This window comes from Aurantiacibacter luteus, from assembly GCF_001010945.1.
Classification (GTDB): domain Bacteria; phylum Pseudomonadota; class Alphaproteobacteria; order Sphingomonadales; family Sphingomonadaceae; genus Alteraurantiacibacter; species Alteraurantiacibacter luteus.
This window is the reverse complement of sequence record NZ_LBHB01000006.1, coordinates 1-55,233: the sequence shown is the minus strand read 5'-3', so window position 1 is coordinate 55,233 and position 55,233 is coordinate 1. Positions and strand designations below refer to the sequence as shown.

Sequence of the window (55,233 nt, the reverse complement as noted above, 5' to 3'; positions counted from 1 at the left end):
GCGCCACTCAACGTGCTGGTGCCCGAAACGCTGGTGCCCTCGCTGCCCTTCCTGTTCCGCTCGACCGGACACATGCGCGCGACGATGGACGGGGCGCCGGGGCAGGCCATCCTCTCCGCGCTGTCCGCCCATGATCTCATCGGGCTGGCCTTTTACGACAGCGGCGCGCGCTCGGTCTACACGGTGGACCGCCCGGTTCACGAGCCTGCCGACATGGCCGGCCTGAAGATCCGCGTGCAGACCTCCGATCTCTTCGTCGACATGATCGAGAGCATGGGCGCCAGCGCCACGCCGATGACCTACGGCGAGGTCTACCAAGGCATGGTGCAGGGCGTGATCGACGGCGCGGAAAACAACATGCCGTCCTACGAAAGCTCGCGTCATTTCGAGGTCGCGCCCGTCTACAGCATGACGCGCCACGTGCTGGCGCCCGAGATCCTCGCCATGTCGCGCATGAGCTGGGAGAAGCTCGCTTCCGCCGATCGTGAGGTCGTCGCCGAGGCAGCCCGGGCCTCGGTGCCCGTCATGCGCCGGATCTGGGATTCGCGGGTGGCGCAGTCCACCGCCATCGTCACCGCTGGCGGCGCGCGCATCGTGGAAGACGTGGACCGCGCCGCGTTCCAGGCGCGCATGCAGCCGCTTTGGCACGACTACGCGGGAACCCCCGCGCTTCGCCGCCTCGTCGAGGATATCGCCGGCATGGGACAGACCGATGCTTGACCGCGCCATCAGCTTGGTGAGTGCCATCCTTATGCGCTGCGCCGCGCTTGCGCTCGCGGCAATGATGGCGATCCTGACCTGGCAGGTGTTCGCCCGCTTCGTGCTCGGCAACAGCCCCGCCTGGGCCGAGCAGACGGCGTTGCTCTTGATGATCTGGATGACCTTTCTCGGCACCGCCTCGGGCATTGCCGAGGGGTTTCACATCCGCATCATGGAAGGCGTGGCGAGCCTGCCCGTGCGCTGGCGCGGCCCGGCGGTCGGCGCGGCCAACCTGCTGGTCGCCCTGGCAGGTGCGCTCACGTTCTGGCTGGGGATCGACCTAGTCGTCGCAACGTGGGGCAACGCCGTCCCCACATTGCCGCTGTCGCGCGGAATGGCCTACCTCGTCATCCCCCTCTCCGGCCTGCTGATGGCGGTGTTCGCCTTGCGCAAGCTGGTCCGGGGTGAGGAAATCGACGGGAGCCTGGGCAGCGCATGACCATGGTCCTTCTCCTGCTGCTGCTGCTGGCGATCATGCTGTATCTCGGCGTGCCCGTTGCCCTGTCGCTGTTCCTCTCGGCCTGCGCCGTGCTGCTGATGCTGGACATTCCGCTGGTGGTGGCGGTGCAGCGAATGTCCTCGGGCGTGAGCATCTTCACCCTCCTCGCCATCCCGCTGTTCATCCTCGCAGGCGAACTGATGACGCAGGCCGGCATCGCCCGGCGGCTGGTCCGAGTGTCGGAATCGACGCTGGGCGCGGCCCCAGGTGGGCTGGGGCAGGTGACCATCCTCAGCTCTATGCTGTTCGGGGCGGTATCGGGTTCGGCGCTGGCCAGCGCATCGGCGATGGGTTCGGCGCTGGGGCCGGAGATGCGCAAGCGCGGGTTCGACAGTGACTACATCGTCAACGTCTCCACCAGCGCGTCCATCACCGGCATCCTGATCCCGCCGTCGCACAACATGATCATCTACGCGACCGCGGCCGGCACGGGCATCTCCATCGGCGACCTGTTCCTGGGCGGGATCCTGCCCGGCATCCTGATCGGCGTGGTGCTGATGATCGTGGCCGCCATCGTCGCGACGCGGCGCGGCTATCCCCGCGGCTCGTTCCCGGGCTGGAGGCCGCTCGCGCGCGCCATCGTCACAGCCTTTCCCGGCTTGCTGACCGCGATCATCATCCTGGTAGGCATCCTCGCGGGTGTCTTCACCCCAACCGAGAGCGCGGCCATCGCCTGCACCTACACGCTTATAATTGGTGCCTTCGTCTATGGCGATCTCGACCTCGCGCGCATCCGCCTCGCCTTCGTCAACAGCGCGCGCACCACGATCATGGTGATGTTCATCATCGCCACGGCGGCGCTGTTCGGCTGGGTGCTGGCCGTGCTCCAGGCCCCCGCGCAGCTCGCCGAGCTGCTGGCGCCCGCGATGACGAGCCCGCTGCTGACGTTGCTGCTGATCGCGGCCATGCTGCTGGTGCTGGGGACCTTCATGGACATGGCCCCGCTCATCCTCATCACCACGCCGATCTTCCTGCCGATCGCCACGGCGGTCGGCATGGACCCGGTGCATTTCGGCATCATGCTGATGCTCGCGCTGGGCATAGGCCTGCTGACGCCGCCGGTGGGATCGGTGCTGTTCGTGGGATGCGCGGCGCAGGGCATTCCCATCGGCCAGGCGCTGAAGACGATCTGGCCGTTCTATTTCGCGCTGCTGGTTGCATTGCTCTGCATCATTGCGATCCCCGGCCTCTCGCTCTGGCTGCCCGCAGCCTTCGCCTAGGCTGCGTTGCTTGCAGCCCTGCGCACCTGCCGTGATGACACCGCCTGCTTTCTCTAGGGTGGCAGATTGGTGCGTGACCAACTAATCGATGGCAACCAACCCGAGCGCCAGCAGACAACAGGTCTTCATGAAGCGTGTGCGTGCGAGGCGTAAGCGAAACACGATCTATGGAAAGGATCACACCTTGGCCCACAAGGCCGCGGGAGAAAACCGTTTGAGAAGCACGTTGCCCAACTCTGAGAGGAAGTGGTGCCCCATAGACGATAAAGATGGCACTCAGATCATTGGAGTATCTCCATCACTTTGCCTCGCTGATGTCCGCTTTGCGCCCCAATATCGGCCATTCCTGCCTGCTCGCCACTATGTGCCCGAACGCACCGCTTTGCGCGACACCATGCGGGTCGGTTCCAAGGCCATGGCGGCGATCATCGAAGACCGTAACGACGCCCGCCGAGCGCTGCTCCTGGTCGCCAGGATCCGGGCCGAACAGGAGGCCAAGATCGCACGTCTGACGCTGATCGAGAACGAGTTGCTGGTGCATTTCGCGGGGCTCACCGAGCGGCAAAACGCAGCCTTTCAGGCACTCGATTTGGGTCCTGCCGTAACTGCTCGCGTGCTGGAATTTCATGGGCTTTTGCGGTCAAAGACAGGGCAGGAGGACGCGCCTACCGGGGACGATTTCCTAGAGTGGTGTGCATCGCGTGGAAAGGAAATCAAAGGTCGAGAGGAGGTTCTCGCGGCGCTGAGACAAGGAACCGCGACTGAGGTCCAGTCACTCGGACCGGCAAAAGGATATCGCCACGCCGATGATAAGGCAGGGTCTATTGAAGAAGTGCCCTTGAGGGGCGAAATGGATCTGTCGAGCGGCTTCGCAAGGGTGGCGAATTCACCTGCGCAGTGGAAGGAGGTCCGCAGCGACGATGCCGAAGGTGGGCAGGAAATGCCATCATCGGAGCTCGACAAAACGAGAACTGAAGAACCCACCAATGCACCTTTGAGTATGAGTTTGTCGGCAACAATTGCCGGTTTTGGTGCCGACGCGATGGAGCCTGATGAAGCGGACATGCGGCGGCGCGTCCCTGCCATATTCTGGTATGATCTCCCCCAGTGGAAGACCGGCTACGAAGTCCTGCCTCAGTGGAAAGAAAGCGATGAGCTTCCGTCTTACGACGAGGTGTTTCTGCCGCCGGTTTCCACCATGGTGGGCCTGGCCAAGTACGCGCAGATCGATGATTTCGACCCAATGAAGCTCGCTCAATGGGACGACCCTTCTGATGCGCCCTCAGGTTTTCTGTATACAAGTGCTCTCAACCCGCGGGAGGCGCTTGCCGTCGCCAGGAAGGCTATTCATCGGGCATTGGAAACGTCCGCTCCAAAGGGGCAGGATATCCAGGCGACCGATCCTCAAATCAACTTGTTGGCGAGGTTCTGGACGTTCGCCATCGTAGCTTGCAATCGCCCCGACCTCATCCTGACGCAGTGGGACGAAGGCTTTTTCGACGGCGTCCGCGGACATCATCCCGTGCTGAAGAAGATGGGTCATTTCTGGATTAAGGGCGTGCTCTGAATGGCCAGCCGCTCTCACGCCTAGGCACCGACCTTCTGCAGATATGTGTCGTGCGACGGTAGACGCGCGGCCTGGACCCGGAGGCCGCCGCGCACATGACCCGCGGGCCGAGCCTGGAAAAGAGCATCGCGCCGCTCAGAAGCTACGTCTTCGCGCCCATGCGCCACGGCAGCCTGCTGCTATGCGGCGATGCCGCGTACATCGTCCCGCCGACGGGCGCCAAGGGCCTGAACCTCGCCGCCAGCGACGTGCACTATGCGGCAAAGGCGCTGACCGGCTACTTCCGTCGCAACGATGCCGACAGTGTCGCCGCCTACTCCGACACCGCGCTCGCCCGGGTGTGGAAGTCCGAGCGTTTCAGCTGGTCGCTCACCCGCCTCATGCACCGCTTTCCCGAGGACGGGCCGTTCGAGCGCGCCATGCAAGTCGCCGAACTCGACTACATCGCCTCCAGCGGCGCAGCCCAGACCGCCATTGCCGAGCACTACGTCGTACTGCCAGTGTGATTGATCGGCTTTTAAATACCATCGGCACAAGTCCGGGGTAAATGTTGGGGCAAAATGCAGTTTGATATTCGACTTTCCTCCCACCCTCCCCGCCAGTCTTGGGTAAGGCTCGGCCGGGCCGATGGCAGTTCAGGTCTGTGCCGCCGTCATCGCTGTCGCCACGTCCACCAGATCGCCTCGCGCTTTCTCGACCGTCTCTCGGGAGAAGGATCGCACGGCCTGCGCCACGCTGATCTGCATGCCCTCGTAGAAATCCGACAGGATTGCCGCCATGGGATGTTGCCGGTCGATGCCCAGTGCCAGCGCCGAGAGCGCGTTTAGACACAGGCCAAGCGCCTGCGAGCGGTTGCTGAAGGACCCAGACTTGTCGGCGGCCAGCGCGCGGCCGAGGCTCTCGATGGCGTGATCGAGGCAAACGCCGGTCAGCTGCCGGGCGTCGCTGCCGGCAATGCGGGCGTCGAGTGCGACGCGGTCGTAGGCGTCCGAGGGGCTGCGCAGCATGAACATCAGTCGCGCGCCGAATTCCACGCATCGATCTGGCTGCGCAGGAAGGTCAGGGTCGATTGCGAACTGGCGACGCGCCGGTCGGCGGCGGTGAACTGCCTCGTCATCTGCTCGCGCAAGGCCGCCTGCTTGTCGGCGATGTCAGCCAACTTGTCCTCGATCGCGGCATTGCGCTTTTCATAGCGAGAAATGCTGCCGCCCAGCGATCCGGGGTTAGCGAACGAACCGGCATCGCGCGCCAGCTTGTCCATCGTGGCATAAAGGCCATAAATCCCGGTGGTGAACATGGCCGCTGCGGCCTCCGGCTGTTCGGCCAGCGTGCGCGAGAGGCGCTCGCCATCGACGCGGAAAATGCCGTCGCGGGTGAAGGAGAGGCCGAGATCGGCGAGCGTCGCAGGCGCGCCGGCAGCGGCGCCGGGCATGACGATCTGGCCGGTCAGTCCGCGCAGCATGCGCTTGAGCGCGCGCGCGCCGGGATCGGCACCCAGCTCACCGCCCTGCGGATCGGCGGTTTCCCGCAGCTGCGCCGTCACGTCGTTGAGGGCGGCGGCGAAGTCCTCCATCAGGCTGCGGATCTCTGCATCCTTGCCCGCGAACGAGATGGTCGCCGGAGCGCCGACATTGGTGCCGGCGAGCACGAGTTTCAACCCGCCCGGAAGGTTCGCCACAGTGTTGCTGGCGCTCGTCATCTCGACTCCGTCGAGCGCGAAAGCCGCGTTGCGGGAAACCTGCGTCTGGCGTCCGGCATCGGTGACCGGGGTCCAGTCGAGATAGTCGATGTTGCCCGCGGTCGGTGCAACCGGATTGCCCGACCCGTCCACGCCGCTGGCGCTCGCACCGCTGCCGGTGAGGGTGAAGCCGTTGGCTGCGCCCTCCGGCCCCTTGACAACCAGCTGCGCCCCGGTCCCCGTCACGGCAACATAGGCGACCAGCCCGTTGCCGCTCGCCCCGATCTTTGCGGCGAGGGTCTGCAGCGTGTCGTCGGCGGTCACCGCGATCTCCACCGGGCTGCGCGCAATGTCGGCGGCAAAGCCGGTGCCCGACTGGGTGCCGAATGTGATGGTCAGCAGCCCTTCGCCCACCGTACTGCCGGCGGCGGGATAGGCCCGGCTCGCCAGCACCTGCCCCTTCGCGAGCTGGGAGACTTCCAGCGAGAAACTGCCCGCGGGTCGCGCGCCGGGGGTCACGCTGGCGCTCGCCACGGAAGGGTTGGAAATCGTCGCACGCGGGGCGAGGTCTCCGGTGCGGATGCGGTCGCCAAGCGCGCTGGCGAGCTGCGACAGCTGGCCCTTGAGAGCGGCGGCGGCGGAGATGCGCGTCTCCATCTGCTCGCTGCGTGCTTCCAGTTGCTGTACCTGCATGGCGAAGCGCGCGGCCGAAAGATCGGCGGCGAGCCGGGCCATGTCCACGCCGCTGCCGGCGCCCAGGGCTGAAACGATCGAGGTGGTGGAGCTGTCCATGCAGCCAAGAACGACAGCGCAAGACGCGGATTAAGCCGCCATCAGCTTGCCGCTCGCATCGAATTGCAGGTGTGTGGGCACCTGTACATGGGGCCGCTCGGGATGCTCGCCGCGTTTCAGCGAATAGACGAAGGCAAGGACGGCAGCGATGGCGGCATAAAGCTCCTGCCGCACGATCTGGTTCTCGCGCGTGGTGAAATAGACGGAGCGGGCCAGCAACGGATATTCGAGCACCGGCAGCCCGCTTTCCGCCGCCAGTTCGCGCATGGCGAGGGCCTTTTCATCGCGCCCCTTGGCCAGGACCACCGGGGCATCTGCCAGCGCCGGATCGTAGGTCATGGCGACGGCGAAGTGGCTCGGATTGGTCAGCACGAACTGCGCGTCCTTCATGGCCACGGCGACCCCCCCCTTGGCGAGCTGGCGCTGGCGCTGGCGGATCGCCGCACGCCGTTCGGGCGCGCCTTCACTTTCCTTGTGTTCGTCGCGCATTTCCTGCTGCGTCATCTTGAGGCGAGAGAGGCGGCGCAGGAACTGGATGGGCCAGTCGATGAAGGCAATCACCAGCAGCCCGCCCGCCAGCAGCATCAGCAAGGCCAGCGCGCTTTGCCAGGCGAGCGCCAGCTGGCCGGTCAGTTCGCCGCGCCCCAGCGACAGGATCTGCGTCAGATGCGCCGCGCCCCAGAACCAGGCGATCGAGCCGAGCAGCGCGATCTTGAGCACGCTCTTGCCGAGTTCGATCAGGCCCTGCATGCCCAACATGCGCTTCAGTCCCGCGAGCGGATCGAGGCGCGAGGCCTTGGGAGCGAGGTTGCCGGCGATGAACCGCCCGTCGCCCAGCACCAGCTGCGTCACCAGCGTGGCGAGAAGCACCGTCGCGCCGAGCGCGAGCAGGGGCGGAAGGATGTCGAGCAGCGCCGCCAGCAGCATCGCGCCGGGGGAGAAATCGTCGAGATCGGCGCGGGTGAAGCGCAGTGAATCGCGCGCCGCGGTCTCTATCGCCTCCAGCAGCCATCCGCCGGCGACGTAGAGCCAGGCCGCCCCGGCAAAGACCGCCGCGGCAGTGCCGACCTCTTTCGAGCGCAGCACGTCGCCCTTCTTCGCCGCGTCTTTCTTGCGCTTTTCCGTCGGCGCGAAGCTCTTTTCGCCCGCCTGCTCGCTCATGACCCGGTGACCTGCGCTACCTGGTCGAGCGCCTGGCCCGAGAGGGTGACGAACTGTTCGCCGATCAGCGGCATGGCGGCGATCAGCGCGGCGATGCCCGCCATGACGCCCGCCGGCAGGCCGAGCGAGAACAGGTTGAGCGAGGGTGCCGAGCGGCTGAGCACGCCAGTGGCGAACTGCACCAGCAACAGCGCCAGCATGACCGGCAGGGCGATGGCGACCGCGGCAACGAACATGGCGGAGGCGAAGCCCGCGATTGCCGCGGCCCGCTCCGCCCCCAGCCAGGTGCCGGGCGGCAGGGACGTGTAGCTGTCGACGATCAGCCGCAGCCAGATGAGATGGCCGCCCACGCCGAGGAAGATCAGCGTCAGGACAAGCGTGAAGTATTGCCCCAGCGCGCCCGATTGCCCGCCGGTGTTCGGATCGACTGCGGTGGCGATGGCCATGCCCATGGCGCCGCCGATCTGTTCGGCCGCCATTACCGCCGCAGCGAAGCTAAGGGTCAGGATGAAGCCGAAGGCGAGGCCGATGACGACCTCGCCCGCCAGCGCCAGCAGGGCCGCAATGGAAAGGAGGTCGGCGGGCAACGCCACGGGCGTCCAGGCAAGAACGAACACCGCGATCGCTCCCGCCAGCACGATCCGTACCTGCACGGGTACGCTGCCCGCGCCGAAGATGGGGGCGGCCATGACGGCGGCCCCGATGCGCACCATGACGAACAGCAGGCGCCACAGGTCCGCCTCCAGCGCGCCAAGGCCGAAATCGGGAAGGTTCACCCCAGCCTATCCCGAGATCGTGGCGATTTGCTGGAAGATGTCGCGCGCGAAATCGGCGACGAGGCCCATCATCGAAGCGCCGAAGATGACCAGCACCAGGGCAATGACGGCGAGCTTGGGCACGAAGGTCAGCGTCTGCTCGTTCACCGAGGTCGCCGCCTGCACGATGCCGATGAGCAGGCCCACGCCCAGCGCCGCCAGCAGCACCGGCGCCGCGACGAGAGCGGTGACCCACAGCATCCGGTCGGTCAGGGAGAGGAGGGAGGCGGTATCGTCCATCTCGCCGCGCCTCAGGCGAAACTCATGGCCAGCGATCCCATCAGCAGGCTCCAGCCGTCGATCAGGACGAACAGCAGCAGCTTGAATGGCAGCGAGACGATGGTGGGCGAGAGCATCATCATGCCAAGGCTCATCAGCACCGATGCCACGACGAGATCGATGACCAGGAAGGGCAGGAACAGCATGAAGCCGATCTGGAACGCCGTCTTCAATTCGCTGGTGACGAAGGCTGGCAGCAGGATCGAAAAGGGCACCGCCTCGGGCGCATCGTAGGAATCCTCGCCGGCGATGTCGGTGAACATGGCGAGGTCGGCAGTGCGGGTCTGGCGGATCATGAAGACATGGAACTCCTCGCCCGCCGCCTCGATGGCCTGTTCGGCGTTCATCGTGCCCGCGCCATAGGGTGCCAGCGCGCGGTCGTTCACGCCCTCCAGCGTCGGGGCCATGACGAACAGCGAGAGGAAGAGCGACAGCCCGATCAGCACCTGGTTGGGCGGCGACTGCTGAAGGCCCAGCGCCTGGCGCATGATCGAAAGGACGATGATGATGCGGGTGAAGCTGGTCATCATCAGCAGCAGGGCCGGCAGGATGGTGAGCAGGCCCATCAGCAGCAGCAGCTGCAACGAGAGCGACAGCGGCGCCTGCTCCTCTCCTCCCGCGGCTCCCAGCGCCCGGTCGAGCGCGCCGCTCATGGCAGAGGGCGCGGCTTCTTGCGCCAAAGCCAGGTGCGGCAGGGCCAGCAGCGACAGGCCGACTGCCACGCCGCTGCACAGGGCGATGGTGCGCGAGCGCGTCATTCGCCGTTTTCCGGCATGGAGCGGTCGACGGCGCCGGCCTCGGCCAGGCGCACGAGGCCGTGGCGCGAGGAGCCGACGAGAATCTCGCGCCCGTGAAACTCGATCACGGCCAGCTTTACGCCGGGCGCGAGAAAGGTCGTCTCAACCAACCGCGCGGCCTTTGTGCGCTGGGCTGGGCCGACGCGAGCCTGCAACTTGCGAGTCAGTACCAGGCTGCCCCAGATCAGAAGTCCGATCAGCGGCAGCATCAGCACAAGCTTGACGACATACCAGACCATCAGGCGGCATCGCTCGCGATAGCAGCGTCGCCCGCATCGCCGTCGCCTTCGCCATCCATCTCGACGATACGCAAGGCAAAGCGGTCGCCCTCGGTGAGGATTTCCGCCTTGGCGATGCGCTTGCCATTGACGAAGACGTCGAGCGGTTCGTCGCTGAGGCGGTCCAGCGGCACCACGGTGTCGGTCTGGAGTGCCAGCAATTCCTTAAGCGTCATGCGCGCGCGGCCGAGTTCGACGGAGAGGCAGACCTCGACGTTGCGAAGCATGCCGAGACCGCGGGGAGAAATGTTCATCTATCTTGGTCCTTGAGAAAGTCGGGTCAGGCGACGCGCGAGAGGCGCAGGGCCACGCGGTCTTCGCGCGTGCCGATGGTGCCAGTGGCAAGCGGGATCGGACCGAGTGTCAATTCGACGTCGCGAGGGATGGCGACGGGCAGGCGGTCGCCGACCTTGAGGTCGGAGAGGCGGGAGAAGGGGATCGTCAGCTCGAGCAGGGTGGCGGTGAGATCGAAGGGGAGGTCGGCAAACGGAGCGCTCAACGGGTCCGGGCTGACGGCGCGGCGCCGGTCGGCCGGGACGCGGTCTGCGCCCATGCGGGCAAGCCGGTCGAGCGCGGCATCGTCCAGCGCGACGACCACGCTCCAGGCTTCGCGACCTTCCTCTTCGATCTCGATCCCGATACTCGTCCAGCCCGACCCGCGTCCTGCCGCCATCGCGCGCGCGATATCGCTGCTGCGCCCGGCGGCCTGCGGTCGCTGGCCGCCACCGCGTTCGTCCGTCAGCGCCTCGCAAAGGGCCTGGTCCAGCCGCGCGAGCACCAGCTCCGCAGTCATCGGCAGATCGCCGGGAAGCGGATCGGGCAGTTCGCCGTTGCCGCCAAACAGGCGATCGGTCAGGCGCAGGGCGTGCGGCATTTCGAGCATGACGAGCAGCCCAACCTCGCCCGGCAGCGCAAGGGTTCCAGCGGTCGCAAGCCCGGCAAAGGCGGCCTCGGCTTCGCCCGCCGGGTGCTGGCAGGGCGTCCCCGCGGCAACGCGCACCTTGGCTCCGGCGATCACCGCGGCGAGCGCCGGAGGCAGCCGGCGGCACAGCCGACCGGCGAGCTGAGCCAGGCAGGCCGTGCGGTCGGCATCGTCCATGCGTGAGCCGAGCAGCTTCGTGCAATGCGTTACGGCCCGCGCCGCCTTTGCCGTGCGGGTCTTGTTCGCCTGCGCGCTCACTGGACGAGGTATCCGCGATAATAGACGTTATCGACACCGCCGAACCCCTCGGTATTTTCGAGCACCTCGTTGATTGCGGCTGTCAGTCGCCGCTGCAGATCCTGCTTGCCAGCCTCTGTCGTCGCCTGTTCCTCGGTGGTCTCGGCGAGCTGGACGATGATGGCCGACCGGATCGCCAGCTCGTGGCGGTGCAGCCATTGCAGCACGCGCCCGTCGCGCCGGGTGGAAGCGGCCAGGCTCACCTGGATCAGCGCGGCGGAGTTCTTCAGGTTGGCGGTGAAGCTGTCCTCGAAGCTGTAGTAGCTCGTGCGGTATTCGCTGCCGCCTTCGCCATCGACGTAGGATACCTCCTCGCTCTCGTCCTCGGTCGGCGCGTAGGGATCATCCTCCCCCTTGGGCAGAAGTTGCGGCCCCTCGGGTGCGCGGGCCTCTGCGGCGCCGCCCAGCAGACCGAAGTGCATGGCGCCATAGACGCCGCCGGCCCCCAGGCCGAGCAGCAGCAATGCGCCGACCAGCAGCTTCAGCTTGCCGCCGGATTTCTTCTTGGGTTCGGGAGTTTCGCTCATGGATGCTGTCCGTGGTGTGAGTGTGACGGAAATCAGGCGAAGATGCCGCCGCGGGCGCGGCGATCGTTCGACGAGACGACATTCTCGTCGGCGCGCGAAACATCGGCATCGCGCGCCGGGTCGTGGGCGGGCGCGGGCGAGCGGTGGGCCGGATGGCCGGTTCCGCCGCTAGTCGCCTGCTGGCTCGAGGCGCCGTTGCTGCCGCCCTGGCCGGACGCGTTCGGCTCGGCCTGGCGCGAGGTCTGGTCACCCTGCGCCGCCACCACGACACGCTCGGCCGCGCCGCGATCGGCAAGCGCCGCCTGTGCCGCGGAAGAGAAGCCGGCATCCGCGCTCGACAGCGTGAAGCCCAGTGAAGCGGCCGCTCCGGCTGCGTCCATGCGAATGCTGACCCGGCCGAAATCGGAATGGCGCACCGACAGTTCGGCCCGGTGGGGGAGGGCCGCCTCGCGCGCCTGGGCGATGCTGTCGACAAGGTCGGTAAGGGTGAGCGGCCGCGCCTGGCCCGCCGTTGCAGCGGGTTGAGAGAGTTGGTTCTGCAACGGCTGGGCAGCGGTGGTGGGTTGCGGCGCGCCAGTTTGCTGGACTGCTTCGATGGCGGCGAGGGGCGGCGCTGCGGTCGAACCTGCAAGCGCGGCAACAGGTGATGCGAGGCGGGTGGGCCTCGCCTTGAACTCCGGCAATTCGCCGACTTCGCGCGACGATGCGGCGTCCGGCTCTTCCTCTGGCAAGGCGGGTTGATGGCTTGAGGATGAGGCCGTGCCTGCCAGAGCCACGATTGGGGCGGCGATGGCCTGGACAGCAGGCTGAACGGCCACCGGCAGCCGCGCAGGACTGGTCGTTACGATTTGCAGATCGGCGATGTCCCATTGGTTCGGCAGGACGACAGCCGCGGGCGCCTTGCCGGATGGCGAGCCCTGATGCGGTGCGGGCGAGGGCGCCACCGCGCCTGCGACGAGTGCGGCGGTGGGGACTTCGCGCAAGGTTTCAGCAGCTTGTGCGGAAAGAGGTGCCGGGAATTGGCGGCCAGGCCGGGCGTCGCCATCCAGGCTTACCAACCGTGGCTGGCCGGACGGCGGGTTCGAAGGCTTCTCCTGTGCCGGCATGGGCGACACGACAGGCAGGAGGGACACCCCGGGAGTGGGCTGCGGAATGACCAGCGCGGCCGGCGGCAAACTATTGCCGCCCTCGACCGGCAAGACGCTGCCGTCGGTACCATCGACGACGGCCTCGGGAGCGGGAATTTCGTCTGGCACGGTATCGGTAAACGCCGCGAACAGCGCTTCGAAGCGTTCGGCGATCCCTTCGCCGAGCGTTGCGGTAGCCCCGCTTTCAAGGGGGGACGGCATTTTCGGCAAACTGGCAGTGATCGGCAGCAACGGTCGGTCCCTCGGCGCAGAAAAATCAGGTTCGAGACCGCCTCATCAAGTTTCGTGCCAATTCGGGATTGTCGCGGCCGTCTTCGCGAAGATAGGCCCGCTTTTCGCTGTCCAATCGCTGCTCGACCAGTTCGCCGCGACGCTGAGCGGTGGCCATGTCCTGCCGCGCGAGGCGCGATGCCTCGGCCGTCAGATCGGCGCATTGCCGGCTGGTCTCGGCCACGTCCGCCATGTGCGCGGCAAAGCGCATGGCGCCCACAAGGTCCTGCCCGCACTGCGCCGTGTCCGTCGCGGCATAGCGCGCCGTGATGTCGCGGCATCGCGCGAGCAGGTCGTCGCTGCGGCACTGCGCATCCACGGCCAGTGCCATTCTGCGCGTCGCCTCGTGCCGTTCGACCGCGCGCAGGCGGGCAAGCCGCTCGAGCCGTTGCAGCCGCGTCTTGTCAGTCGCCATCCTGCATCACCGACAGCAACTGCGCCCGGCTATCGGCAAGCGAAGAGCGCTCGGCGCGTTCCTGAGCGAGAAAGGCGGCGATCGGTCCGTGCATCGCCATGGCCCTGTCCACTGCCGGATCGGCCCCCTCCCGGTAGGCGCCCATCAGCACGAGATCGCGGTTGCCTTCGTAGTCGGCGATCAGCGCGCGCATGGCGCGGGAGGCGGCGAGTTGCTCGCGCGTCACGACATCGTCCATGATCCGGCTGAGCGAGGCGGGCACGTCTATCGCCGGATAATGACCGCGCTGCGCCAGTTCACGCGAGAGCACCAGATGCCCGTCGAGAATGGCGCGCGCAGTATCGACGACGGGATCGTTGGTATCGTCGCCGTCAGCCAGCACGGTGTAAAGCCCAGTGATCGCGCCGCCGGTGCTGGCGGCGTTGCCGGCGCGCTCGACGAGGCGTGTGATGGTGGCGAGCGCGCTGGGCGGATAGCCGCGGGCGGCCCCGGGCTCCCCGGTCAGCAGGGCGATCTCGCGCGCGGCGTGGGCTACGCGGGTCAGGCTGTCCATGATCAGCAGCACGCGCTTTCCTTGGGCGCGGAAGAATTCCGCCAGTGCGGTGGCGAACTGGCAGCCGCGCAGGCGCAGGTTGGGCGCGTGGTCGGCAGGTACGGCGACGATCGCCGTGCGCGCCGCTTCCGCCCCGGAAAGGTGGCGGGCAACGAAGTCGGACACCTCGCGCGCGCGCTCGCCGATCAGGCCGACGACCACGACATCGGCCTCTGCCCCGTGCGCGATCATGTCGATCAGCACCGACTTGCCCACGCCGGAGCCGGCAATGATACCCATGCGCTGGCCCACGCCCATGGTGGCAAGCGCGTTGATCGCGCGCACTCCGCTGTCGAACGGTAGGGTGACGCTGGCTCGCTCCAGCGCGCCCTCGCGCCGTCCGGCGAGCGGCCAGCGGGTACTGGCGGCGACCGGGCCGCCTCCGTCGATGGGCATCGCGCAGCCGTCGACCGCGCGGCCGAGGAAGGCCTCGCTCACCTCCACCATGCCCGGCGTCCCTTCCGGGCGCACCAGGCTGTCGGGTTCGAGCAGCACGGTATCGCCGAGCAGCATCATCAGGCTGTGCCCGTGGCGGAAGCCGATCACTTCGGCGGTGTGCTCCGTGCTGCCGGCGCCGTCCTCGATGCGACACAGCGTGCCGATAGGAACCGGCAGACCGGACACCTCGACCAGTCCACCTTCGCACGAGCGGATGCGGCCGTGCCGCACCGGCCCGATCGAAAGGGGCGCGCGCGACAGCTGCTCCAGCGTGCGAGCGGCGAGACTCAGCACACGCGCAGCGCGGCGTCGATCTGGTCGCGCCAGACGGCGGGACCGTCGCAGATGCCGCTGTCGCCGCTCTCGAGCCTGAGGGAGCCGCGCTCCGCCTCGGGGTCGGGCACTATTGTCCAGCCTGCGGCGAACGCGGGATCGAGTGGGGCGATATCGTCGGGATGCAGATACAGGCGCAGGTCGCCGATGGCCCCTCCGAGCATGACGGCCGCCGCCTCGCAGCGACGTTCGAGCCGCTCCGCGTCGGCCGCCGCATTTGTGACCAGGTCGCTGCACAGCGCCGCCACGGTTTCGCGTAGGGCTTCGGCCAGCGTTTGCTGGAGCGAGACGTCGAGCTGTCGCAGTTCCATGCCGAGCCTCTCGCGCGCGGCGATCTCGATCCTTGCCCGGGCCTCGGCAGCCGCCTCGCCATTGGTCCGGCCCTGCTCGTAGGCGAGGTCGATGGCGGCCTGGATCTCCGCCCGCTCCGCCTCCGCCGCGCAGGCATTCGCATCCGGAATCATTCGCGGACCGAACCGGAGATCGGGCTCGAATTCGCCGCGAGCGCCGAGCCTGTCGAGCCAGCCGGGGGCAGTATGGTGACGCGTGTCGCGGGGCAGCGAAGCGAAGCCGGCGCCGCCTTCAAACATAGTCGTTGTCCCCCGACCCGATCACGATCTCGCCCTGGTCGGCCAGCTTGCGTGCAGCTTCCACGATCACGTTCTGCGCCTTGCGGGCATCGTCCTTGCGGATGCGCCCACGCAGTTCGATCTCGTCCTTCACGCCGTCGGCGGCACGGCTGGACATGGCGGCGAAGAACGGCTGGCGCTCCTCCTCTGCCAGGCCCTTGAGCGCATCGACGAGAACCTCGCTCTCGATGTCGCGCAGCAGGCGGCCCATGGCCTGCGGTTCGAGGTCGGACAACATGGCGAAAGTGAACATCTCCGCCTCGATGCGCCGGGCGAGGGAGGAATCGCGGCGATCGATTTCCGGCATGACGATCGCGCCGACGTTACCCATCGCCTGGTTGATCAGTTCCGCCGCCTCGCGTGCGCCGCCCATGACCAGAGCGGCGCGGCCGAACTGCTCGACGATGCGGGTCGAGAGCAGGTCGTCGAGCATGGCGACGGCCGCGGCGGATACCGGGCCCATTCGCGCGATGCGTTCGACCACGACCGGCTGCATGGTCTGCGGCAGGCCTGCAAGGACATGGGCCGCGGGTTCGGGATCGAGCAGCAGCAACAGCACGGCGATGGCCTGCGGATGTTCGCCGTCGAGCAGCGCGAGGAGACTTTCGGGCGCGAGCCAGCGGGCGATCTCCAGCGAGCGCGCTGCGCGGGGCGGGGCGATGCGCTGCATCAGGTGCTCGCCCCGCACCTCGCCGACCGCACCCTGCATCAGGCGGCGCACCGTTTGCGGGCGGTCGTGGGCGTCGATACCTTCGTTGGCGGCGTGGCGGATGAACCCTGCGAGCGCATCGGCGATACGCTCCTCGGCGATGGTGCCGAGGTTGCACATGGTGGTGCCGACCAGCGTCAGTTCCTCGGGCGTCAGGTGGGCGAGGACGCTGGAGGCATCGGCCTCGTCCATCAGCATCACGACGATGGCGGCGCGCTCGATGTCGCTGGCTTGCGGTAGCGCGCTCATGCCGCGCGGCTTTCGGCGGGCGGGGCGAGCATCCGGCGCAGCGCGGCGGCGGCGCGCTCCGGCTTGTCGGCGGCCAGCTTGCGCGTCAGTTCGATTTGTTCGTGCATGGAGGTCGCATCGAGCAGGGCATCGGTATCCTGCTCGCCGGATACCGGCGAGGCGAGCATCCTGACCCGCTCGTCCGCCGTCTCGCCGCGCCGGCGCAGCATCGCCATCAGCGGGCGAAGACCGAAGACGGCGGCAAGAATGACCGCGATCAGCGCCACCGCATTGCGCAGGATCGTGGCGAACCAGGCGGTTTCCCAGAAGGGGGCGTCCTCGATGTCCGTCGGCGAGAACGCGCTGGTGATGACGGTCACCCGGTCGCCGCGATCAGGCTGCGCGCCGACCGCCGAGCCGACGAGGTTCTCGATCGATTGCAGGTTGGCGGGCGCGATGGTGCCGAGTGCGGCGGAATCCACCGCAACCGCGACCGACAGGCGCTTGACCGCGCCCGGGGTGGTGCTGGAGACAGCGACCTGCCGGCCGAGTTCGTAAGTCCGGCGGGCGGTGCTCTCACCGCTGGTTGCCAGTGCGCCCGCCTCGGTGACCGTGCCTTCGGGTGCGGCATCGTCCAGGCCCGTGGGTGGTGGCGGGGTGTTGGACAGCACGCCAGGCACGCCGCCGGCGAGGCCGGGCCCTTGCGACTGGGAACGCGACTGCGTCTCGCTGCGGATCGCGCCTTCGCGGTCGTAGCTTTCCTGCGCCGAGGTCACCTCGGCAAGGTCGAGTTCGACCTGGACTTCGGTGGAGAAATTGCCTTCGCCCACGATGGGCGTCAGGAGCTGGGCGAGCTGTGCGCGCAGCTTGTCCTCGAACTGGCGTTGCAGGTCGAGCCCGTCGGCGTTCTCGCCGCCAGTCGAGGAGAGGAGCTGGCCGTGCTGGTCGACCACGCGCACGGCATCGGCGGTCATGCCGGGGACGGACGCGGCGACCAGGTTGCCGATGGCCATCACCTGGTCCGGCGAGAGGCTGCGGCCGCGCGCGAGGCGGACCATGACCGAGGCCGAAGGGGCGGTCCGCTCGCGCACGAAAACGGTACGCTCGGGCGTGGCAAGGTGGACGCGGACGGCCTCCACGCCGTCGATCTCGGCGATGGTCAGCATCAGCTCGCGCTCGCGCACGTTGCGCAGGCGCTCGCCTTCCAGCGTGCGACTCGATCCCAGCGGGATGGAATCGAGCAGTTCGGCGGTGCTGTCGGGCGCGGCCAGCGCGCCGTTGCTGGCCACCAGCATGCGCGCCTTGTAAAGGTCGTCCTCACCCACGGTCAGCGTGCCGGTGGAGGCGTCGATGGCATAGGTGATGCCGCCCTGCTCGAGCGCGCCCACGACCTCGGATCGCTCGGCATCGGAGAGGGTGGAGTAAAGCACCCGCTGGGGCCCGCTCGAAAGGCTGACCCACAGCAGGGCAGCACCCGCCAGCGCGCTCACACCGACTATGCCGGGCAGGGCGCGGCGCACGGCGGGCTGGCCGAAAAAGCCGCCGAAACGGTCACGCAATGTACCGCCCGCAGGATCGGTGAGGGGGGCGAGGAGCGATGGCGGCACGGCGCGCGGGTCGGCCGCGCCGGCGGTTGCTGGGATGAGATCAGCCATCTGGTTATACTCCCATCCGCATTATGTCCTGATAGGCGGACAGCAACTTGTTCCTGACCTGCAGCGTGGCCTCGAAGGCGACGCCGGCTTCCTGCCGGGCGAGCATGACCTGGGCGACATCGGTCACCTGGCCCTGTTCGTAGGCGGCGGTGATGTCGGAACTTCGCCGCTGGGCGGCGCTGACCTCGTCGACAGCGTTGCGCAGCGTGCCGGCAAAACTGCCGTCCTGCGGCTGCGCGGGAGATGCGGCAGCTCCCGTACCGCCCGGGCCGCCAGCTTGGCGCAGGTCGCGAAGAGCCTGTGTCTGATCGACGATCTGGCGCCGCAGCGCCATGACCTGCGCCACGCCCGGTGAGCCGCTGATCGTGCTCATCGTGCGATCCTCGCAGGCGCCAGACCGGCATCACGCAACGAGGCGAGGCGATAGCGCAGGGTGCGCTCCGAAATGCCCAGCACCCTTGCCGTCTCGCCGCGATGACCGTCGCAGGCGTCGAGCGTATCGATGATGGCCTGCGCCTCGGTATCGCGGACGATGGAGGAGAGGCGGCTGGCGGTGCCGCCGCGAGCAATGGCGGGCATCGCGGGTGTGGAGAACACGGGCGTCTCGGTGCTGACGCAGCGCGCCGCGGAATCGAAGATGATGTGCGATGCCTCGATACTTGCGCCGTTCCCCGCGAGCACGAGCGCGCGGCGCACCACGTTCTCCAGCTCGCGGATGTTGCCCGGCCAGGGGTGATATTCCAGCTTGGCGAGTGCCGCGCGGCTCGGCCAGGCGACGGGTACGCCGGCCGGGGTATGGCGCAGGATCATCGCGAAGACGATCGGGGCGATGTCTTCGGGCCGGTCGCGCAAGGCGGCAAGGCTGAGGGGAAAGACGTTGAGGCGGTAATACAGGTCGGCACGGAACCGGCCCTCGGCGACCTCGGTGGGAAGGTCGCGGTTCGCGCAGGCGATGACCCGCACGTCCACCTTCACCGGCATGGTGGCGCCCAGCGGCACGACCTCGCCTTCCTGCAAGGCGCGCAGCAGCTTGGCCTGGAGCCCCAGCGGCATCTCGGCGATCTCGTCGAGCAGCAGGGTGCCGCCGTCGGCCGCGCGGAAGAAGCCTTCGGCCGCCTCGCTCGCCCCGGTGAAGGCGCCCTTGCGGTGGCCGAACAGCAGCGCCTCCAGCATGGCTTCGGGCATCGCGGCACAGTTGACCGCCACGAAGCGGCCATCGCGGCGCGCGCTGCTGGCATGGACGAAGCGCGAGAGCACTTCCTTGCCGGTACCTGTCGGCCCGTCGATCAACAGCGGAATATCGCTCTGCGCCACGCGCTCGGCGAGCGCCATCAGCGCAAGGCTGCCGGGATCGGCGCAGATCGGCCCGGAGGACTGGCTGCAGGCGGCGATGGCGGCGATCACGGCGCGGTCGGTCGGGTCCGCATAGGTGATTGCGAAGCCGCGGGCTCCGGCCGGTACGATGGACGGTATCTCGCCGCGGCATAGCGTGATGACCAGGTCGTCACGGCGACGGGCAAGCGGCTCCTCCGCGTGATCGCAGAGGTGGACCGTTGCCGTTCCCGGCCCCGATCCCAGCGCCGTGGCCGCCAACCGGGCCAGCGGCGCATGTTTTTTTTCGGTATTCTCGCCCAGCCGAACCTGCATGAACCGTGCCCCTGTTAACCCTGTCTGCCCTTGAGCCGGCAATGCGGCCCAACGTTCTAAGCCGGGGTAATTTAAGGCCACGCACGACTACCTAGTCGCATGGCGGGACAGCCGCTTAAAATCCGCGTTCCCGGGCCGCTCTTTGCCCTGACAGCCACGGCGACGGGCCGCAGCTGCGACCACGAGAACGAGGATTTTCACATGGCCGTTATCAACACGAATATCTCCGCCCTGAAGGCCGCCAACGCCTCCAGCCAGGCCGATCGCATGATGGGTGTCGCGATGGAGCGCCTGTCGACCGGCAAGCGCATCAACGGCGCCAAGGACGATGCCGCCGGCCTCGCCATCGCCACCACCATGACCGCGCAGATCCGCGGCATGAACCAGGGCGTGCGCAACGCCAACGACGGCATCTCGCTCGCCCAGTCGGCGGAAGGCGCGCTGGACGAGGTGTCCAACATGCTGCAGCGCGTTCGCGAACTGTCGGTGCAGGCGGCCTCGGGCACCTATTCCGCCGGCGACCGCGACAACATGCAGACCGAGGTGGATTCGCTCACCGCGCAGATCGGTCAGGTGGTGACCAACACCGAATTCAACGGCGTGAAGCTGTTCGACGCCTCGACCGCCGCGGTGACGATTCAGGCCGGCGCGAACGGTGGTGACACGATCGACCTCAACATGGCCGATCTTTCGGGCCTTGCCGGTGCGGCCGGTGCGGCAGGGTCCTACGGCGTGGCCGGTGCCGATGGCACCACCGCCAACGCGACGATTGCGGCTGTCGATACCGAACTCGGCACCATCGCCACGGCGCGCGCCGGCCTGGGTGCGGCGCAGAACCGGCTCGAATCGGCGGTGAACAGCCTCAGCATCAACTCCACCAACCTGTCGGATGCGCGTTCGCGGATCGTCGATGCGGACTACGCGGCGGAAACGACCGCGCTCGCCAAGTCGCAGATCCTGAGCCAGGCTTCGACCGCGATGCTGGCGCAGGCCAACCAGAGCCAGCAGAACGTGCTCTCCCTGCTGCGCTAAGACTATTTTCGCAGTCCCTGGTAGACGAGACCCCGGCGGGCAACTGCCGGGGTCTTTTCGTATGCGTGCGAAAGGCGGCGTGCCTAGCCTTGTCTTGAGCTGGCACGGAGCCGGCCGGGCGAGCCGGGACGGAGGCTCGGACATGGGTGGCGCAATGGCATTGCTCTCGGAACCACGCTTCTGCCCTGGCCAAAGGTCCGTCGGCGATCCTGGATGCTGCAAGGCAAGCGGGTGAAGGGTCTTTGGGAAGCGCGACAACAGAGGTGACGAGGCTGGACCCGTCATCAAGCCTCATTTCCGCCGCAAGGGCAGTCGCCGCTCACGGGTCGCGCAGAAACGGAACGCTGGGCCACGGGCCAGCGGCGACAGTGCGGCAATCGACAGGGAAGCCGCGATCTGCGGGGTGCTTAGAAACAGGCGATGACCGGCCCCGGCGCGCCGCACGCCCACCGGAAGACGGCCGATTAGTCCAGCAGCAGAATGGAGATGCGCCGGTTGCGCGGGTCCGCGGGATCGTCGGCAATCAGCAACTCGCGGTCGGCCACGCCCTCGATCCTGGCGAAGCGGCCTTGCGCGATGCCGCTGCGCAGCAGCGACTGGCGCGTGGCTTCGGCACGACCGGCGGACAAGGACCAGTTGTTGGTCGCCACGCCCGGCCGCCATGGGAGCGCATCGGTGTGACCGCGCACGATGATAGGAGCAGGCAAGTCGGCGATCGAGGCGCCGATCGTGGCGAACAGCTCCTCCGCGCGCGGAACCAGCACCGTGGTGCCGAGCGCGAACATGGAGAAATCGGCATCGTCGACCATGTCTATGCGGACGCCCTCGGGTGTCGCAACGACCCGCACCTGCCTTACCAGTTCACGCAGCGCCGCGTCGGCGGCGAGGCGCTCCTCGATCTCCTTCTGCAATGCGCGTGCCCGGATGCCCGCCGGTTCCTGCGCCCCGCCGCCCTCGACCGGGCCGCCGCGGGAATCGCGCGGGATCGTCAGCGCCTGCGTGCCGGTCTGCCCGGCGGCATGGGGATAGGCATCCGCGTCTGTAATGGAACTGCCGCCCAGCAGGCCGTCGGCCCCCGCGCTCTCCTCTCGCAGCTTGACGAGCGTCGGGGTGAAATAGTCGGCAAGACCCTTGCGCTGCTCCTCGGTGGTCGCGCCCAGCAGCCACAGGAGCAGGAAAAAGGCCATCATCGCGGTGACGAAATCGGCGTAGGCGACCTTCCAGGCGCCGCCGTGATGACCATCGCCGGCCTGGACGATGACTTTCTTGACGATCAGCGGGCGCTGCGGTTCGGGCGCGAGATCATCGGGACCGCGCCGCTCGGGGCCGATATAGGCAACTTCGCCCGCCTGTGGGGCGGCGCTCGCCATCCTAGCGGCCCTTCAGCGTATCAAGCAGTTCGAGCAGCGGCGGGCGCAACGAATGCGGCAGCCCGGACCGCGCCGACTCCACCGCCAGCGCGTGGGGCCAACCGTGCAGCGAGGCGATGATGACCTGCTTGACGGAGTGGAAGATCTGTTGGTCGTGCGCGTTGATCTGCTTGAGCCGGCTCGCGAGCGGGCCCACGATGCCATATGCCAGCAGCACGCCCAGGAAGGTGCCGACCAGCGCGGAGCCGATCATGCCGCCCAGCACCGATGGCGGCTCATCGATGGAACCCATGGTCTTGACCACGCCCAGCACGGCGGCAACGATCCCCAGCGCGGGCAGCGCGTCGGCCAACTGCTGCAGCGCATGGGCGGGCTCGTCCATCTCGTGAAAATGGGAGCGGATGGCATTGTCCATCACTTCTTCCACCGCGTGCACCTCCAGCGTGCCGGAGGAGACCACCATCAGCATCAGCGTGTCGCAGATGAGGCCGCACAGCGCATGATCGGTCAGGATGCGGGGATACTCGGCGAAGATCGCCGATTCGCCGGGCTTCTCGACATGTTCTTCCAGCGCGACGGCACCCTCGGTTTTCAGCAGGCGCATCAGGCGTCCGGTAAGGGCGATCGCATCGACATGGTCCTTGCGCGAATAGCCCGGCCCCTTGAAGACCTTGACCAGTCCCTTGCCCAGCGCCTTCAGTTCGTGCTTCGAGTTTCCCGCTACAAGCGCACCGGCAGCTGCACCGCCGATGATCAGCATTTCATGCGGCACCGCGTGCATCACCGGGCCGAGCGCGCCGCCCGTCAGAGCGAAACCGCCGAAAACCATGACTAGGAGGATGATTATCCCGATGGCTGGAAGCATGGGGAAGGGTGCCTTTCGGGTCGAATTTAGATACGGTTGAACAGCGAGAGCTGCGAGAGCCTGGTGAAGCCCGCCTGGGTGGCCTCAAGCACATTCATGGTCTGCTGCAGCCGGGCGATGTTGGATGCGAAATCGACGCCGCCCAACCGATCTGCTTCAGCCGCACGCAATTCCGATCCGGCGAGTTGGCGGCCCTGCACCGTTTCTACCCAGGCCAGCCTGGCACCGATCACGGTCTGTCCGCGCGTCAGGACCTCGAGCGCATCGTCGAGTCCGGTCACGGCATCGCGCGAGAAAGCCGCGGGGTCGGCGACGGTCCCTTGCAAGGCGTCGGCCAGCGTCTTGACGAAGGCTAGCAGGTCGGTCGCCGCGCCGCCGGTGCTGAAGTCGAAAAGCTCGCTGCCGGTCACGCCGCGGCGCACGCTTTGCCCGCCGCCAAGCGCCAATTCGCCGCTCTCTGCGGTGCCGACGTAGATCGCGTTGCCAAGGGCATCGATGCTGTAGGCTGCGCCGCCCGTCTCACCACCGAAAAGAGCGTTGCCGGAACTGTCGCGACCATTGATGGCGGTCAGCAGGCCGAGGCGGATCTGCGATACCTCTTCGCCGATGCTGGCGCGCTGCTGCGGCGAGATGGTGCCGCTGCCCGCCCATTGTGCCAGCTCGCGCAGGCGAACGACATCGTCGATGATACCCGCGAGCGCGCTCCCCGCGAGCGACAGGTCGTCGTTGGCACGTGCTGCGCTGGCCTCGTCGATGGCGGCCAGGGCGGCCGTGCGGTCCAGCCGGCGCATGCGCGAGGCGGCAACGGGATCTTCCGAGGCACGCGCGAGACGCTCGCCCGTGGCAAGCTGGGTCTGCAGGTTTTCGGCACCGCGCCTGGCATCGGCCATCTGCGCGACGGATCGCTGGTAGAAAGCCAGAGACGAATTGCCGATGAAGCTCATCACCGCACTCCCAGAAGCGTGTCGAAAATGTCCGCCGCCACCTGGATGACACGGCCATTGGCCTGAAAGGCTTGCTGGAATCGCAGAAGGTTGGCCGCCTCGTTGTCGAGGTCGACCCCGGTCTCGGTCGCCAGCGCGATGCTAGCGGTATCGGCGATGGAGCGAAGGGCATCGCGGGTGATCTGCCTGCCGCCAATAGCACTGGACAGGCCAAAGAGCATGGTATCGGCAGCCTTGGCGGGACCATCGCCCGCCAGCGCCGCGATCAGGCTTTCGAGATTGCCGATGTCCCGGCTGAAGGCGGGGCTGCCCGCGGGCGCCGTGGCGATGTCGCTGCCCTGCGCCATGACGAGCGCGATGTCGCCCGCGCCGGTGCCGGAGAACATCGGGCCGCCCCGAGCGCCGGTCGGGGTCGCGCCGATTGCCTGCGCGCCGTTGACCTGAGCGATCAGCAGCGCCGCTACCCCGTCGAGTTCGGTCTTGACGACCGTGATCCGCTCGAGCGCCTGTGCCCGCCCCGCCAGCGCTCCCGCCAGCGGAAAGAAAGGCGTGCCGTCGAGTGCGAACGAGAGGGTGCCGTCGGCATCGACTGTCTGCGAGATAGCGGAGGCGCTGTCCCCTGCGACCATGACCGGGCCGCCCGCATCGACCAGTCGCACGGTGACGCGGCCCACGGCATCGAAAGTGGTACTGATGCCGATCTCGCCGGCCATCTGGGTCAGCAGCGCATCGCGGCGATCGAGCAGGGCGACCTTGCTGACAGAACCGTCCTGCGCGCGCGCCAGCCCGATGTTCACGCGTGCGAGTTCGCCCGCAAGCGTGTTGACCTGGGCCAATCCGTCGGCAGCGGCGAAGCGCATCTCGTCGCCGGAAATGGCAAGCCCGTGGTCGGCTATGCCGAAGGTCTGCACCATCGTGCGCGCGGCTTCCAGTGCATCGGCCCTGAGCGAGCTGTCTAGCGGATCGGAGCGAAGGCGCGACAGGCTCGCTTCGAAACGGGTGATGGCGGGATAGACCTCGGCCCCTTCCAGCACGCTCTCCACGTCGCGCAGGCCTTGTAGTTCGGCATCGGCGCGGGCGATGTCGCTGGATGTGCGGCGCACCTCGGTCTGCAGGAACAGCGACTGCGTCCGCTGCACCCGGTCCACCCGCACGCCGCTCAGGACCGCACTGCCGCCGGTGCCGATGCCGCCGGTGGCGGCGACCTCCGACACGGCGAGCGTGCGCCGCGCATAGGTGGGGTTGTCGGCGTTGGCGATGTTCTGCGCGGTCGTCTCCAGCGCCGCGCGCGCGGCATTAGCGCCGCTGCGTCCGATCAGGATAAGGTTGCCCGACACCGCGTCAACCCTCGTCCGTGCTGGAACTCGGGCCGGGCAGACGCGCGGCAAGATGCCGTTTGATCGAGGCGGCGAAGCCGAAGGCGCCCGTGCCCGAGACGATGTCGGCGACATACTCGTCGCGCATCGCGGTAAAGGTTTCCAACGCCTGCCCGCCGAACACGTCCTCGCCGCCGAAATCCGCCGCGCGGGCGGTCTCGAGGATCTTGCGGATGAAGATGGCCTCGAACCCTTCGGCCACCTTGCGCAAGTCGTCGTCGCCGCGCGGCTGGGTCGCGGCGGCGAGATTGCTCGTGGCGACGGAGGGAGAGGGTGCGACAACGCTCACAGGATCACCATTTCGGCCCGCAGGGCGCCCGCTTCCTTCAGTGCCTCAAGGATCACGACGAGGTCCGATGCGCCGACGCCGAGCAGGTTGAGCGCGTCGACCACCTGCGACAGGTCGGCCCCTCCGCCCACTAGCGTGACGCGCTGACCTTCCTCGGCCACGGAAACCTCGCTCGACTGCTCGGTCGCCGTGCGGCCGTTGCCGAAGGGACCGGGCTGCACGACCCTGGGCGCCTCGTCGATCCGAACCACCAGCCGCCCGTGGCTGATCGCCGCCGGAGCCAGGCGCACGGCGCTGTTGATGATGACGGTGCCGGTGCGGCTGTTGACGATGACCCGTGCCGGGCTTTCGGCCGGGGTCACCTCCAGCATCTCGATCTGCGCCAGCATTTCGGATCTGGCATCGGTGCCGTAGGGCAGCACCAGCGAAACGCTGACCGCGTCCACCACCCGGGCGCAGCCGGGGAAGTAGGAGTTGATCGTGTCGCGCACGCGCGTGGCGGTGAGGAAGTCGGCGGTGTGGAGGTTGAAGCGCAGCTCGCCCTCGCTGTCGAAGCCGGTGGCGACGGCCTGTTCGACCGTGGCGCCGTCGGCGATGCGGCCTACGGTAGGCACGTTCACTGTCAGTTGCGATCCGTCGCGCCCGCTCACGCCCAGGCCGCCGACGGCGAGATTGCCCTGCGCCATCGCGTAGATCTGTCCGTCCGCGCCGTAGAGCGGGCTCAGCACCAGTGTGCCGCCACGCAGCGAGGAGGCGCGGCCCATGGTGGATACGGTGATGTCGATGCTCTGACCGGGCTTGGCGAAGGCGGGCAGGTCGGCGGTGATGATGACCGCGGCTGCGTTCTTCACCCCTGGCTCGATACCCGGCGGGAGGTTGAGGCCGAGCCGCCCGGACACTCCGAGCATGGCCTGCGTGGCATATTCCAGATTGTCGTCGCCCGTGCCCTGCAGACCGACGACGATGCCGTAGCCGGTCAGCTGGTTCGTTCGCACGCCCTGAAAGGTGCCGAGATCGCGCACGCGCTCGGCATGGGCTGCGGCGGGGAGAAACGCGGCGAGCAGCGCCAGACATAAGGGGAGGAAAGTCCGCATCAATGTGTCCCGCATCAGAAGGGGCTGACCATGGCGAAGAAGCGCGACAGCCAGCCCGGCCGGCTGGCCTGCTGGATCGCGCCGTTGCCCGCATAATTGATCCGCGCATCGGCTACCCTGCTGGAGGGCAGGCGGTTGTCCGTATCGATATCGGCAAGCCGTACGATCCCCGAGAACTGCACCCACTCCATGCCCTGTCCGATCTCCGTCTGCTTCTCGCCCACCACGAGCGCGGTGCCGTTGGGGCGGACATCGGCGATGGTCACGGCCAATTCGCCGCGCAGCGAACTGCGCTGGCCGGCCTCACCCCGTCCCGAGAACGAGCTTCCCGACGAAATGTTAAGAGCGGCCGGGTCGAGGAAGTCGAGCGGACCGGCGCTTGGAGGGGTGATCGAGGCCGAGCCCGAACGATCGGTGCGGCCCGTCGTACTGCGTGAGGCGGAGACGTTCTCGACCAGCACGATCGTCAACAGGTCGCCGACGTGGCGGGCGCGGTTGCCCTCGATCAGCCCGGCATAGCCGCGCGCGTTCTGGTAGATGCCGCCGTTGGACGGGGCATAGGCGGGAGAGGGCGGAGGAAGCGCGGCGTGGAAACCTTCTGCCGGTCGATCGGTGGCGCATCCGCCAAGCGAGAGTGCTGCACCGCAGACGAAGGACAGAGGCAAGAGCCGGGTCATCGCGCGCCTCACAGCGTCTGGTTCGCGTTGCGCAGCATCTCGTCGACCGCGCTGATCATCTTGGAGTTGATCTCGTAGGCGCGCTGCGCCTCTATCATGCCGACCAGTTCCTCGACGACGTTGACGTTGCTCGCCTCCAGCATGCCCTGGCGGATGGAGCCGCGCCCCTCGGTGCCGGCCACGCCTAGTTCGGCCGGGCCGCTGGCGGCGGTTTCGAGCAGGAAGTTGTCGCCGCTCGCCTGCAGGCCCGCCGCGTTGGCGAAGCGGGCGACGGTCAGCTGGCCGATCTCGGCAGGCTCGCCTTCGCCGGCCAGCATGGCCGTGACGGTGCCGTCGGGCGCGACGGTGACACTGGTCGCCCCCTGCGGAACGGAGATGGCGGGCTGCACGGCGAAGCCCTGCGGCGTGACGAGCTGGCCTTGCGCGTCGAGGGTGAAATTGCCCGCGCGGGTATAGGCGAGCGTCCCGTCGGGCATCTGCACTTGGAAATAGCCATTGCCGTCCAGCGCGAGATCGAAGGCATTGCCGGTGGTGTCGAGCGTGCCCTGCGTGTCGATCCGGCTGGTGCCCTGAAGCGCCACGCCGGTGCCAAGGTTGAGGCCCACGGCATAGGCGGTGTCGCCGGTCGATCGCTGGCCCGCGACGCGCGCGTCCTGGTAGGCGAGCGTAGCGAAATTCGCGCGGTCACGCTTGAAGCCGGTGGTAGAGATGTTCGCCAGGTTGTTGGCGATGACGCGCATTCTGGCGTCCTGCGCCTCGAGCCCGGTGCGGGCGACGTGAAGGGCGGAAATGGGCATGGTTCGGGTTCCTTGTTGGATTCCGGAAGGGTCAGCCGCGCAGCGACATCAGGCGGCTTCCCGCCTGGTCGAGTTCGCTGACGGTGGAGAAGAGTTTCGAGCGCTGCTCGAAGCTGCGCTGCGCCTCGATCATCTCGACCAGGGTCTGCGCGGTATCGACGTTGGATTCCTCGAGGCTGCCGATGTCGGCGCGGGCGGTCTCGTCCACCGGCAGCACGCCGCCGCCCACGACCTCGAAGAAGCCGTCAAGGTTCTTGACGATCCGGCTGCCGGCCGGACTGACGAGGCGGATGCGCGCGATTTCCTCGGCCGGCTGGTCAGGAGTTGCCGGATCGGCCGCCATGACCCGACCGTCCTCGGCAACGGTCACCTGTGCGCCCAGCGGGACGGTGATCGGGCCGGCCGCGCCCATTACCGGGCGGCCATCGCCGTTCTCCAGCACTCCGGCTGCCCCGATGGCGAGGTCGCCGCGGCGCGAGTAGACCTCGCTGCCGTCCGCCGCCTGCAGGGCGATCAGGGCATCGCCGCGCAGGGCAAGGTCGAGATCGCGGCCCGTTGGCACCGCCCGCCCCGCCGCCAGGTTGGCCCCGCGCACCGAACCCTGCGCCATCGCCCGCGTCTCCAGCGAAGGGCCGCGCAAGGTCAGGGTGTTGACGCTGAAGGTCTCGGACCGGAAGCCGGTTGTGTGCGCGTTCGACAGGTTGCTGGCGATGGCCCGTTGCCGGTCCATCGCCGCGTTCATCGCGGTCAGCGCGGTGTAGATCATGCGGTCCACGCCGGTCAGCTCCGCAGGTTGATGATCGTCTGGGAGAGCTGGGTCGCGGTATCGATGGCCTTGGCGTTGGCCTGGAAGTATCGCTGCGCGGTGATCAGGCCGACCATCTCTTCGGCAAGGTCGACGTTGGAGCGTTCCAGAGCGCCCGAGAGCAGGTTGCCGTAGCGTCCGACGCCCGGCACGCCCATCGTCGGCGCGCCCGATCCTCCCGTGGCTTCCCACTTCGAATCGCCGGTCTGGCGCAGCGAGGTGGGCGCGATGAAGGTGGCCATGGCCACCCTACCAACGGCATTTATCGTGCCGTCGGCATAGGCCGCGTTGATGGTACCGTCGCTCTCGATGGTCACGCCGGCGAGTTCGGCTCCGCCAGCGTTGGTGGCGGGAATGAGCACATCGGCCGTCGCCCCGCCACTGGCGGGGTTTCCGGCCGCGTCGAGCCCGAACATCTGCAACCGGTTGCCGCCGCCGTCCTGCAGGTAGCCGCCTCCGTCGATCTCGAAGTTGCCATTGCGGGTGAACAGGGTGCGCCCGCTCTCCTCGTGACGGGTGGTGAAGAAGCCGTCGCCGGCGATGGCGAGATCGGTCGCGTTGCCGGTCTGGTCGATCGCGCCGAGGCCGAAGTTCTGGACGATCCCGCTGACCGTCGAGCCGATGCCCTTTATCTGCCGCGGATCGGTGTAGGAACCGCCCGCCACGAGGTCGGCGAAACGGGTGTCGCTTTTCTTGAAGCCGGTCGTCTCGGCGTTGGCGATGTTGTGGGCGATGGTGCCGAGGTCGGTCTGCGCGTTCTTCAGGCCGTTGAGGGAAGTGTAGAAAGACATGGCGGTATTTCCTTCGTGAAGGGCGGGATCAGGGGGCGGGCGTCGCGGACCCGGCTGCGGCCTGCTGCTGTTGCAGCTGGATCAGCGTGTCGAGCCGGCTGGCGATGCTGGCGAGCGCGGCGTTCGTCTCGGTCGTGCCGGCAAGTCCGGAAAACTGAGCCATCTGCGCCAGCATTTCCTTGTTATCGACGGGATCGAATGGGTCCTGCTGCTTGAGTTGTTCCACCATCAGGCGGAGGAAATCGCCCTGGCCCATCGCGCCTAGGCCGCCCTTGGAGGGTGCCGCGGGCAAGGCAGTGGCTGAGGCCGTGTTCGCAATGGTCGTCATTTGATCCTCATCGTATCGAGCATGAGCTGCTTGGCGGTCTGCATGGCCTCGACCAGGTTCTGGTACTGGCGGCTGCTTTCCATGATCTCGACCATCTCGGCCGTCTCATCGACGCTCGAATCCCAGACGTCGCCGTTCTCGTCGGCCAGCGGATGGCCCGGATCGTGCCGGCGCACCGGCGCCGCGTCGGAGCGCATGACGGCGGCAACGCGGACGGTGGAGGTTCCGCTGGCGCGGTCGACCTCCTCGCTGAAGACGGCGCGGATCGGGCGGTAGGCATCCTCCTCGCGCCCGGCGACGGCGCCGGCGTTTGCGAGGTTTGAGGCGGCCGCGTTCATGCGCACGAGCTGGGCGGACATGCCGCGCTGGACCTGGGCGAAGATGCTCATCGAACCAGGCATGTCATTCGCCCCGGATCGCGCGGGTCACGGTCTCGACCCGGCCCTGAAGGAACGACAGCGTCGCGGTGTAGGCGACGGCATTTTCGGCAAAAGCCATCTGCTCGTTGGCCAGTTCCACGGTGTTGCCGTCGAGCGAGGGCATGACGGGCACGCGGTATCGCACCGCGCCATCCGCCGCCGATCCCGCATCGCTGCCCGTCATCCGGGCGCGCAGGGCCGCATCGAAATCGATGTCGCGCGCCTTGTAGCCGGGGGTGGCGGCATTGGCGATGTTCGCGGTCAGCATGGCCATGCGCTGCGAGCGCAGTTCCAGCGCCGCCCCGTGTATGCCGAACAATCCTTCGCTCATGTGCGGTCTCGCTTGTTGCGCGCAGCAGTGTTTTGCCGCGCGTGGTGGTGCCGCTTCAGCAAGCAGCGTGCCAAATGGCGCAGGCAAGGCGAAAGGCGGGGTCGCGGCACACCGGGGGCGGCAAGCGATTGCCGGTTGCGGCAAAGTTGCGCCGATCCGCTTAAGGGCTTGCGGGCGGGGTCGTTCTCGGGGTTCGAAGAGGACCCTTTTGCCATGGACGCATTCACGTTTTCCGCGCTGCTGGACCCTGCCAGCCTCGCCGTCGTGCTGGGGGGCACGCTGCTCGCCACCCTGCTGCGCTGCGGGCGCACCGGCTGGCAGGCCGCGGCAGGTGCCGCCACGCAACTGCTGCGCCCGCGCTTCACCTACGAACATGCCCGCGCCAAGGTAGCAGCCCAGGTCGATGAGATACGCAGCGACGGCGTGCTGCGCGCGCACCCCGTGACGAGCGAGGATGCCGAGATCGACGAAGCGACAGCCGCGCTCATTAAGCACCGTTCCATCGCCGCGCTGGAAGCCACGCACCAGCGCCACGCGCAGATGCGCCGCCGCCGCCGGCAGGTGGCCGAGGAAACGCTGGCGCAGGCCGGCGATCTGGCGCCGGTGTTCGGACTTGCCGGGACGCTGCTCGCGCTCAGCCAGCTGCCGGCGGACGGGCTGGCCTCGGGCGACATGGCAGCGACTGTGGCGAGCGCGGTGCTTACGACGCTTTATGGGCTCCTGTGCGCGCATTTTGTGTTTTACCCTCTAGCCCGTCTGATCGAACGCCGCGCCGAACAGGAGGAGGAAGAGCGCCAGCACCTCTTCGACTGGCTTTCGCAACAGATTGCGGGCGTCGTGCCCGACGGGCCTGCCGTGTTGGCCGGAGCCGCCGCGTGACCTTGCGTGCCGGTCACGGTTGGCAGGTAATCCTGGCCGACCTGTCTCTCATTCTCTTCATCGTCATCGCCTCCGCATTCGCCACGGGAGACGATAGCGGTGCGAATCCTCCTCACGAGCTCTTCGCAGAGGCAACCGACGTCTGGACGCCCGCATCGGGGAAGAGCTTGGCTGGTTGGCTCGCCGCGCGCGCCGGCGACCCGCGTGAAACGGTAACGATCACCGCGCGGTACGAGGGTGACGATCCGGATTCCGCCGCGCAGCGCGCGCTTGCGTTGCTGGACCAGGCGCGCGCGGCGGGATTCCTGCCGCGAACCGTTGTCGAGCAGGGGGCGACGGACGAGCTTTTCGCCAGCGTTTCATTCACCAAAGGTGGAGGGATGGCACAGGCCTTGCAGGGCCCGACGGTCACACCCGATCTCACCTGTCAGGGAAACGCCGATGCCCCCTTGCCCTAAGACCCTCCTGCCGGCCGCGCTCGCTGCCGGACTTTTCCTGCTCGCTCCTTCCCCCGCAATGGCGCAGGCACAGTTCGCCGATCCGGCGGATATCGATCTTGCGGTCGCCCAGTTCACGGGCCTCCCCATCGGTGCCGAGGGCGGGGCGCGGCAGCTGACCGACCGCCGCCTGCGTCTCGCCCGATGCAACACGCCGCTGGCACTGTCGTGGCACGGATCGGCGCGCGCCAACGTGGTGGTCGAGTGCCCCGACCGCGGCGGCTGGCGCATCTTCGTGCCTGTGCGCGAGGCGCAGCGGGAGCAGGTCGCGAGCGAAGCGCCACTGGTCTCGCGAGGCGACAGCGTCTCCGTGGCGGTGGCCGGCCCCGGCTTTACCGTGAGCCAGGTTGGCGAGGCGATGGATTCGGGTGCGGCGGGCGAATGGGTGCGCGTGCGCATCGCCGGCCGCCGCGACGTTCTGCGCGCCCGTGTGGAGCGGCCCGGCGTGGTCGTGCTGCCGCTTTCCTGAGTTTCTCGCCGCTTGCTCTTAAAACTCTCGCGGCGCGGTCGTTCTGGTGTCCGAGACGTGAAAGGAGCGAGCCAGTGTCGTCGGAAATCAGCCCAGTTTCGGGATCGCGTCCCGCCGTGGGTGCCCGTGCCGAGGGGCGTGCGAACGCCCTTGCCGGAGCAGTCGGGAAAGCTCCCGCCCGCATCGATGGCGGCGTCGAGGTCGAGACCGGGCAGGGCGCGCGCGCCGATGCGGCACCCATCGATGCCGAGCGCGTCGGCGAAATCCGCAATGCGCTGCGCGACGGCACCTATCCTATCCTTCCTGCGCGCATTGCCGATGCGATGATCGCCGCGCGCCTCATGCTGAGTTCCCCCGAATGACGACCGCCCCCATGCTGAAGGACCAGTTGCGGCAAATGCTTGCCGTGCTTGAAGACGAGCGGCAGGCGCTTGCCGGGCTGGACATCGATGCGCTCACGTTGATGGGGAAGGGCAAGCATACGCTTTGCGCTGCCCTGGAGGCGCAGGACGCGCAGTCGATCGACGAGGAATGCCGGGCGCTGCTCCTGTCGGCGCGGCACGCCAACGAGGTTAACCGCCGTATCCGCAACCTGGTCTCGGCCAACGTCGCGGCGCGGCTGGACGCACTCACCCAGCGCGCGGGCACCTACAACGCCCGGCCGCGCCCGGTGCTGATGCAGGGATAGGTCTTTCTGGCACGGCTCTTGCTGAACGCCGCTCGAAAGCAATTTCAAAAAGGCGTTCGGCACAGTGGGATCACAAGTTATGGCAGCGGGGGGACATCCCTCCCTTCGCGCGCCCGCCCCGCCGCGGGGCGAAGTGGCCGGCGCCATCGCCCGCGCGGCAGAGGCGACCGGGGCCGATTTCGATTACCTGCTGGCGCAGGCGCGGCTGGAATCGGCGCTCGATCCCGCCGCGCGAGCCCGTACCTCCTCGGCGGAAGGGCTCTACCAGTTCATCGACAGCACCTGGCTCTCGACCCTCGATCGTCACGGCGAACGTCTCGGCTATGCCGGGGTTGCCGGGGCGATCGAGACCCGTGGCGGGCGCAGCGCTGTCAGCGATCCGGCGAATGCCGCCGCCATCATGGCGCTGAAGTTCGATCCCCACGCCTCGGCCATGATGGCCGGAGCCCTGGCGCAGGACAACCGCGCTCAGCTGATGAACGTGCTCGGGCGCGAGCCGGACGCGACGGAGCTTTACATGGCGCATTTCCTCGGCGCGGCGGGGGCGGGGCGCTTCCTGACCGCGCTGGCGCAGGACCCCACCGCTGCGGCTGCGGCGCTCATGCCGCAGGCGGCCTCAGCAAACCGCAGCATCTTCTACGGCCCCGGTGGCGCGTCGAGGTCGCTGGGCGAGGTCATGGGCTTGATGCGCGGCAGGATGCAGACCGCGATGGCGGCGGGCGGGGCCCTTCCTTCGTCATTCGATTCCTCACCCTCCGCCCGCTTCGCCAGCGCCGCCCGCGATTGGGCTTCGCCCGCCGGCATGACCGGCACGGGCGGTGCCCGATTGGGTGTCGGCGCGGTGGCGGGCGCGCAGGGCGCACCGCCGCAACAGCGCCCGTCGATGGCCGATCTCCTCCATGCCAGCTTTGCCACCGGCGACCGGCCCATGCCCGCGCATGTGCGCGGCGCCTATGACCGGCTCAAGGCGATGAACCTGTGACCGCGCTCGCCACTTCGCAGGCGCGCGCAAGGCAGGGCATCTCCCCGGCCACGCTGGCGTTGCCCACCGGGATCCTGGCGCTGATCGTGCTGATGGTCCTGCCGATCCCCACCATGATGCTGGACGCTTTCTTCGTCCTCAACATCGCGCTTTCGGTGGCGATCCTGATGGCGGCGATGAACGCCGCGCGCCCGCTGGACTTCTCCTCGTTCCCCTCCGTCCTGCTGTTCGCCACCCTGTTCCGCCTGGCACTGAACGTGGCCTCCACGCGCATCGTACTGGTCAACGGGCATCAGGGCGAGGCGGCAGCCGGTCAGATCATCGAGAGCTTCGGCGCGTTCCTCGTCGGCGGCGACTTTGCCGTCGGCCTGTTCGTCTTCATCATCCTGCTGATCATCAACATGGTCGTCATCACCAAGGGCGCGGGCCGCGTGTCCGAGGTATCGGCGCGCTTCACGCTGGATGCCCTGCCCGGCAAGCAGATGGCCATCGATGCCGATATCGCCGCAGGGCTTATGACTTCGGAAGAGGCCCGCGCGCGCCGCGCCGAGGTGTCGACCGAGGCGGATTTTTACGGCGCGATGGACGGTGCCAGCAAGTTCGTGAAGGGCGATGCCATTGCCGCCCTGCTGATCCTGGTGATCAACATCATTGCCGGCTTCTGCCTCGGCATGATCAGTCATGGCCTGACCGCGTCGGAGGCGGCGGAGCGTTATGTGACGCTGGCCGTGGGCGACGCGCTAGTGGCGCAGGTGCCCGCTCTGCTGCTCTCCATCGCCGCCGCGGTGATCGTCACCCGGGTGAGCGACAAGGACGATCTGGCGGGCCATATCGGCGGCCAGTTCTGCAATCCGCAATCGTGGCTGCCGGTGGCCGTCGTGCTGTTCGCCATCGGGCTGATCCCGGCCATGCCGCAATCGGTGTTCCTGCCGGCAGCGGCCATCGCTTTCTGGCTGTACCGCAAGCTGAAGGCACAGGCGGAGCGTCCAGCCCCGGCAGAGCCTGTCGCGCCCGCCGCCAACCCCGACGCCATCGCCATCGAGGATGTGTCCGACCACACGCTGGTGACGCTGGAGCTTGGCTACGGACTCGTCCACCTGGTCGACAAGACACAGGACAGCGCGCTGGTCGCCCGCATTACGGGCGTTCGCAAGCAACTCAGCCAGACCTTCGGCTTCATCGTGCCGCAGTTCCGCATTCGCGACAGTCTCGATCTGCCGGCAGGCAACTATCGCATTGTGCTGGGCGGCGCGATGCTGGGGGGAGGGGCGATCCGCGCCGACCGGATGCTGGCGATCGACACGGGCGAGGTGCGCGCGGACCATGCCATGCAGGGCATCCCCACCAGCGACCCCAGCTTCGGGTGTCCGGCACTTTGGATCCCTGCATCCGAGCGCGACAATGCCGTGGCCGAAGGCTTCCTCGTCGTCGATCCGGGCACCGTCATCGCCACCCATCTCAGCAAGCTGCTCGAGGGACGGCCCGAGCGCCTGTTCGGCCCGGACGAGGCGCGAGCGCTGCTCGAAGGGGTCAAGGAACGCTCGCCCGGGCTCGTGGAGGCGGTCACGCCCGATCCCCTGCCGCTTGCCGCGCTGACCCGCATCCTGCGCGCGCTGCTGGCCGACGGCATCACGCTCGCCCACCCCATGCCGATCCTCGCCAGCCTGTCGACCGGATTGCAGGAGACCAAGGATTTCGACCGCCTGATCGACCACGTCCGCGCCGACATGGGGGCCTGGCTGATCGGCCAGATCTGCGGGCCCGAAGCGACCTTGCCGGTGGTGACGCTCGACGGGAATCTCGAAAGCGCCATCCTGGGCGGCCTGCGTGATCCGGCGAGCGGGGACCTGCTGATCGAGCCCGAATGCGCCCGCATGATCGGCGAGAGCATCGCCGCGCTGGCACAGGAGCGCGGCACGTCGGGCGCGGGCGGCATCGCGCTGGTCGTGCAGCCGCCTACGCGCCGCGCGCTGGCGCGCCTGCTGCGCAGCCGGGTGCCCGACTGCCTCGTCATCTCGCTGGCGGAACTGCCGCCCAGCCAGCCGATCGACGTGCTGAGCGTCGTCGGCGGCGCGGGTGATGCGCTGGCCAATGCCGCCACCGCGGCGGAACCGGTGGCCGCATGAAGCAGGATCACGCCCGCTTCCAGGCCGCGCAGGCCTATGCCGCCCCCGACGTCGTCGAACGGCGGGTCCGCGCCTTCATTCCGCTGGTGCGCAAACTCGCCTGGCATATCCATGGCGGCGGACGGCCGGGCATAGAGGTGGACGACCTGATGCAGGCGGGTCTGCTCGCGCTCACCGAATGCGCGCGCCGGCATTCCGGAACCGGAGAGGACGGTTTCGCGGCCTATGCCAAGATGCGCGTGCGCGGAGCGATGTACGATCTGCTGCGCAAGACCATTCCCGATGGCCGGGTCACGGCCCGCAAGAGAGCGCTGGTCGGCGAGGTACGGCGGCAGTTCATCGCGCGCACGGGACACGCACCTTCCATGGCGGAACTGGCCGAGGCCACCGGCATGAGTGCCCGGGACCTGCTCGAAGCGGACATTCCCGCCACGCGCATCGAGTCCCTCGATGCGAGCTACGCGGACGCCGATCCCGCGTTCGCCGACGAGGCGCCCGATGCCTTCGAGGTGTTGAGCGCCATCGAGGAATCCGACAGGCTGGCAGAGATGATCGCTGTTTTGCCGGACCGTCTCAAGCTGACGCTGCAGCTTTATTTCGTAGAGGAACTTAACCTGTCGGAGATTGCCGAGATCCTCGAAGTCAGCATCCCGCGCGTCCATCAGTTGAAGGCGAAGGCGCTGGCATTGTTACGTGATGCTTGTTCCGGGCACCGGGATGACGTTCTAGAATGTTAGTTCTCGGCTAAGCGGGCTCAGCATGGAAGGTCGCGAGACCTGCCTTTACGCGGCGTTTTCATAGTGAAATAGCGGGGTAAGGGTTGGGGTATAGGGACGATTGATTCGCATAAATGCGCTGTTTTAGTAGTGAGTAATTTTTTCAGTTCGAATCCCACCCTCTCCGCCATCGATTTCAACCGTATCGCGTTGGGGCCTTGGGGGTACCACGCTAGAGCGTTGCTGCGCTCCTCCTTGCCAAGGTCGCCTCGCGATCATCGAACTGTTTTCGCTAATCAAGCATGGTTTTCGGTTGGAACGTGGCGGTGCTCGCGGTATCGGGAGGGTATTGCAGCGGCGCAATGCGCGCGGCTGCCGACCAAGCCAGGGGGGCCGGCTAGCGTGCGGATCGAAGATCTTCCCGATTACTATGCGTTGTTGCAGGTGCACCCGCTCGTCGACGGGCGCGAGCTTGAGCAGGCCTATCACCGGCTGGCCAAGCGCTACCATCCCGATACCATCGCCAGCGCCGATCCCGATAGGTTCCAGCAGGTGGTCGAGGCCTATGGCTTCCTGCGCGATCCGCAGCGACGGGCGCTCTACAACAACCAGCGGGGCTTGGCCGACGGGCCCGGTGCGCGGTCCGATGCGGCAGGGTTTGGCGCTGGCTTCGGCGACCTGTCGATCGAGGCTGACGCGGCCATCGAGGATGCCGAGATGATCGAGCGCATCCTGCTCTCGCTCTACAAGCAGCGCCGCGAGCATCCCGGCGACGCGGGCCTGGTCGGCTGGCTGTTGCAGGAAAAGCTGGGCTGCGCGGAAGACCGCTTCGAATTCCACGCCTGGTACCTCAAGGAGAAAGGCTATGCGCAGACCGATCAGGAGGGCAAGCTCGTCATCACCGTCGCGGGCGTCGACCACATCGTTGCCACCAGCAAGCACAACCAGGCGCAGAAGCGGATCACCAGCATGATGAACGAGAATGGGCCGGCGACAGCGGAGTGAACGCGCGAAATCGCAGAGTCGTATTCTTACAAGATTTTGCCGGCCGGATGGACGAAATGTGTTAAGGAGATGATCGGAACAAGCATAGCGGGGGCATTATGCTTAAATCTCTGGCACTTGCACTTGGCGTCGCCTTGGCCGCGATTCCCGTGACCGCCTTTGCGCAGGACGCGGCGGAGACCGGGGCCGTCCTGTCGGGCTCGCGGGGGACGGGCGCGGCGGCGCGCTCGGTCGGCAATGCCACGCGCGGAGCACTGGGCGGCGCGGCGGACGCGATTGCCGCCACCAATGCGCGCCGGGGAGGTGCCGCCAGTCCGCGCCGGACCGGGCGGGGCGGGCAGGGCACGCCGGGCGGGGCTGCGGCGACGCGGACCGAGCCGGTGGGCTATACCATCGCCGGGAACATCGATGTCCTCGACCGGTTCGACGTGCCGACCTGGCGCCTCGGCAACGGCAGGATACTCAGGATCAGCGGCGAGCTCATCCCCGCGCCGGGCACGGCCTGCATCAGCGCCACCTGCCAGGACCTCAGGTAAGCCATTGGCGCGGGGGGCAGACGATATCGAGCAGGTCACGGCGAGCAACTGCTACGTCGTCAAGTTGGCCGAGCTCGTCGCATTGAACTTTCTGGCTCCAGACCATCCGCAGCCCGAGCGCATCGAGTGGATCAACCGCGCCACCGACCGCAAGCTGTCGCCCTCCAGCCTCGAGCAGTTGCTCCGCACCTTTCACAACAACGATCCCAGCCCAAGCGTGATCGAGTTGCGCAATGCAGCGGGCGTGCGAGCGATCTTCGCGGGCGAGGCCAAGCGCGCCGCCTTTGCCACGGCCTTCGACAAGGCCCGCCGCGCCTACGAGGCCGAACAGCACGCTCAGGTCATCGCCCTCTACGAGACGCTGGAAAAGGCCGAGACCGCGTTCGACTGCATGGTGGAGGAAGGGGCCCCGCAAGAGGCGTTGTCCATGCTGTGGCGCGCCAATGCCTTCATGCAGGCCGACATCGCCTGGCCCAAGGGCCATTCGGCCCGCACGGTGCTCGCCTCCGTCACCGGCGGAGGCGTGGCCGGCGCGGCGCTGGGCATCGGCATTCTGGTGATCCCGGGCCTAGGGCCAGTGGCGGCGGCGGGCGCTGTGCTGGCCTCGGCCTACAGCGCGGTCGCGGCGGCAGGCGGCATCATCGGCGCGACCGGCGCGGCAATGGCGGCGATGCTGAGCGACCTCGATGTGGAGGACTACGCCGCCAATCATCTCGAGCAGCAGCTCAAGAAGGGCCGCATCTTCCTTGCCACCGACCTGCGGCTGGCCGGGCTGGAGCGGGAAAAAATCGTCAAGTGTCTGGAAACAACTGGCGGTCGCATCGTATAAATTCTCGGACGGGGCAGCCACGGAGCCAGCAGGGCGCGCAGCGAGCTAACGCGATGTTTACCAATTGTGCCCATATCGTCCCCCATGACCGAGAGCCGCTTTGCCATCGTCCGCCTCGTCCTGCGTTCCGCCGCGTTTCTGCTGGCGCTGAACGAGATCCGGGGCATCGTTCTTGCCGTGCCGGTGCTTTACGCGATGTACGAAGCGGGCGGCACGCTGATGGCGATCTGGCTGGGCTTCTGCTCGCTGGCGGGCATCGCGCTGTCGGTGATCGTGCCTATGTTCGCGATCCGCAAGCTGGAACGTAGGCTGCAACCGGCCTGACGGCGATACTCTCTTTTACGTGAGGCGCGTCCGAATCACTGCGATTCGGGCGCGTTTTTGTTTGCCGCAGCAGAAAGGCGATGCGAGTCGCGCGGCGCGAAACTGTGCCGGAATGATGACGGTTTGCGGCATGGTTAAAATGCCGATAACCAAGATTGTTAGGATACCTGCCCGATAACCCATTGGAATGCCGAGATATAAAATCGCAGTTTAACGACTCGTTGATTTGTTCCCGGCTTTTGCAGAAAATTATCGGCGTCAGAGGGGGGACGTTACCCGGCGTCGAAACTGGCCGATCCAATCGAACAGGGGGTCGGCGCCGGGTTCCATTTTCTCGGACAGCATGGGCAACCGGAAATAGAGGCCGGTCCCGTTTTGTTATACGCCAGTAACGAGAGAGAACTATCATGAGCTTCATCAAGAACTTCATCGCCGACGAATCCGGTGCTTCGGCCGCGGAATACGCCCTGATCATCGCCGTCGTCGGCGTCGGCATCGGCGCCGCTGCGCTGTACCTCGGTGCCAACGTTCAGGCCGCAATCGGCGACGCCGGCGAAGACGTTTACGAGTGCAACAACTCGACGGGCACCGCCGGCCCCAACGCTCCGACTGGCAACACCAGCTGCGCGGGCACCGGCGGCAGCGGCGGCGGCACCACCACGCCGTAATAGAGGTGACAAAAGCCCCCGCGAGAATTTTCTCGCGGGGGCTTTTTTTTTGATGTAAGTAAACTCCACAGCGAGTTTCCGGGGGGAAAATCATGGGGGGACGCAACCTGGCCATTCTGGCCGTTGCAATAGTATTGGGTATCTTCGCGGTAATCATTGCGAACGCTTGGTTTTCCGGACAGGAAGAGAAGCAGCAGCAGATTGCTGAGGAGCTGAACCAGACGCGAATCGTCGTCGCCAGCCAGCCGATGGAATTCGGCTCGGCATTGACGCAGGAAAACCTGCGACTTCAGAACTTTCCGGCCAATTCGGTGCCCGCGGGCGCCTTTACCAGCATCGAACAGGCCATGCAGGGCGGGCGCGTGGCGCTGCGCCCCATCGTGCCGGGTGAGCCCGTGCTGGCCGACAAGGTTAGCGGCAGCGGCGGTCGCGCCGTCCTTTCCGCCCTGCTCGAGAACGGCGCACGCGCCGTCTCCATCCCGATCAGCCCCGTCACCGGCGTTTCCGGATTCGTGCGGCCCGGCGATATCGTCGACGTCATGCTCACCCGCCAGATCCCCGGCGACGGTGCGGGCAGCGCCGACCAGATGGTCGACATCATCATGGAGGGCGTGAAGGTCCTCGCCATCGACCAGGTCTCCAGCGAGGCCGCGACCGAGCCCGGCACCGGCAGCACCGCCGTGGTCGAGGTCGACCAGCGCGGCGCGCAGGTGCTGACGCTGGCAAACCGCGTGGGCCAGCTCTCGCTCGCCCTGCGCAACGTGGAAAACCAGGTGCCCGGCCAGCTCGCCACGGTGACCACCCGTGATCTCGGCAACTCGCGCATCTACCTCGCCGGCCGGCGCGAGCCTGCCACCGCGCCCGCGCCGGCGCAGCAGCCGATCATCATCCAGCAGGCCCCCGTGGCCGCCGCGCCGCAGCAGGCCGCGCCCGCGCAGGCGCCTGCCGTGCGCTCGGGCCGCTCGATGGAGGTCATCCGCGGAACCGATACCACCGACTATCCGGTCGGCCGCCTGGGGAGCCGCTGACATGAGCCTTCGCACCTTTGCCATCGGCCTTGCCGCCAGCGCCAGCCTGCTCGCCGCCGCACCCGCGGCCGCACAGCAGTACGACGACGGCTACGGCCTTCACGCGGGCGAGCTGATCGTCCCCATCAACAAAAGCCAGGTCGTCACCACCAGCGAGGCCATCGACCGCGCGATGATCGGCAACGCCGAGATTGCCGACGTGCTGCCGATCTCCGAACGCTCGATCTACGTGCTGGGCAAGGAACTGGGCACCACCAGTCTGACCCTTTACGACCGCAGCAACCGCGTGATCGCGGTGATGGACGTCTCGGTCGGCCCCGACGTCGATGGCGTGCGCCGTCAGATCGAACAGTTGATGCCGGGGCAGGATATCGACGTGACCCTGTCCAACGGCGCGCTCGTCCTGTCGGGCACGGTCAACGATCCCGGCGCCGCCGACCGCGCCGCCCGCCTCGCCGCCGCCTACGCGGGTGACGGGCAGGTGGTGAACCTCCTCGGCCTCGGCTCCAGCCAGCAGGTGATGCTGGAGGTGCGCTTCGCCGAGGTGACGCGCAACATCGGCGAACAGCTCGGCGTCAACGGGTTCGGGCTTTCCGGCAATGGCGACTTCGGGCTCGCTACGGGCAACGCCCCGCGGGTGGACCTGCCGAATACCGCGGTGGGCAGCGCCGTAGCCGATGCCTTCGGCGTCTTCGGCGCGCTGTTCGAACTGGGCGACGTCAGCATCGAGGCCTATCTCGACACGCTCGAGCGCAACGGCCTGTCACGCACGCTGGCGGAGCCGACGCTTGTCGCGCTGTCGGGAGAGACCGCCTCGTTCCTGGCCGGCGGTGAATTCCCGGTGCCGGTCGCGCAGAGCGGTGGCGGTGCCGCCGACGATGGCGGTGCTGTCATCACCGTGCTGTTCAAGCCCTTCGGCGTCAGCCTCGCCTTCACGCCCACGGTGCTGGGCAACGGGGTGATCAACCTGGTGGTCGCGCCGGAGGTCAGCTCGATCGATCCCAGCGCCTCGGTGACGATCAACGGCCTGACCGTGCCCGGCCTGCAGACGCGCCGAGCGCGCACCACGCTGGAACTGCGCGACGGCGAGAGCTTCGCCATCGCCGGACTGCTCCGCGATGAGACGCAGGCGACCACCAACCAGTTGCCGATCCTCGGATCGCTGCCGATCATCGGCTCGCTGTTCCGCTCGACCCGCTACCAGCGCGGCGAGACCGAGCTGCTGATCGTGGTCACGCCGCGCCTGGTCCAGCCGATCCGGCCCGACCAGGTGCGCCTGCCGACAGATCGCGTGCCGGTGCCCGATGTCGCGGACGTGCTGCTGAACGGCGACGTCTATCAGCCGCGCGACCTTGGCCCGGCCGCGCCCAGCGAACTTCCCGCCACGCCGCAAGGAGGCGACTATGAATACTAAGACAGCCCTGGCTTTCTCGGGCGCGGTCCTGCTGCTGGGCGGCTGCGCCAGCACCTGGAGCGCACAGTCGGGCCAGCTGGACGAGGTCGCGGGCTTTGGCGAGGCCAACAAGCAGACCTTTGCCGCCATGATCGTCAATCCCGATCCGGTGTACGACACACCTCTCGAAACCAGTGCGGAATCGGCCGCCGAGGCTGCCGAGCGCGTGCGCCTGCGCCAGGTCGTCCAGCCGCAGGCCGAGGATACCACCTCGGTCGGCAGCGGCGGCGGCGGCGGCGGCGGATAGGGGGATCTAATGCCTCGGGGGGTATCGTTTCTAGCGGACGATAGAGGCGCGATCGCCGCGACCTATGCCATCGCGGTGCTCGGGCTGGTGGCGATTGCCGGTGTCGGCTTCGACTATGCGCGCATGGCCGGAATGCACAGCGAGCTGCAGAACGGTGCCGACCAGGCCGCGCTGGCCGCCGCCTCGCAGCTCGACAAGTCGTCGGGCGCCTGCTCACGCGCCAGCGCCGCGGCGGTCGGGATGCTGCGCAACGTGACGTTGCTCGCCAACGACGGCGATCCCGACGGGGCCGCGGTCACCTTCGACCCCGAACCCAGTTGCGATGCCACGGGTTTCATCCGGTTCTGGCAGGACCGCGACAGGACACAGGCCGCCACGACCGATGCCCAGGCGCGCTTCGTGGAAGTGGTGACCACTCCGCGCGTTGCCCGCTATGCGCTGACTCCCGTCGTCGATGCCTTCAATTCCGGCAACATGCGCGCCCGCGCGATGGCCGGGATCGGCAGCGCCATCTGCCGCGTGCCGCCGCTGATGGTCTGCAATCCGGCGGAGCCGACCAGTAACACCAACATCCTGCTGCCTTTCGATGTCGAGAACAACGTCGGCGCTGGCATGCAATTGGTCGCCAATACCGCTTACGAGCCCGGCACCTTCGGCTTCCTGGAAACCGGATCGGGCAATGCAGCCAACCAGTTGCGAGCTGCTCTGGGCTGGGACGTGCGGCGCGGCGATTGCGTTTCGATCGACGGGGTGGAAACGAAGGAAGGCCTCACCGCGAGCGTCATGGACGCTATCAACACGCGCTTCGATATGCTCGGCAGCGGCGGTGCCTGTCCCGATATCGGCGGCGTAAACGGCCAGTGCTCGCCTTCGGTCAACGTGCGCAAGGACCTGGTGCGGAGCAACGGCAACAACAGCACCTGGGCCGTGCATGAAGGCAACAAGTTCAATTTCAACACGGAAGCCTATCGCCCGCTGACCAACGCAACGTACGACAGTCAGTTCGGCAGTGGAACATTTCCGCGCATCATGGGACATCCCCGCGATATGTGTCACGCTGTGTCGAACAGCGGCGTGTGCTCCTTTAATGGTGTCAACCCAAGCCGCATGGGTAACGGCCAGTGGGATATCAACGCCTACTGGCGCTCGAATTTCGGCACGGCCTATCCCTCCGGCACGATAGCGACGAATTCCTATCAGGCGGTTTCGCGAAACACCTATCCCACGCGCTATCAGGTCTACAGATGGGAAGCCGAACGCATCGCGGCTGGCACCTTGCCGAACGTCGTGCGATCAGCCGGAGGGGGGCAGTCGGCCTATGCCCAGCCGCAAGCCGGGCAGCAGCGGGCCCTGGCGGCATCGCCGTATGGCCGAGTCCCTGGCACCGACCTCGATCGACGTCGGCTGAGCGTGGCCGTGTTGAATTGCAAGGCACTTACCAATCCGGCCAACGGACCGACCAACCTGAACAATCGTGAGCTGCCGGTCACGACCTGGATCGACATCTTCATGGTCGAACCGATCATCGCCCGCAATCGGTGCGGACCGGGCGGCGGAGGCGGACCGGGCGGCACAGATTGTAACATCAAGTATACCGAGAACACCGACGTCTATGTCGAACTGATCGGCCGAACCGATATCGGCGGTTCGAGCGGTACGAACCTCCAAACCATCCGGCGCGACATGCCGTATCTGGTGGAATGATGCGCCGCGCCCTCCGCCTCCTGCCAAGCGACAGCCGCGCCGCCGCCGCGGCCGAGTTCGCGCTGATCCTGCCGATGATGTTCGCGCTGATCTTCACCACCTTCGAAGGCGGCAATTACCTGCTGGCCGAACACCGCGTGCTGAAAAGCGCGCGCGAGGGGGCGCGGTTTGCCGGGCGGCTCAGCTATTCCGCCTACGACTGCACGAGCGGCACCGTCGTGGGCAATTTCCAGACAACCCCGACAGTGATCAGCAACGTCGATGCTATCCGCAACGTCATGCGCTTCGGCAATCCGGAAGGCACCGGCACGCCGCGATTCACCGCGCGCCAGGGGGATGTGTTCGCGGTGACGGTCGATTGCCCCAGCAGCAGCGACACCACCACCTACCACAACAACGGCATCTTTCGCGAGCGAGGGAACGTTCCGCGGGTGCTGGTCAATGCGCGCGTCACCTACAATTCCATCCTCGGCACGCTCGGGTTCGACACCAGCGGCGCGGTGGTACGCGGGCAGGCGCAGGCGGCGGTGATGGGAGTATGAGCGTGCCCGTGCCCCTGCGCGCCCTGTGGCGCAGCGACCACGGCGCAAGCGCGGCGGAGTTCGCCCTGGTGCTGCCCACCTTCCTGCTGTTCCTGCTCGGCACGATCGACGTCGGCCGCTTCATCTGGGCGGTCAACGAAAGCGAAAAGGCGACCCAGGCGGGAGCGCGGCTGGCCGTGGTCAGCAACACGATCCCCGGCGGCGACATCGGCTGCGCGGCGAACGACAACCGCACGCCGGGGCTGCAGTGCTACAGCTTCGCGCTCGCCAGCAACGTCGCTCAGGGGTCTCCCGTCCCCAAGAGCCTGTTCCCGACAATTACCTGCTCGGCACCCGGCGGAACCTTGGCCTGCACGCCGACGAGCGCCCCGTTCAGCGTCGTGACCGCTGGCAACACGGCCGCGCAGAATGCCTTCGGCGCGATCGTCGCGCGGGTCAACGAACTGCAACCCCGGGCCGACGCGGACAACGTGGTCGTCACCTACGAATGGTCGGGGCTCGGTTATGCCGGCGATCCCAACGGGCCCGATGTCTCGCCGATCGTGACGGTGAGCGTGCGCGGTCTGGCCTTCAGGCCGATCTTTCTTGCCGGTTTCGGCACCCTTGGCCTGCCCGACCAGGCCTATTCGCTGACCCTCGAAGACGGTCAGGGATAAGCGGATTGAAGCGACCTGACGACGCCATGAAGGACACCTTGAACCTCGACCCCGAAACCGCGACCGGCTTCTCGATCCGCACCGTGCTGGCCTGCGATCCGGCTTGGCTTGCGGCGGCCGGCAACAGCGCCTGGACCTCGCTGCCGGACCTCAGGACCTGCGCCGTAGGTCCGCGCGACGCGGTTCCCTCCGACATCCTGCGCCACGCGGACGTTCTGGTGCTGGAGGTGGACGCGGGCAATCCCGCCAGTCTCGACCGGCTGGAGAGCGTCAAGCGCGCGCGACCGGACCTGCCGGTGATCGCGGCGGTGGAGAATGCCGACATCGCCCTGATGCGTGCCCTGCTGCGCCACGGCATCAGCGATGTCGCGGCCTTGCCGCTCGAACCCGAGGCGCTGGGCCAGCAGGTCAATACGATAGGGACTGCGCTCGCCAGTCATGGCCCTGCCTCGCTCGCGCCCAGCGTGTGCGTGATCGGCGCGCTCGGCCGGTCGGGGGCTAGCGCCGTGCTGCTCCACTTGGCCGACGAGATGGCGCGGCGCAGCCCCACGCCCATTCGCTGCTGCGTGATCGACCTCGACCTGCAGGCGGGCCATCTCGCCGCCTACGCCGGGGTCGATACCCAGCGGTCGGTGCTGAGCCTGCTGGAAGCCGAACAGCGGCTCGACGGCGACATGGTCAGGAACATCGCCAGCCGCGTGCGCGACGGCGTCTACCTCATTTCCGCGCCGACCGAGATCGTGCCGATCGAGCAGGTCGAGACCGAGCAGTTGCTCAAGATCGTCTCGCTCGCGCAGGCCGAATTCGACCTCGTGCTGATCGATCTTCCGGCCGCGTGGACCAACTGGTCGCTGTCGGTCGCAGCGGAATCGGACCGGATCGTCATGGTCGTCGAGCAATCGCTGGCGAACCTGCGCCAGGCGCGGCGTTGCCTCGACCTGTTCCGCGATGTCGGCATCGGCCAGCGCAGCGTCGACGTGATCGTCAACCGCGCCAACAAGAGCCGGTTCAGCAGCATCACGGTGCAGGACGTGGCCGACACGCTGGGCCGGGACGTCGTGGCGACCGTGCGCGAGGACAAGGGCGAACTGGCGCAGGCGCTCGATGCCGGACGGCTGGTCTCGCAGGGCAACCGCAAGAACCCCTTCGCGCTCGACGTGGGCGAACTGGCGGATGGCCTGCTGCGCTCGCTGGCAGGAGGCAGGCAATGAAATGGTCGCTCAAGACATCGCCGGCCAGGAACGCGGCGAGCGAAGCAAACGACACGGCCGCCGAACCCGATGCGGCCAGTGCGCCCGCGCCGTCCCCGCTGCCGTCGGTTTTTCCAACCGCGGGGCGACAGGGCCAGAGCGACAACCGGATGCTGGAGCTCAAGGTCTCCATCCACAAGGCGCTGCTCGACCGGATCAACCTCGCCTCGCTCGACAAGATCTCGCGGGCGGAGTTGAAAGGCGGCATCGGCGATATCGTCTCGGAACTGCTGATGGAGGAGAACGAGGTCGTCAACCGGGCCGAGCGCGACAGCCTGATCGACGACATTCTCGACGAACTGTTCGGCCTCGGCCCGCTCGAGCCGCTTCTACAGGACGAGTACGTCACCGACATCCTCGTCAATGGGCCCAAGGACGTGTTCGTGGAACGCCACGGCCTGCTGGAGCGGGTGAGGACCGAATTCAAGGATGAAAAGCACCTGATGCGGATCATCCAGAAGATCGTCAGCGCGGTCGGCCGCCGGGTGGACGAGAGCTCGCCCTTCGTCGATGCGCGCCTTGCCGACGGCAGCCGCGTCAACGCCATCGTCGCCCCGCTCGCGGTGGACGGTTCGCTGCTGTCGATCCGCAAGTTCGCGAAGAAGCGCATCGGTATCGACCGGCTGGTCGAGCTGGGATCGGTGCCGGAGGCGATGGCCGAAGTGCTCGCCGCCGTCGTCAGGTCGCGCCGCAACGTGCTGATCTCGGGCGGCACGGGCTCGGGCAAGACGACCATGCTCAACGCCATGTCCTCCTTCATCGACGAGCGCGAGCGCATCGTCACCATCGAGGACAGCGCCGAACTACAGCTGCAGCAGGAACACGTCGCCCGGCTGGAAACCCGGCCGCCCAACATCGAGGGCCGCGGCGAGGTGACGCAGCGCGACCTCGTGAAGAACGCCCTACGCATGCGGCCCGACCGCATTATCGTGGGCGAGGTGCGCGCGGGCGAAGCCTTCGACATGCTGCAGGCCATGAACACCGGCCACGATGGCTCGATGACCACGGTCCACGCCAACACCGCGCGCGACGCGCTTTCGCGTCTTGAACAGATGATCGGCATGAGCGGGATCGACATCACCTCGAAATCCAGCCGCTCGCAGATCGCCTCGGCCATCAACGTGGTGCTGCAGGTGGGCCGCCTGTCCGACGGTCGCCGCAAGGTGCTCAGCCTGTCCGAGGTAACGGGCATGGAAGGCGACGTGGTGACGATGCAGGATATCTTCCGCTTCAAGATCACCGACCGCACCGAAGACGGCAAGGTCGTGGGCGATTTCGAGGCGACCGGCATCCGGCCCAAGTTCCTCGAACACGCCAAGGCTGCGGGCATCAACCTGTCGGCCGAACTGTTCCGCCCGGACCTGAGGATCGGCTGATGAGCGACGATCTCCTGCGCATCGGAGTGCTGCTGGCGATTTTCGCCTCGATCTTCCTGGTCGTCCAGCTGGTGCTCAACCAGGCGTGGTCGCGCAGCGCCCATACGCGTGCGGTCAACAAGCGGCTGAGCTACATCAAGCGGGGCATGAACCGCGAAAGCGTGGTGGCCCTGCTGCGTAAGAACCAAGGCAGCGATTTCAGCGGCTTGCCGGCCATCCTGCGCCTGCCGCTCACGGGCATCCAGCGCGCGGTCAGCGGATCGGGCATCAGTTATTCGCTGGGCCAGGTGCTGTTCGCGATGGCGGTGCTGACGCTGGTCGTGTTCTTCCTCATCCTCATCGGCATCGCCTCGACCGAATTCCAGGCGACGGCGGGGGTGCTGCTGCTTTCGGTCGTGATATCGGCCTGCATCGGGATCTTCATCCCGCTCATGGTGCTCTCGGCGATGGCGTCGCGGCGGCGGCGGCGGGTGGAACAGCAGTTCCCCATCGCGCTCGACGTCTTCGTGCGCGCGCTGAAGGCGGGCCATCCCATCGCCTCGGCGCTGTCGTTGCTGACGATGGAGATGGAAGACCCCATCGGCAGCGAGTTCGGCCTGGTATCGGACGAGATCAGCTACGGCTCGAACCTCACCGATGCGCTTTCCGACATGGCCGAGCGCTGGGATTCGGACGATATCCGCATGTTCGTCGTCTCCCTTACCGTCCAGTCGGAAACCGGCGGCAACCTGGCCGAAATCCTGGAAAACCTCTCCACCGTCATCCGCGCGCGCGCCTCGCTGTTCCTCAAGGTGCGGGCGCTGAGTTCGGAAGGCCGGATGACCGGCTGGCTGCTGACGGCGCTGCCGATCTTCGCCTTCGTGGGCATGTTCCTGGTCAACCCTGAATTCTACCTCAGCGTGGCGGGTGAACGCTCGTTCATCATCGGCTTCATCTCGCTGATGGTGATGTACCTCATGGGGTTCCTGATGATCCGCAAGATGGTCGACATAAAGGTCTGACATGCTCGAACAGATTCTCGCCAGCGACGTGTTGCGGATGGCGCTCCTCCTGGGGCTGTTCATCGTCGTCGTGGTCGGCAGCTTCGGTGCGCTCGCCTTTATAAACCGCCGCTCGTCGGTGCGCAGCGGCCTGCAGGAAATCCGCGCCAGCGCTCCCGCCTACGAGACGCAGAGCGTGCTGCGCGGCACGGACAAGCGCGCGGCGTGGAATTCCATCGTCGAGGCGGTGGAGCGCACCGGGCTGCACCTCGGCGACACCAAGGACCACCGTCTGCGCGAAAAGCTGATCGCCGCCGGTTTCCCGTCGCCCGCCGCACCGCGGGCCTACACGCTCATCCGTCTGGTGCTGGTCTTCGTCCTTCCCGTCCTCTACCTCGCTATCGCGCTGACGCGGGAAGAACCGCCGGGATTCCTGGCGCTGTACCTGTTCGGCTCGATCCTCGGCCTCGCGGGCCTGATGCTGCCATCGCTGTTCATCCAGGCCAGGGCCGACCGCCGCCGCGAGCAGATCGTCAATGGCTTCCCTGACGCGCTCGACCTCATGCTGGTCTGCATGGAGGCCGGGCTCGGCGTGGAGGCTGCGCTCGACCGCGTGGCGCGCGAGACCGCCGCCTCGCACCCGCTCGTCGCCGCCCTGCTGGGCACCGCGGTCCTCCAGCTTCGCGCCGGTGCCAGCCGCGAGGAGGCCTTCAAGCGCATGGCCGATGCCGCCGGGGTGGACGAGATCCGCAGCTTCACCACGTTGCTCGTCCAGTCGGACAAGCTGGGCACCTCGGTCAGCTCCACCTTGCGCGTCTACGCGGAGGAAATGCGCGAGAAGCGCCGGATGCGCGCCGAGGAAAAGGCGCACCGCCTGCCGGTGCTGATCTCCATTCCGCTGGTGGTGTTCATGCTGCCGACCATGATCGGCGTGATCATGCTGCCCGCCGCGATCCGCATGGTGCGCGACGTTTTCCCATTGATGACCGGGGGTTGAAAAGATGAAGACGACACAGGCCCTGCTCGGAGCCATTTCGCTGGTCGCGCTGTCGGGTTGCCAGGGAATGCCGTGGCAATCCGCCCACAGCGAGGCGCGGGCACCCTCGACGCCCGACATGTCGAGCTATTTCGCCCAGCGCATCCATGACGGCCGCCGCCACCTGGCCGCCTATCGCCTGGCCGCCGCGATCGAGGCGTTCCGGCAGGCGAGCTACAACCCCGATTTCGCCGGGGAGGCCTTCAACGGCATGGCCGTCGCCTACGACCGGCTGGGCCGCTACGACCTTGCCGAGCGCTACTTCCGCCAGGCCGTGGCTGCCGCGCCGCAGGACGCGCGCTTCGCCCGCAACGCCGCGCGCTTCGACACCGCCCAGCTCGCGCGTGCCGGTGCCGCTGCCGCCGTCCAGCCGCAACTGGCCGCCGCACCCGCGCCAGCCGGAGCGAGCCTTGGCGATGACATCCGGCTCGAGCAACTGGCGCGCGAGGTCGGGGCCGAGCTTGGTGCCGGTTTCGAGGCCGGGGGGGCGCAGCGGATGCAGCGCGTGTCCACCCGCGAGGTCGCCATCTCCAGCCGCGACGACTGGACGGCCCGCGTAAACGTCGCCGCGCAGGAACGCCCTGCGGTGGTCCACGTGGGCCCGTTGCCGCGAACTCTTGGCATCGAGGAACCGGTCAGCATGGCCGCCACCCGGGACCAGGCGCCGGTTCGCGTCGCGACGGTCGACGGCGCTCGCAGGCCCGCACCGGTTGCCGCGCCTGTCGCCGCGGGATCGCGCTTCGCAAGCCAGCGCGGCCGCGTCAGCGTCCGAGTGAGTGGCACGCTGCGTTCGCCCGAACGGGCGGCCTATCCGGTCACCGTGCGCCTGCGCACGCCCGGCTGATCGCACCGGCATGAGTACGGTCGAACTGGGCGCGCTGGTCGTGCTGGCGCTTGCCTGCGCCGCTACGGACCTGCTGACGCGGCGCATCCCCAACCTGCTCAACCTCGTCGTGCTGGTGGCAGGGGTGGGCTTCGCCGTCGCCACCTCCACGGTTGAGGGCACGCTGCTGCACCTCGCCCACTTCGCGCTTGCGCTGGTGGCCGCGATGGTCCTGTTCCGGTTCGGGATGTGGGGCGGGGGAGACGCCAAGTTCTACGCCGCCGCCGCCGTCTGGTTTCCGCTGGTGCAGGCGCCCATGCTGGCGCTCTACACCGCGCTCGCAGGCGTGGTGCTGGTCCTCGCTTTCAGCCTCACGCCGTCGAAAAAGAAGCGCCGGGAGCGGCTCGCGGCGCTGCCCTACGGCATGGCCATAGCTGCCGGGGCCATCGCCTTGGCCATAATGACTTACATGGGCGACGCGCCCGCCTGACAGCCCCGCCCCGCGGTGGCTGTCAGGTCGGGCCGGGATGTGTTACAAGGCCGATGTCTCGTTCGACTCGCTATGCGGGCCGGACGGGTTGGGGGGATCCATGAAACGCGTCATTGTGATGTTTGCCGTGTCAGCTCTGGCAATGCCCTTCGCGGCTCTGGCGCAGGAGCGTGCCGCCGGCCTCACCGACAATGCCGACCATCCCGCCGCCGCGACCTACGCTCCGGCGCCCGCCGGTGCCGAGGCGCAGGTTGAACCCGCCACTCCGGCGCCGCGCATCCGGGTGGGTTTCGATACCATCGCCGGCGCTCCGCGCTACGCGCAGCGCACGAGCACCACTGGCACTGCCACGACCGTGCGGTTCGTCAGCTCGCGCCCGCGCGCAGGCGGGGCAGTTGTCGGGGGCGGGGGCCTGCCCTCCGGCCTGCCGGTTTCCGGGGCGCGCCTGTCGAGCGATTACGGCTACCGCGTCCACCCCGTCAGCGGTCGCGGTGCGAGCCATCATGGCGTGGACCTCGCCGTCGCCAGCGGCACACCCGTGGTGGCCACGTCGGACGGCGTGGTGGAGATGGCGTCGTGGTGGGGCGGTTACGGCCTGATGGTTGCGCTCGACCACGGGGGCGGCATGGAAACCCGCTATGCCCACCTGTCCTCGATCGCCGTGCGGCCGGGCGACCGCGTGATGCAGGGACAGGTAATCGGCCGCTCGGGCTCGACCGGCAATTCCACCGGCCCCCACGTGCATTACGAAGTCCGCATGGGCGGCCAGTCGGTCGATCCGCTGCGCTAAAGGGGCTGCGGGCCGGCGCGGAAGTAAAACTCTGGCAGAATGATTCCCGTCGCGAATCCTTCGCTGCGTGTGGCATTAGCCGGGCGCGCACGAACTTCCCTCGGCTTGCCCTTTGACTTGCGACTCGCAATTGCGACTCGGCAGATACTTGCAAGGCCCTGAAACACGGCCGCTGAATTAACCTTTCCCGGTCGAAGTTTTCCTGTTCCGTTCCGACACGATCGCAGGAAAGATCGGTCTTTCCGAACCCGACATCGCAGCTTGATTCCCTGAAAAGCCCATACATATCAGCGATATTTCGCCGATTAAGACGTGAGGCCGCTGCTCTGCTTCGGCCTGCATACGCAGCGGTATGCTTAACGACCTTGAAACCATCTTTCTTTGGTGGTTTGGTCCCCGCTGTATTCGTCTGTCCCGCCGGTCGTTCGGCCGGGCATCCGATACACCGCTGGGGGGCGGCGCAGACTTCGCTCCCTCGCGCCTGGGGGGAAATACGATGAGCGAAGAACTGAACGGTTTCGACAATGGCCTCGGCACCAGCGGTGCCGCAGACTGGACGGGCGAAGCATCCGGGCAGGCCAAGCCGGTTGCGAAGCAGGCAACATCGGTCGTGCGCGCAGGCGCCGACAACGCCGTCGTCATCCCCCCCGGTCTCACCATCGATACGCTCGAGGTCCAGGGCAGCGATCTCGTCATCGTGCTCAGCGACGGGACGCGCCTCGTGGTTCCGGACGGTGCGATCATCGTGCCCCAGCTCATCGTCGATGGCGTGCCGATCCCCCCGGCCAACGTCGCCGCGCTCCTGATCGGCAACGAGCCGGAACCCGCCGTCATCCAGACGCCCAGCTCCGGCGGCAACTTCGCCTACGACCCGGGCTCCATCCAGTCCGCCTTCGATCTCGGCGACCTGCTGCCCTATACCGAGCTGCCCCGTGCCGAGCAGGTCGAACGCGAGATCATTCCCGGTTTCCTCGACCGCGAGCCCACGGTTGTCATCGAGACTCCCGACAATCCGGTCGGCGTCGAGAATGCCATCGCCATCGTCTCCGAAAGCGGCTTGCCGGTGCGCGGCAATCCGTCCGAGCCGCAGGGAAGCGATGCGGCCAGCTCGTCCGAGAGCGCGAGCGGCACGATCCGCTTCGCTTCGCCCGACGGGGTCTCGGCGATCTTCATCAACGATGTGCAGGTGACGACGGTCGGCCAGACCTTCACCTCGCCGCTTGGTACGATGTCCATCACCAGCATCGACCTGGCGGGTGGCACGATCGGGTTCACCTATGTCCTGGCCGACAACAGCGTCGGCGGCACCAGCGATCCCTTCTTCGTCGTTCGCGTGGTCGATCGCGACGGCGATTCCGCGACCGCCAACCTCACCGTGCAGATCGTCGACGACGGTCCGGCGGCGGCCAACGATGCGGGCGCGGTACCGGGCGGAAGCCATGCCGCGATCACTGGCAATGTGCTGGCGAACGACCTGTCCGGCGCGGACGATTTTGCCACGGCCGGCGGCGTGTTGGGCTTCTCGCGCGGAGGCACCAACGCTGCTCCCGGAGCCACGCTGCAAGGCCAGTACGGCACCCTGACGCTGAACGCCGACGGCAGCTACAGCTACGTGCGCAGCGTGAACACGCCCGGCGGCGTGCAGGAAAGCTTCGATTACGCCGTCGTCGACCAGGACGGCAGCACCTCGGCGGCAACGCTCGTGATCACCATCGGCGACGCGCCGAATTCCATTTCCCTGCCCTCGGTCGGCGAGGCGACGCAGGTCGACGAAGGCGGCCTGCCTCCGCGCGGCGGTGTAAACCCCGGCACGGGCGAAATCGCCGACGACATCGCTAATAACAACAGCGACACCTCCGAGCAGACCGGCGGGACGATCACGTTCGTGTCGACCGACGGGGTTCAGAGCGTCACTATCGAAGGCGTGACCATCACTCCCGGCAACCTGCCGCAGACGGTGGTGAACAACGCCGAAGGCACGCTGATCGTCACCGGGTACACCTACGACCCGGTGACCGGGCAGGGCACGATCACCTACACCTATACACTTGGCGACAACACCAGCGGCGACGACACGACGGTAGACATCGACATCGTCGTGACCGATCTCGACGGCGACACCGCGGCTGATACCCTGGTGATCGCCATCGTCGACGACGTGCCGATGGCTCTGGACGACAGCGCCAGCCAGGGAACCGAGAACGCGGCGATCACGGTGGACGTGTTGGCGAACGACGTGCCCGGCGCGGACGGCGTTGCCGACGGCGCGGTGGCGGCGGTGGCCGGCAGCCTCTCGGGCACCGGCACGCTGGCCTACAACGGCGACGGCACGTTTACCTACACGCCCGGCAGCGGCGAAGAGGGCT

The 55,233-nt window shown here is 67.4% G+C and carries 63 protein-coding genes and 1 pseudogene (1 of these 64 only partly in view); 33 read left to right on the top strand and 31 right to left on the bottom strand.

Features of this window, described 5'->3' with window-relative positions; translation table 11 throughout:
- The 5 genes and pseudogenes from AAW00_RS14060 to AAW00_RS14040 form a co-directional block, all read left to right on the top strand.
- Positions 1-720: the 3' portion of a TRAP transporter substrate-binding protein gene (locus AAW00_RS14060; protein WP_047005082.1), read on the top strand. It extends 276 nt beyond the left edge of the window; the window shows 720 of its 996 coding nt (coding positions 277-996); its start codon lies off the left edge, out of view; it ends in the stop codon at positions 718-720.
- Between the two features lie 16 nt (positions 721-736).
- The gene (locus AAW00_RS14055; RefSeq protein ID WP_206539338.1) at positions 737-1,198 is read left to right on the top strand and encodes a TRAP transporter small permease; all 462 of its coding nucleotides are present in this window, start codon (positions 737-739) and stop codon (positions 1,196-1,198) included.
- A complete protein-coding gene (locus AAW00_RS14050; protein WP_241461752.1) occupies positions 1,195-2,478 on the top strand; it encodes a TRAP transporter large permease in 1,284 nt (427 codons plus the stop codon). The genes AAW00_RS14055 and AAW00_RS14050 overlap by 4 nt, the downstream gene beginning before the upstream one ends.
- 184 nt (positions 2,479-2,662) lie before the next feature.
- A complete protein-coding gene (locus AAW00_RS14045; protein WP_156170103.1) occupies positions 2,663-4,045 on the top strand; it encodes a hypothetical protein in 1,383 nt (460 codons plus the stop codon).
- A 71-nt stretch (positions 4,046-4,116) separates the two neighbouring features.
- Positions 4,117-4,551 (top strand): annotated as a pseudogene (locus AAW00_RS14040) (FAD-dependent monooxygenase); the annotation flags it as partial.
- A gap of 129 nt (positions 4,552-4,680) precedes the next feature.
- Here the strand turns inward: AAW00_RS14040 and AAW00_RS14035 are convergent.
- From AAW00_RS14035 to AAW00_RS13950, 18 genes are read right to left on the bottom strand one after another with little or no spacing between them, the layout of a single operon-like run.
- Entirely contained in the window at positions 4,681-5,079 is a 399-nt protein-coding gene (locus AAW00_RS14035) for a flagellar protein FliS (RefSeq protein WP_047005080.1), read from the bottom strand.
- Positions 5,058-6,515 (bottom strand): flagellar filament capping protein FliD, encoded by a 1,458-nt coding sequence (gene fliD / locus AAW00_RS14030; protein WP_047005079.1) that lies wholly within the window; start codon positions 6,513-6,515, stop codon positions 5,058-5,060. Before fliD ends, AAW00_RS14035 begins: the two co-directional genes overlap by 22 nt.
- Before the next feature lie 30 nt (positions 6,516-6,545).
- A complete protein-coding gene (locus AAW00_RS14025) occupies positions 6,546-7,676 on the bottom strand; it encodes an EscU/YscU/HrcU family type III secretion system export apparatus switch protein (RefSeq protein WP_047005078.1) in 1,131 nt (376 codons plus the stop codon).
- Positions 7,673-8,452 carry a flagellar biosynthetic protein FliR gene (fliR, locus tag AAW00_RS14020; protein ID WP_047005077.1) on the bottom strand — a complete coding sequence of 260 codons (780 nt, stop codon included), beginning with the start codon at positions 8,450-8,452 and terminating at the stop codon, positions 7,673-7,675. Before fliR ends, AAW00_RS14025 begins: the two co-directional genes overlap by 4 nt.
- 6 nt (positions 8,453-8,458) lie before the next feature.
- A complete protein-coding gene (locus tag AAW00_RS14015) occupies positions 8,459-8,731 on the bottom strand; it encodes a flagellar biosynthetic protein FliQ (protein ID WP_047005076.1) in 273 nt (90 codons plus the stop codon).
- Positions 8,732-8,742: 11 nt separating this feature from the next.
- Positions 8,743-9,528, bottom strand: a complete 786-nt coding sequence (gene fliP, locus AAW00_RS14010) for a flagellar type III secretion system pore protein FliP (protein ID WP_047005075.1) — start codon at positions 9,526-9,528, stop codon at positions 8,743-8,745.
- Positions 9,525-9,806: a flagellar biosynthetic protein FliO gene (locus AAW00_RS14005; protein WP_047005074.1), complete on the bottom strand. Its 282-nt coding sequence runs from the start codon at positions 9,804-9,806 to the stop codon at positions 9,525-9,527. The genes fliP and AAW00_RS14005 overlap by 4 nt, the downstream gene beginning before the upstream one ends.
- Complete coding sequence (locus tag AAW00_RS14000; RefSeq protein ID WP_047005073.1) at positions 9,806-10,099, bottom strand: FliM/FliN family flagellar motor switch protein; 294 nt, start codon at positions 10,097-10,099, stop codon at positions 9,806-9,808. Before AAW00_RS14000 ends, AAW00_RS14005 begins: the two co-directional genes overlap by 1 nt.
- A gap of 26 nt (positions 10,100-10,125) precedes the next feature.
- The gene (locus AAW00_RS13995) at positions 10,126-11,025 is read right to left on the bottom strand and encodes a FliM/FliN family flagellar motor switch protein (RefSeq protein ID WP_156170102.1); all 900 of its coding nucleotides are present in this window, start codon (positions 11,023-11,025) and stop codon (positions 10,126-10,128) included.
- Positions 11,022-11,591 (bottom strand): flagellar basal body-associated FliL family protein, encoded by a 570-nt coding sequence (locus tag AAW00_RS13990; protein ID WP_047005071.1) that lies wholly within the window; start codon positions 11,589-11,591, stop codon positions 11,022-11,024. The genes AAW00_RS13995 and AAW00_RS13990 overlap by 4 nt, the downstream gene beginning before the upstream one ends.
- A 32-nt stretch (positions 11,592-11,623) precedes the next feature.
- Positions 11,624-12,970 carry a hypothetical protein gene (locus tag AAW00_RS13985; protein WP_156170101.1) on the bottom strand — a complete coding sequence of 449 codons (1,347 nt, stop codon included), beginning with the start codon at positions 12,968-12,970 and terminating at the stop codon, positions 11,624-11,626.
- Between the two features lie 25 nt (positions 12,971-12,995).
- Complete coding sequence (locus AAW00_RS13980; protein ID WP_047005069.1) at positions 12,996-13,424, bottom strand: hypothetical protein; 429 nt, start codon at positions 13,422-13,424, stop codon at positions 12,996-12,998.
- Entirely contained in the window at positions 13,414-14,748 is a 1,335-nt protein-coding gene (locus tag AAW00_RS13975) for a FliI/YscN family ATPase (protein WP_047005068.1), read from the bottom strand. The genes AAW00_RS13980 and AAW00_RS13975 overlap by 11 nt, the downstream gene beginning before the upstream one ends.
- Positions 14,742-15,377, bottom strand: a complete 636-nt coding sequence (locus AAW00_RS14415; protein ID WP_052761983.1) for a FliH/SctL family protein — start codon at positions 15,375-15,377, stop codon at positions 14,742-14,744. Before AAW00_RS14415 ends, AAW00_RS13975 begins: the two co-directional genes overlap by 7 nt.
- Positions 15,370-16,374, bottom strand: coding sequence for a flagellar motor switch protein FliG (locus AAW00_RS13965; RefSeq protein WP_047005067.1), 1,005 nt, complete (start codon positions 16,372-16,374; stop codon positions 15,370-15,372). Before AAW00_RS13965 ends, AAW00_RS14415 begins: the two co-directional genes overlap by 8 nt.
- Positions 16,371-18,008, bottom strand: a complete 1,638-nt coding sequence (fliF, locus tag AAW00_RS13960; protein WP_047005066.1) for a flagellar basal-body MS-ring/collar protein FliF — start codon at positions 18,006-18,008, stop codon at positions 16,371-16,373. Before fliF ends, AAW00_RS13965 begins: the two co-directional genes overlap by 4 nt.
- A gap of 4 nt (positions 18,009-18,012) precedes the next feature.
- Complete coding sequence (fliE, locus tag AAW00_RS13955; protein WP_047005065.1) at positions 18,013-18,381, bottom strand: flagellar hook-basal body complex protein FliE; 369 nt, start codon at positions 18,379-18,381, stop codon at positions 18,013-18,015.
- Positions 18,378-19,655: a sigma-54 interaction domain-containing protein gene (locus tag AAW00_RS13950; RefSeq protein ID WP_082125113.1), complete on the bottom strand. Its 1,278-nt coding sequence runs from the start codon at positions 19,653-19,655 to the stop codon at positions 18,378-18,380. Before AAW00_RS13950 ends, fliE begins: the two co-directional genes overlap by 4 nt.
- Positions 19,656-19,856: 201 nt before the next feature.
- Between AAW00_RS13950 and AAW00_RS13945 the strand changes: the two genes are divergently transcribed.
- A complete protein-coding gene (locus AAW00_RS13945; RefSeq protein WP_047005102.1) occupies positions 19,857-20,687 on the top strand; it encodes a flagellin N-terminal helical domain-containing protein in 831 nt (276 codons plus the stop codon).
- 464 nt (positions 20,688-21,151) lie between these two features.
- Here the strand turns inward: AAW00_RS13945 and AAW00_RS13940 are convergent, their stop codons facing one another.
- Genes AAW00_RS13940 through flgB form a run of 13 tightly spaced genes read right to left on the bottom strand, consistent with a single transcriptional unit; the run spans position 21,152 to position 30,773 of the window.
- Positions 21,152-22,057 carry a flagellar motor protein MotB gene (locus AAW00_RS13940; RefSeq protein ID WP_082125112.1) on the bottom strand — a complete coding sequence of 302 codons (906 nt, stop codon included), beginning with the start codon at positions 22,055-22,057 and terminating at the stop codon, positions 21,152-21,154.
- A 1-nt stretch (position 22,058) separates the two neighbouring features.
- Positions 22,059-22,922 carry a flagellar motor stator protein MotA gene (motA, locus tag AAW00_RS13935; RefSeq protein WP_047005064.1) on the bottom strand — a complete coding sequence of 288 codons (864 nt, stop codon included), beginning with the start codon at positions 22,920-22,922 and terminating at the stop codon, positions 22,059-22,061.
- A gap of 26 nt (positions 22,923-22,948) precedes the next feature.
- On the bottom strand, positions 22,949-23,866 hold the full coding sequence (locus AAW00_RS13930; protein WP_047005063.1) for a flagellin N-terminal helical domain-containing protein: 918 nt from the start codon (positions 23,864-23,866) through the stop codon (positions 22,949-22,951).
- Complete coding sequence (flgK, locus tag AAW00_RS13925; protein WP_047005062.1) at positions 23,866-25,203, bottom strand: flagellar hook-associated protein FlgK; 1,338 nt, start codon at positions 25,201-25,203, stop codon at positions 23,866-23,868. Before flgK ends, AAW00_RS13930 begins: the two co-directional genes overlap by 1 nt.
- A 4-nt stretch (positions 25,204-25,207) precedes the next feature.
- Complete coding sequence (locus AAW00_RS13920; protein WP_047005061.1) at positions 25,208-25,531, bottom strand: hypothetical protein; 324 nt, start codon at positions 25,529-25,531, stop codon at positions 25,208-25,210.
- Positions 25,528-26,625, bottom strand: a complete 1,098-nt coding sequence (locus tag AAW00_RS13915) for a flagellar basal body P-ring protein FlgI (protein WP_082125110.1) — start codon at positions 26,623-26,625, stop codon at positions 25,528-25,530. Before AAW00_RS13915 ends, AAW00_RS13920 begins: the two co-directional genes overlap by 4 nt.
- A 14-nt stretch (positions 26,626-26,639) precedes the next feature.
- Positions 26,640-27,302, bottom strand: coding sequence for a flagellar basal body L-ring protein FlgH (locus tag AAW00_RS13910; protein ID WP_047005059.1), 663 nt, complete (start codon positions 27,300-27,302; stop codon positions 26,640-26,642).
- Positions 27,303-27,310: 8 nt separating this feature from the next.
- Entirely contained in the window at positions 27,311-28,099 is a 789-nt protein-coding gene (gene flgG, locus AAW00_RS13905) for a flagellar basal-body rod protein FlgG (protein ID WP_047005058.1), read from the bottom strand.
- 31 nt (positions 28,100-28,130) lie between these two features.
- On the bottom strand, positions 28,131-28,865 hold the full coding sequence (locus AAW00_RS13900; protein WP_338151463.1) for a flagellar basal body rod protein FlgF: 735 nt from the start codon (positions 28,863-28,865) through the stop codon (positions 28,131-28,133).
- A 14-nt stretch (positions 28,866-28,879) separates the two neighbouring features.
- Positions 28,880-29,695, bottom strand: coding sequence for a flagellar hook-basal body protein (locus AAW00_RS13895; RefSeq protein WP_047005056.1), 816 nt, complete (start codon positions 29,693-29,695; stop codon positions 28,880-28,882).
- A gap of 28 nt (positions 29,696-29,723) precedes the next feature.
- Positions 29,724-30,023 carry a flagellar hook assembly protein FlgD gene (locus AAW00_RS13890; RefSeq protein WP_047005055.1) on the bottom strand — a complete coding sequence of 100 codons (300 nt, stop codon included), beginning with the start codon at positions 30,021-30,023 and terminating at the stop codon, positions 29,724-29,726.
- Complete coding sequence (flgC, locus tag AAW00_RS13885; protein WP_241461751.1) at positions 30,020-30,412, bottom strand: flagellar basal body rod protein FlgC; 393 nt, start codon at positions 30,410-30,412, stop codon at positions 30,020-30,022. The genes AAW00_RS13890 and flgC overlap by 4 nt, the downstream gene beginning before the upstream one ends.
- A gap of 13 nt (positions 30,413-30,425) precedes the next feature.
- Positions 30,426-30,773, bottom strand: coding sequence for a flagellar basal body rod protein FlgB (flgB, locus tag AAW00_RS13880; protein ID WP_047005053.1), 348 nt, complete (start codon positions 30,771-30,773; stop codon positions 30,426-30,428).
- Between the two features lie 213 nt (positions 30,774-30,986).
- Between flgB and AAW00_RS13875 the strand changes: the two genes are divergently transcribed.
- From AAW00_RS13875 to AAW00_RS13745, 27 genes are all read left to right on the top strand, one after another.
- Complete coding sequence (locus AAW00_RS13875; RefSeq protein WP_047005052.1) at positions 30,987-31,652, top strand: MotA/TolQ/ExbB proton channel family protein; 666 nt, start codon at positions 30,987-30,989, stop codon at positions 31,650-31,652.
- Positions 31,649-32,110, top strand: coding sequence for a hypothetical protein (locus AAW00_RS13870; RefSeq protein WP_047005051.1), 462 nt, complete (start codon positions 31,649-31,651; stop codon positions 32,108-32,110). Before AAW00_RS13875 ends, AAW00_RS13870 begins: the two co-directional genes overlap by 4 nt.
- Positions 32,111-32,168: 58 nt before the next feature.
- Entirely contained in the window at positions 32,169-32,618 is a 450-nt protein-coding gene (locus AAW00_RS13865) for a flagella basal body P-ring formation protein FlgA (RefSeq protein ID WP_047005050.1), read from the top strand.
- A gap of 116 nt (positions 32,619-32,734) precedes the next feature.
- Positions 32,735-32,980, top strand: coding sequence for a flagellar biosynthesis anti-sigma factor FlgM (locus AAW00_RS15205; protein ID WP_052761981.1), 246 nt, complete (start codon positions 32,735-32,737; stop codon positions 32,978-32,980).
- Positions 32,977-33,306, top strand: a complete 330-nt coding sequence (locus tag AAW00_RS13855) for a hypothetical protein (RefSeq protein ID WP_047005049.1) — start codon at positions 32,977-32,979, stop codon at positions 33,304-33,306. Before AAW00_RS15205 ends, AAW00_RS13855 begins: the two co-directional genes overlap by 4 nt.
- Before the next feature lie 79 nt (positions 33,307-33,385).
- Complete coding sequence (locus AAW00_RS13850; RefSeq protein ID WP_241461750.1) at positions 33,386-34,288, top strand: lytic transglycosylase domain-containing protein; 903 nt, start codon at positions 33,386-33,388, stop codon at positions 34,286-34,288.
- Positions 34,289-34,380: 92 nt separating this feature from the next.
- Positions 34,381-36,414, top strand: a complete 2,034-nt coding sequence (locus AAW00_RS13845) for a flagellar biosynthesis protein FlhA (RefSeq protein WP_052761986.1) — start codon at positions 34,381-34,383, stop codon at positions 36,412-36,414.
- Entirely contained in the window at positions 36,411-37,151 is a 741-nt protein-coding gene (locus AAW00_RS13840; RefSeq protein WP_047005047.1) for a sigma-70 family RNA polymerase sigma factor, read from the top strand. The genes AAW00_RS13845 and AAW00_RS13840 overlap by 4 nt, the downstream gene beginning before the upstream one ends.
- Before the next feature lie 381 nt (positions 37,152-37,532).
- Positions 37,533-38,135, top strand: coding sequence for a J domain-containing protein (locus tag AAW00_RS13835; RefSeq protein ID WP_047005046.1), 603 nt, complete (start codon positions 37,533-37,535; stop codon positions 38,133-38,135).
- Positions 38,136-38,269: 134 nt separating this feature from the next.
- A complete protein-coding gene (locus AAW00_RS13830) occupies positions 38,270-38,671 on the top strand; it encodes a hypothetical protein (protein WP_047005045.1) in 402 nt (133 codons plus the stop codon).
- A 4-nt stretch (positions 38,672-38,675) separates the two neighbouring features.
- On the top strand, positions 38,676-39,500 hold the full coding sequence (locus tag AAW00_RS13825) for a hypothetical protein (RefSeq protein ID WP_052761980.1): 825 nt from the start codon (positions 38,676-38,678) through the stop codon (positions 39,498-39,500).
- 84 nt (positions 39,501-39,584) lie between these two features.
- The gene (locus AAW00_RS13820; protein WP_047005044.1) at positions 39,585-39,824 is read left to right on the top strand and encodes a hypothetical protein; all 240 of its coding nucleotides are present in this window, start codon (positions 39,585-39,587) and stop codon (positions 39,822-39,824) included.
- A gap of 407 nt (positions 39,825-40,231) precedes the next feature.
- Positions 40,232-40,492 carry a Flp family type IVb pilin gene (locus AAW00_RS15470; protein ID WP_047005043.1) on the top strand — a complete coding sequence of 87 codons (261 nt, stop codon included), beginning with the start codon at positions 40,232-40,234 and terminating at the stop codon, positions 40,490-40,492.
- Between the two features lie 92 nt (positions 40,493-40,584).
- Positions 40,585-41,520 (top strand): Flp pilus assembly protein CpaB, encoded by a 936-nt coding sequence (cpaB, locus tag AAW00_RS13810; RefSeq protein WP_047005042.1) that lies wholly within the window; start codon positions 40,585-40,587, stop codon positions 41,518-41,520.
- A 1-nt stretch (position 41,521) separates the two neighbouring features.
- Positions 41,522-42,934, top strand: a complete 1,413-nt coding sequence (locus tag AAW00_RS13805) for a type II and III secretion system protein family protein (protein ID WP_047005041.1) — start codon at positions 41,522-41,524, stop codon at positions 42,932-42,934.
- Positions 42,924-43,220, top strand: coding sequence for a hypothetical protein (locus AAW00_RS13800; protein WP_052761978.1), 297 nt, complete (start codon positions 42,924-42,926; stop codon positions 43,218-43,220). The genes AAW00_RS13805 and AAW00_RS13800 overlap by 11 nt, the downstream gene beginning before the upstream one ends.
- Positions 43,221-43,229: 9 nt before the next feature.
- Positions 43,230-44,924, top strand: coding sequence for a pilus assembly protein TadG-related protein (locus AAW00_RS13795; RefSeq protein ID WP_047005040.1), 1,695 nt, complete (start codon positions 43,230-43,232; stop codon positions 44,922-44,924).
- Positions 44,924-45,466, top strand: coding sequence for a TadE/TadG family type IV pilus assembly protein (locus AAW00_RS13790; protein WP_206539337.1), 543 nt, complete (start codon positions 44,924-44,926; stop codon positions 45,464-45,466). The genes AAW00_RS13795 and AAW00_RS13790 overlap by 1 nt, the downstream gene beginning before the upstream one ends.
- 2 nt (positions 45,467-45,468) lie before the next feature.
- The gene (locus AAW00_RS13785) at positions 45,469-46,122 is read left to right on the top strand and encodes a TadE/TadG family type IV pilus assembly protein (protein ID WP_241461749.1); all 654 of its coding nucleotides are present in this window, start codon (positions 45,469-45,471) and stop codon (positions 46,120-46,122) included.
- A gap of 26 nt (positions 46,123-46,148) precedes the next feature.
- Complete coding sequence (locus AAW00_RS13780) at positions 46,149-47,333, top strand: CpaE/TadZ family protein (protein ID WP_047005037.1); 1,185 nt, start codon at positions 46,149-46,151, stop codon at positions 47,331-47,333.
- Entirely contained in the window at positions 47,330-48,748 is a 1,419-nt protein-coding gene (locus AAW00_RS13775) for a TadA family conjugal transfer-associated ATPase (RefSeq protein WP_082125107.1), read from the top strand. The genes AAW00_RS13780 and AAW00_RS13775 overlap by 4 nt, the downstream gene beginning before the upstream one ends.
- Positions 48,748-49,749, top strand: a complete 1,002-nt coding sequence (locus AAW00_RS13770; RefSeq protein WP_047005036.1) for a type II secretion system F family protein — start codon at positions 48,748-48,750, stop codon at positions 49,747-49,749. The genes AAW00_RS13775 and AAW00_RS13770 overlap by 1 nt, the downstream gene beginning before the upstream one ends.
- Before the next feature lies 1 nt (position 49,750).
- Positions 49,751-50,725, top strand: coding sequence for a type II secretion system F family protein (locus AAW00_RS13765; protein WP_047005035.1), 975 nt, complete (start codon positions 49,751-49,753; stop codon positions 50,723-50,725).
- 4 nt (positions 50,726-50,729) lie between these two features.
- Positions 50,730-51,608 (top strand): tetratricopeptide repeat protein, encoded by an 879-nt coding sequence (locus AAW00_RS14405; RefSeq protein WP_052761976.1) that lies wholly within the window; start codon positions 50,730-50,732, stop codon positions 51,606-51,608.
- A 10-nt stretch (positions 51,609-51,618) separates the two neighbouring features.
- Entirely contained in the window at positions 51,619-52,077 is a 459-nt protein-coding gene (locus AAW00_RS13755) for an A24 family peptidase (protein ID WP_047005034.1), read from the top strand.
- 142 nt (positions 52,078-52,219) lie between these two features.
- Positions 52,220-52,867, top strand: a complete 648-nt coding sequence (locus tag AAW00_RS13750; RefSeq protein WP_052761975.1) for a M23 family metallopeptidase — start codon at positions 52,220-52,222, stop codon at positions 52,865-52,867.
- Between the two features lie 496 nt (positions 52,868-53,363).
- The coding region (locus tag AAW00_RS13745) for an Ig-like domain-containing protein (RefSeq protein ID WP_194294386.1) at positions 53,364-55,233 on the top strand (1,870 nt) is incomplete at its 3' end.

What these genes read in the sequence shown, in the direction of transcription:
- AAW00_RS13800 (WP_052761978.1), top strand. Translation starts at nt 42,924, where the DNA reads ATGAATACTAAGACAGCCCTGGCTTTCTCGGGCGCGGTCCTGCTGCTG.
- fliD (WP_047005079.1), bottom strand. Translation starts at nt 6,515, where the DNA reads ATGGACAGCTCCACCACCTCGATCGTTTCAGCCCTGGGCGCCGGCAGC.
- AAW00_RS13950 (WP_082125113.1), bottom strand. Translation starts at nt 19,655, where the DNA reads ATGCAGGTTCGGCTGGGCGAGAATACCGAAAAAAAACATGCGCCGCTG.
- AAW00_RS13900 (WP_338151463.1), bottom strand. Translation starts at nt 28,865, where the DNA reads ATGATCTACACCGCGCTGACCGCGATGAACGCGGCGATGGACCGGCAA.
- AAW00_RS14405 (WP_052761976.1), top strand. Translation starts at nt 50,730, where the DNA reads ATGAAGACGACACAGGCCCTGCTCGGAGCCATTTCGCTGGTCGCGCTG.
- fliP (WP_047005075.1), bottom strand. Translation starts at nt 9,528, where the DNA reads ATGACGCGCTCGCGCACCATCGCCCTGTGCAGCGGCGTGGCAGTCGGC.
- AAW00_RS14005 (WP_047005074.1), bottom strand. Translation starts at nt 9,806, where the DNA reads ATGGTCTGGTATGTCGTCAAGCTTGTGCTGATGCTGCCGCTGATCGGA.
- AAW00_RS13845 (WP_052761986.1), top strand. Translation starts at nt 34,381, where the DNA reads ATGGTCCTGCCGATCCCCACCATGATGCTGGACGCTTTCTTCGTCCTC.
- flgC (WP_241461751.1), bottom strand. Translation starts at nt 30,412, where the DNA reads ATGAGCATCTTCGCCCAGGTCCAGCGCGGCATGTCCGCCCAGCTCGTG.
- AAW00_RS13865 (WP_047005050.1), top strand. Translation starts at nt 32,169, where the DNA reads ATGGCGCAGGCACAGTTCGCCGATCCGGCGGATATCGATCTTGCGGTC.
- AAW00_RS13930 (WP_047005063.1), bottom strand. Translation starts at nt 23,866, where the DNA reads ATGAGCTTCATCGGCAATTCGTCTCTGGCTTTCTACCAGCGATCCGTC.
- AAW00_RS13770 (WP_047005036.1), top strand. Translation starts at nt 48,748, where the DNA reads ATGAGCGACGATCTCCTGCGCATCGGAGTGCTGCTGGCGATTTTCGCC.
- AAW00_RS13980 (WP_047005069.1), bottom strand. Translation starts at nt 13,424, where the DNA reads ATGGCGACTGACAAGACGCGGCTGCAACGGCTCGAGCGGCTTGCCCGC.
- AAW00_RS14015 (WP_047005076.1), bottom strand. Translation starts at nt 8,731, where the DNA reads ATGGACGATACCGCCTCCCTCCTCTCCCTGACCGACCGGATGCTGTGG.
- AAW00_RS13890 (WP_047005055.1), bottom strand. Translation starts at nt 30,023, where the DNA reads ATGACGACCATTGCGAACACGGCCTCAGCCACTGCCTTGCCCGCGGCA.
- AAW00_RS13895 (WP_047005056.1), bottom strand. Translation starts at nt 29,695, where the DNA reads ATGTCTTTCTACACTTCCCTCAACGGCCTGAAGAACGCGCAGACCGAC.
- AAW00_RS13805 (WP_047005041.1), top strand. Translation starts at nt 41,522, where the DNA reads ATGAGCCTTCGCACCTTTGCCATCGGCCTTGCCGCCAGCGCCAGCCTG.
- AAW00_RS13990 (WP_047005071.1), bottom strand. Translation starts at nt 11,591, where the DNA reads ATGAGCGAAACTCCCGAACCCAAGAAGAAATCCGGCGGCAAGCTGAAG.
- flgB (WP_047005053.1), bottom strand. Translation starts at nt 30,773, where the DNA reads ATGAGCGAAGGATTGTTCGGCATACACGGGGCGGCGCTGGAACTGCGC.
- AAW00_RS13840 (WP_047005047.1), top strand. Translation starts at nt 36,411, where the DNA reads ATGAAGCAGGATCACGCCCGCTTCCAGGCCGCGCAGGCCTATGCCGCC.
- AAW00_RS14000 (WP_047005073.1), bottom strand. Translation starts at nt 10,099, where the DNA reads ATGAACATTTCTCCCCGCGGTCTCGGCATGCTTCGCAACGTCGAGGTC.
- AAW00_RS13945 (WP_047005102.1), top strand. Translation starts at nt 19,857, where the DNA reads ATGGCCGTTATCAACACGAATATCTCCGCCCTGAAGGCCGCCAACGCC.
- motA (WP_047005064.1), bottom strand. Translation starts at nt 22,922, where the DNA reads ATGCTTCCAGCCATCGGGATAATCATCCTCCTAGTCATGGTTTTCGGC.
- AAW00_RS15470 (WP_047005043.1), top strand. Translation starts at nt 40,232, where the DNA reads ATGAGCTTCATCAAGAACTTCATCGCCGACGAATCCGGTGCTTCGGCC.
- AAW00_RS13820 (WP_047005044.1), top strand. Translation starts at nt 39,585, where the DNA reads ATGACCGAGAGCCGCTTTGCCATCGTCCGCCTCGTCCTGCGTTCCGCC.
- fliE (WP_047005065.1), bottom strand. Translation starts at nt 18,381, where the DNA reads ATGAGCACGATCAGCGGCTCACCGGGCGTGGCGCAGGTCATGGCGCTG.
- AAW00_RS13915 (WP_082125110.1), bottom strand. Translation starts at nt 26,625, where the DNA reads ATGCGGACTTTCCTCCCCTTATGTCTGGCGCTGCTCGCCGCGTTTCTC.
- AAW00_RS14050 (WP_241461752.1), top strand. Translation starts at nt 1,195, where the DNA reads ATGACCATGGTCCTTCTCCTGCTGCTGCTGCTGGCGATCATGCTGTAT.
- fliF (WP_047005066.1), bottom strand. Translation starts at nt 18,008, where the DNA reads ATGGCTGATCTCATCCCAGCAACCGCCGGCGCGGCCGACCCGCGCGCC.
- cpaB (WP_047005042.1), top strand. Translation starts at nt 40,585, where the DNA reads ATGGGGGGACGCAACCTGGCCATTCTGGCCGTTGCAATAGTATTGGGT.
- AAW00_RS13965 (WP_047005067.1), bottom strand. Translation starts at nt 16,374, where the DNA reads ATGAGCGCGCTACCGCAAGCCAGCGACATCGAGCGCGCCGCCATCGTC.
- AAW00_RS13790 (WP_206539337.1), top strand. Translation starts at nt 44,924, where the DNA reads ATGCGCCGCGCCCTCCGCCTCCTGCCAAGCGACAGCCGCGCCGCCGCC.
- AAW00_RS13755 (WP_047005034.1), top strand. Translation starts at nt 51,619, where the DNA reads ATGAGTACGGTCGAACTGGGCGCGCTGGTCGTGCTGGCGCTTGCCTGC.
- AAW00_RS13795 (WP_047005040.1), top strand. Translation starts at nt 43,230, where the DNA reads ATGCCTCGGGGGGTATCGTTTCTAGCGGACGATAGAGGCGCGATCGCC.
- AAW00_RS13940 (WP_082125112.1), bottom strand. Translation starts at nt 22,057, where the DNA reads ATGGCGAGCGCCGCCCCACAGGCGGGCGAAGTTGCCTATATCGGCCCC.
- AAW00_RS13910 (WP_047005059.1), bottom strand. Translation starts at nt 27,302, where the DNA reads ATGACCCGGCTCTTGCCTCTGTCCTTCGTCTGCGGTGCAGCACTCTCG.
- AAW00_RS13850 (WP_241461750.1), top strand. Translation starts at nt 33,386, where the DNA reads ATGGCAGCGGGGGGACATCCCTCCCTTCGCGCGCCCGCCCCGCCGCGG.
- flgG (WP_047005058.1), bottom strand. Translation starts at nt 28,099, where the DNA reads ATGCCCATTTCCGCCCTTCACGTCGCCCGCACCGGGCTCGAGGCGCAG.
- AAW00_RS13780 (WP_047005037.1), top strand. Translation starts at nt 46,149, where the DNA reads ATGAAGGACACCTTGAACCTCGACCCCGAAACCGCGACCGGCTTCTCG.
- AAW00_RS14025 (WP_047005078.1), bottom strand. Translation starts at nt 7,676, where the DNA reads ATGAGCGAGCAGGCGGGCGAAAAGAGCTTCGCGCCGACGGAAAAGCGC.
- AAW00_RS13875 (WP_047005052.1), top strand. Translation starts at nt 30,987, where the DNA reads ATGGACGCATTCACGTTTTCCGCGCTGCTGGACCCTGCCAGCCTCGCC.
- AAW00_RS13750 (WP_052761975.1), top strand. Translation starts at nt 52,220, where the DNA reads ATGCCCTTCGCGGCTCTGGCGCAGGAGCGTGCCGCCGGCCTCACCGAC.
- AAW00_RS13855 (WP_047005049.1), top strand. Translation starts at nt 32,977, where the DNA reads ATGACGACCGCCCCCATGCTGAAGGACCAGTTGCGGCAAATGCTTGCC.
- AAW00_RS14415 (WP_052761983.1), bottom strand. Translation starts at nt 15,377, where the DNA reads ATGTTTGAAGGCGGCGCCGGCTTCGCTTCGCTGCCCCGCGACACGCGT.
- AAW00_RS13775 (WP_082125107.1), top strand. Translation starts at nt 47,330, where the DNA reads ATGAAATGGTCGCTCAAGACATCGCCGGCCAGGAACGCGGCGAGCGAA.
- AAW00_RS13765 (WP_047005035.1), top strand. Translation starts at nt 49,751, where the DNA reads ATGCTCGAACAGATTCTCGCCAGCGACGTGTTGCGGATGGCGCTCCTC.